A 57671-nucleotide genomic window follows, 5' to 3' on the forward strand; every position below is an offset into this window, starting at 1 on the left:
CTTTTACTCCACGCCGTTAAGGGGGAAGAAGGGGAAGAAGACCACCCAGGCGGCCCCGCGATGGGCCCGGTCCCCCCGTGGGGCTTGCCGGGGGCCCCCGGTGCCGGTCAGGTGCCGGGCATGAGGCCCGCCGCGACCGTGGCCCCCAGTTCCCAGCAGGCCTCGGTGCCGGCCTTGCCCGGGTCGCCGGTGACCGTCACCGGCTCGGCCGCCCGGCGCCAGCCCAGCCCGGTGGTGACGGTCTCGACGGCCCGGACGGCACCGGTGACGTCGTTGCCGCCGTGGACCCAGAAGCCGAACGGACGCCCCCGCGTCTCGTCCAGGCAGGGGTAGTAGATCTGGTCGAAGAAATGCTTGAGGGCACCCGACATGTAGCCCAGGTTGGCGGGGGTGCCGAGCAGGTAGCCGTCGGCTTCGAGCACGTCGGAGGCGGTGGCGGACAGCGCCGCCCGGCGCACGACGCGGACGCCCTCGATCTCCGGTGTCGTGGCACCGGACACGACCGCTTCGAACAGCGCCTGGCAGTGCGGCGAGGGGGTGTGATGGACGATCAGCAGGGTAGGCACATGCGGCACCCTGCCGTGCGTCCGGGGCCCGTGGCAAACAACGCCGCGGCGGACGTCGGGCGAGGGCCGGGGATGACGGGAGGAGTCGCCGTGACCGAGGAGGAGGGCCGGGCACCGGCCGCCGTGGTGTTCGACGCGCTGGGGCTGGAGTACGAGCGGGCGTTCGCAGGATCCGCACCGCACCGGGCGTCGCTGGGGCGGCTGCTGGAGCTGCTGGCGCCGGGCAGTCGGGTACTGGACGTGGGCAGCGGCACGGGACGGCCGACCGCGCAGACCCTCGCCCGGGCCGGTCACCGGGTGCTGGGCCTCGACGTCTCACCCGTCATGGTCGACCTGGCCGCCCGGCAGGTGCCGGAGGCCGAGTTCCGGCTCGCCGACATCCGGGAGACACCGTTGCCGGACGCCTCGTTCGACGCCGTGTGCGCCTACTTCTCGCTGTTGCAGATGACCCGCGCCGAGCAGGCCTCGGTCGTGGCCCGGCTGGCCCGCGCGGTACGGCCCGGCGGTCCGGTCGCGCTGGCCACCGTGCCGTTGGACGTGGAGGACGTCGAGGCCGTCTTCATGGGGCAGCCGGTACGGGTGACGAGCCTCGCCGCGGAGGCGTTCACCGGGCTGGTGACCGGGGCGGGCCTGACGGTGCTGTCCGAGGAGCAGGAGGTGTTCACCCCGGACCACCCCGGGGCCGTACCCGAACCGCACCTGTTCCTGCTCGCCCGGCGCGGGGCACGGTGACCGGCGGCCGGTGAGCCGCACGGCCGTTCGGCGTTGTCGGTGCCCTCGGCTACAGTGGCCGCTCTGAACCGAAGGGGAGGCGACAGTGCAGGTCAGGGTGGGGACCGTCGGGAGCCGGATGATCACCGCGGCGGCGCTCGTGGCGCTGCTCGGCGGCTGCGCGGGGTCGGCGGACGACGACGGCGGGAAGTCCGCGAGCCCGTCGGCGAGCGCCAAGGGCACGGCGGCCGGGGGCACCGGGGCGAAGGGGACGGCGGCGGCCCGCGGCGCGACGATCGGCGCGGCCGGTTCGGCCTGTGAACTGCCCGTCAGCTTCGCCCTCGCCGAGGACTGGAAGGCCAAGTCGATCGACGCCGAAAAGGAACTGGCCAAGACATCGAAGGGCGAGGACGGCGACCTGGGCGGGGCACTCGCCGACAGCTTCCTCCGGCAGGGACCGGTCACCGCGGCCTGCGAGATCGACGCCAAGCCGGCCGGCAACATCGGCTTCCTGCGCGTGTGGACCGGCAAGCCCGGCGACGCGGACGCGGCCGGAGTGCTGCGCGCGTTCGTCGCCGCCGAGGACAACGTCAGCAAGGAGAAGTACCACTCCTTCAGGACGGGCGGCGGTCTCGACGCCGTCGAGGTGGAGTACCTCTACACGAGCAAGCTCCTGGAGGAGACGAAGAAGGAGAGCGCCTTCGCGGTCAGCACGCCCGACGGCGCCGTCGTCCTGCACCTCGGCGGGATGGACACCGAGGAGCACGAGCAGATGCGGCCCGCGTACGACCTCGCCAAGCAGACACTGAGGCTCGCCTGAGGCCCCGCTCGCCCGCGCCCCGCTCACTCACGGGTTCGTGGCCCGGCCCAGGTAGGTGAGCGGTCCGGCGTCCGCGACCGGGATCTCGCGGAAGCCGACCCGGTCGTAGAAGGCGCGGGCGGCGGTGTTGGCGGTCACCATGCCGAGGTGGACCGCCCGAACACCCTTGCCGTGCAGGGCGTCCAGGAAGGCGCGCAGCAAGCGCCGGCCATGACCCTGTCCCTGCCAGGGCGGCAGCAGGTCGATGTGCAGATGGGCGGGGTAGGCGGCCAGCTCGGGGACGAGCATCCGCTCCGGGTGGTGCAGGAGACGGATCATCTCCTCGGTGGGCGTACGCGGTGCCGCGACGGGCTCCGGATAGCGGTCGGCGAGCTTCGGGATCCAGCTCCGCCGGAAGTCCTCGACGAACCGCTCGGTGTCGGCGGTGCCGACGATGTGCCCCACGGCCCGGCCTCCTCCGTCGTCCAGTACGAGGGCGAGGTCCGGGTCGAAGTGGCAGTACGGCTCGGCGAAGATCGAGGGCATGAGGCGCTGGTCGGGGTAGACCGCCCGGGAGTCGCCCCCGTTCAGCGCGGTGCGGACGCAGACGTCGGCGACGGCGACGCGGTCGGCGGCACGGTAGGGGCGTATCACGGGGGTGTGCTGGTGGCTCGGCATGCCAGAGATCCTCGGCTTTATGGGAGCGCTCTCACAAGGGCTGGGCACCCGGCACGTCCCCGAGCGCTCACGCGGCCGGTCAGTAGCGCAGCCGCCTGGCCCGCAGGAACATGAACAGGCCCGACAGGGCCAGCAGCGTGCCGAGGGCCGCGGGCCACAGGTGCGCGCCCGTCTCCGCCAGGCCGCCCTGAGCCGTCTCGGCGGCCTGGGGTCCGGACTGGGCGGCCGGCGGCGGGGCGTACGCGGCGGCGGTGGCCTGGCCCGAGGAGGCCGGAGCGGGGGCGGCGGGCGCGGACGGGGAGGACGCCGCCGGTCGGGTCGGGGCGGAACGCGCCGGCGTGGAGCGGGGTGTGGCGGGGGCTGCCGGTGCGGCCTCGCCCTCTGTGTTGTCCCCGTCGTCGGTGTGAGCCGTGGTGTCCGTGTCGTGCTTGGTGGTGCGCTCCGGTGAGTGGCTCACGTCGTGCCGCGGGGCGTCGCCGGGCCGGGAGGCCGAGGGAGCGGGGGCGGCGGGGGCGGAAGTGCCGCCCCGGGCGGGGTCGTCGGTGGGGGTGGTGCCGGGACCGGGCGCGGCCGTGGCGCCCGAGCCGGAACCGGGCGCGGACGTGGACGTGGACGTGGACGTGGACGTGGGCGCGGGCGTCGCCGTCGTACCGGAGTCGTCACCTGAAGCTCCCGAAGCTCCGCAGGTACGCCCGGAGTTGATGCAGTCGACCATCTCACGCATCAGGTCCTCGTCGAAGACGTTGATGAAGTCGCCGTGGTCGGTGACGGGCTTGTGCAGCTGCTCCGGGAAGGAGTCCACCGCGAACAGCGGGACCGTCCGGCCGCCGTCCGCCAGGCTCGGCGCGTCGACGTCGTAGACGATGCGCTGGACCAGCTGCGGAATGGGCCGGAAGCCCGCCGGGCAGGAGCCGTCGTCGGCGGTGAAGGCCACGTGCGTACGGTGGTTGGCACTGTCGATGTTGCGGCCGTCCCAGCAGCTCTGGAACCGGAAGGTGCGCACGACGTCGCTGCCGGGCGGGCACAGCGGGTACTTGTCCTTCAGCTGCCGGTTCTCGTAACCGGTGCAGCTCCAGGACGCGTTGGCGTTGCCGGGACCGTTGACGAAGGCCTTGGCATCACCGGTGATGATGCGCAGCAGGCGGGGCATGGCGGTGACCTCGCCGCGCGGGTTGCCGACGAAGGTCAGTGTCACCTGCTCGGGCGTCACGATCCGTCCGGAGTTTCCCTCCGTACCGCCGCCCGGGGCCCCGGCGTCCCGCTCCCGGGTGCCGTCCTGCAGCCGCAGCACCGGCCAGTAGTACGAGGACTTGTCGCCCCGGTCCGCACAGCTGGTGCCGGCCCGCGCCAGGTCCTCGTCGCTCGCGAAGGCGGTGTTGGCCTGGTTGCCGACGTAGTCGTGGAAGTGGTGGGCGCCGTTGGAGACACCGGGGGCGACGATGACGTTGTCGGAGTTGAACAGGCCGTTCGCGTTGACCCCGCAGTCGGAGGTGAAGGTGCCGCGCGAGGCGCCGTCCTGCGGTGCCGGGGCCGGCGCGTCCGGTGGTACGGCGGTGATGTCCGCGTAGTCGGAGACGACGGGTCCGTTACCGCCCTGCCCTGCGCCGTTCTGTCCTTGACCGTTCTGTCCTTGACCGTTCTGCCCCTGGCCGTTCTGCCCCTGGCCGGTGCCGTTCTGTCCGCCGTCGTTCCCCGGTGCGGCGGTGGGCCGGCCGGTCTCCGCGGGGCGGAGGGCGCAGGCGGCCAGGGAGTCCAGTCCCTGCGGGCGCTCGCCCGCCCGGTCGAGGGCGTCCGTGATCCGCCCGATGGACGCCGACCGCTTCTCCTTGAGCGGGTTCATGATCGTGTCGTCGACCGAGGCGGAGTACGCGTCCTCGTCCGCACCGGCGGTCCGCGCCGTCTGCTGGAGTTGCCGGTAGGCCGCCGCGATCTGCTGGTCCAGCCGCGCGAGTTCACGGTCGACGTCCGCGCGGGCCGCGTCCGGCACGGCCGTCAGCCGGCCGCCGACGTCGGGGCAGTCGATGGTGGCCATGCCCGTCGACCGGACCTGTCCGGTCGTACCCGCGCCGGATCCATCACCCCAGCCCTCGCTCGCCGAGGCGTAGACGTTCGCCGCGACGAGCCCGGCCCCGCCCAGCATCAGGGCGACCGCTGCGAGGGTCGCGCGTCGTGCGCGCGTCGGGCGTCTGCGGCTGTTGCGTACCAAGGTCGTCCCCTGTGTGAGTTCGCCGGTCGGGCATGGAGTTCCCCGGCTTCATACGGAGGGCGGGGCCGCCGTGTTCAACAGAATCGCGAATTCACCGGGATCTCACAGGAAACCATGGCCTCCACCTCTTCCCCGTCGAACTCCATCGCGAACATCACGAATATGTATCGGACATTTCACACCTCAACCTTCACACGAGGCACACACGTTGGCTAGGTTGACGCGAGGCCGCCGCCCGGTTCTGCCCCGGCGAGCCGCTGAACTGCCCTGTGGGGCAAGGAAGGAGCACGTCTTCCATGGCGCCGGAGAGCCGCGACGAGGTTCGGCAGCGGATCGCATCCCTCTACGACCAGGCGGAGAACGCCACCGGCAATTTCAACGCGACACGGGCCATGGCCGGCCGGAGCGGCAGCCGGTCCCGGGGCGTGCCGCTGGCCAAGCGCGCGGGCCGGCGCCCGGATCCGGGACTCGACGAGGTCGCCCGGCAGTGGTTCGACGCGGCTCGCGCCACACTGGGTCCGACCGTCCCCGCCGTGCTCCCCGCCGACCGGCTCACCGACGGCCCGGCGGCACCGGTGCGTTCGGGGCGGGAACGGCCGGGCGGTTTCCCCGGGGGCGACCGGGAGCCGCGCGCCTTGCCCGGAGAGGCCCTGGCTCTGCCGGGAGGCGGGGACGCCCTCGCCCTGCCGGGCGGCGGGGGTGCCTCCGCTCTGCCAGGCGCCCGGGAGGCCCGCGCCCTGCCGGGAGGTGAGCGAGAGGCCCTCGCACTCGAACCGGGCGCGGTCCGGGCGGTGGCCGAACTGACGGCCGGTCCACCGGCGGCCTCCACGACCCGACCGCCGCAGTCCCCGGAGACGGCACTCCCGGGCATCCGGGGCGCCGAACTCCCCCTGGAAGCGCCGCCGCCGGCCGTCGGGGTCATGGCCGCACCGGGCGACGGCCGGGCCGCACCAGCACCAGCACCAGCACCAGCACCAGCACCAGCACCAGCACCAGCACCAGCACCAGCACCAGCACCAGCGAGCCCTAGCGCAGCGCAGGGCCTCGTCCTTCAGTCGCCCAGGACGCTGCCCGGGGGCGCCGCGCCGGGCCGTCCCTCCCCCGCCGTCTCGAAGGCGGACAGCCGGCGCAAGCTCGACACCGCGCGCGACCTGCTCTCGCGGCACACCAACGGGCTCGCCCTGCCCGGTACCGTCGCTCAGCCCTCCTGGGCTGCCGGAATCCAGCCGGTGCCGGACCCCGCCCCGGCCGAACCGGCGGACCAGTGGCGGCAGCCGCGGTGGACGACACCCGCCCGACCGGCGACGCCGGCCGTCGCGACCGGCTCCCTCACCCCGCTCCAGGACACCGGCACCCTGACCACACTCACCGACACCGGGTCCTTCACCCCCCTCACCGACACGGGCTCCTTCACCCCGCTCACCGACACGGGATCTTTCCCGCCGCTCAACGGCACGGGGAGCTTCAACTCGTTCACCGGCACCGGGTCCGTCACCCCGCTCACCCGCGCGGAACCCTTCACCGCACTCACCGGCACCGGCACCTTCGTTCCATCCACAGGCACCGGCACCTTCGTTCCACCCGCCGGCACCGGCACAGAGACCTCCGCCCCACCCACCGGCACCACGACCTTCGCCGCCCCACTCACCGACACCGGCTCCCTCGCCCCCCTCACCGACACGGGATCCTTCGCTCCGGTCACCGGTACCGGCCCGCTCCCCCCGCTCACCGGCACCACCACCTTCGCCGCCCCCCTCACCACGTCCAGCGCTCAGCCCCTCCCCCTCCCCGCTCCCACCCGCACATCTCCCGGCGTACCTCGTGCCGCCAAGGCCATCGCGTTCGCCCGGGCGCAGATCGGTAAGCCGTGTGTCTGGGGGGCTACCGGGCCCGACTCGTACGACTGCTCCAGCCTCACCCAGGCCGCGTGGCGGGCGGCCGGTGTCACGTTGCCGCGTGCGGCGTACGAGCAGGCGCTGGCCGGTACCCCGGTGACGCTCGCCGACCTGGAACCCGGTGACCTCGTCCTCTTCTTCGACGACGACCGGCATGTGGGTCTGCACGTCGGCGACGGCATGATGGTGCACGCGCCCGGGCCGGGGTCGACCATCCGTGAGGAGTCGGTCTACGGCGCCGGCGAGGCGGCGATCCACCGGATCGTGCGGCCGGGCTGACGGGGTCGACCCCTGCGTCCGTGGGCGCGCCGGCTCTCGTGGTGGTCGAGGGGACTCTCCTCCACCAGGCGGTAGGTGAGGCCCAGTTCACAGATGCCTCGGTCGCTGTCGACTCGGAAGCGGATGCCGAGGTGCCTGCGGATGTGGTCCCGGGTGAGGCCGAAGGCGGGGCCCGGCAGGCGTACCGGCCAGTGCGGGAGCCCGGTGCGAGGCAGTCGGGGGTCGCGGGGGTGACGGGTGCGGATGATGCGGGACATCTCCGGGAACGACCGCGCCCGCGTCCGTGCCCAGGCCCGCTCACCCCTCACTGTCGGCCCACTCACGGGCCCATATAAGAAACGCCTGGGCAGGACATAAGAGCAGCTTATGAGGTCATAGGTCAGACCCCCGTAGCAACTTAGGTGTGCCTTAGTTTAGGCTTCGTGATCAAGTCGCATTCACGCTCGAAGGGAACCTGATCATGCCGCGCCCCCTGCGGGTAGCCATCGTCGGAGCCGGCCCCGCCGGGATCTACGCCGCCGACGCCCTGCTCAAGTCCGAGGTAGCCGCCGACCCCGGTGTGTCCATCGACCTCTTCGAGCGGATGCCCGCCCCGTTCGGCCTGATCCGGTACGGCGTCGCGCCCGACCACCCGCGCATCAAGGGCATCATCACCGCCCTGCACCAGGTGCTGGACAAGCCGCAGATCCGCCTCTTCGGCAACGTCGACTACCCGACCGACATCAGCCTGGACGACCTGCGCGCCTTCTACGACGCGGTGATCTTCTCCACCGGCGCCATGGCCGACCGTGAACTGTCCATACCGGGCATCGAGCTGGACGGCTCCTACGGCGCCGCCGACTTCGTCTCCTGGTACGACGGCCACCCGGACGTGCCCCGCACCTGGCCCCTGGAGGCCGAGAAGGTCGCCGTGCTCGGCGTCGGCAACGTCGCCCTGGACGTCGCCCGCATCCTCGCCAAGACCGCCGACGAGCTGCTGCCTACCGAGATCCCGCCGAACGTCCACGACGGGCTGAAGGCCAACAAGGCCGTGGAGATCCACGTCTTCGGCCGCCGGGGCCCGGCGCAGGCGAAGTTCAGCCCGATGGAGCTGCGCGAGCTGGACCACTCCCCGAACATCGAGGTCATCGTCGACCCCGAGGACATCGACTACGACGAGGGCTCCATCGAGACCCGGCGCGGCAACAAGCAGGCCGACATGGTCGCCAAGACGCTGGAGAACTGGGCGATCCGGGACGTCGGCGACCGCCCGCACAAGTTGTTCCTGCACTTCTTCGAGTCGCCGGCGGAGATCCTCGGCGAGGACGGCAAGGTCGTCGGCCTGCGCACCGAGCGCACCGCCCTGGACGGCACCGGCAACGTCAAGGGCACCGGTGAGTTCAAGGACTGGGACGTCACTGCCGTCTACCGCGCGGTCGGCTACCTCTCCGAGAAGCTGCCCAAGCTGCCCTGGGACATCGCCTCCGGCACCGTCCCGGACGAGGGCGGCCGGGTGATCGAGGAGGGCGGCACCCCGCTGCAGTCCACGTACGTCACCGGCTGGATCCGGCGCGGCCCTGTCGGCCTCATCGGGCACACCAAGGGCGACGCCAACGAGACCGTGGCCAACCTGCTGGACGACTACGCGGGCGGCCGTCTGCACACCCCCGCCTCACCCGAGCCGGAGGCCGTCGACGCCTTCCTCGCCGAGCGGAACGTCCGCTTCACCACCTGGGAGGGCTGGTACAAGCTGGACGCCGCCGAGCGCGCCCTGGGCGAGCCGCAGGGCCGCGAGCGCGTGAAGATCGTCGAGCGTGAGGACATGCTCCGGGAGAGCGGGGCGTAGCCTCCCGGCTCCTCCCCTGCCCCAGGGGCCGGCGCCCGCGCGCCGGCCCCACGCCGTTCAGGCCCACCCCTGATCCGTGCGGGGCCGCCTGGCGCCGTTCAGACCCGCGCGGCCGCCGTTCAGGCCCACCGCACGTCCGTGCAGGCCCGCCCCACCGCCGGTCAGGCCCACCCGGTCGCCGTGCACGCGCGTCCGGCGGCCACCTCCCTTCAGGCGCGCGCCCCCGCCGCCGGCCAGCCCCGCGCCCGTTCAGGCCGGCCCCACGTCCGTTCGCGCTCGCTCGCGTCCGTTCAGGCCTCCGCCGCCCGGGCGAACAGTTCGTGGAGCGGCAGCGGTGACAGCAGCCGGGTGAAGGGGCCGTGCACGCCCTTGCCCGCGCGGACCGCGCCGTGCGTGGCCAACTTGTCGGTCTCCACGGGCAGGTGGGGCGCGTCGAGGGTCTCCCAGGTGCCGGGGGCGAAGGCCGTGCGCCCGGCCCGGGCCCGCCGGCCGGTCTCCACCGCCCCGACCGCCACCAGCTCCGCCTGCGCCGCCTTGTGCCGGGCGGCCGTCCAGCCGTTCCAGCGGCGGACGTTGCGGTCCGTGGGCCGGGCGAGCGCGCGCAGCTGGAGGTGGAGCGCGGCGGCGTCCGCACCGACACCGAGCCGCTGCGCGACCTCGGCGACCAGGGCCGGGGCGCTGAGCGCGGGATTGGCCTCGTAACCACCCGGGGGCACCGGTGTCCCGGCGGCGCGGGCCGCCATCCGGCCCAGTCCGTCGAGCAGCGCCCGTATGCCCGTGACCTCCTCCCGGAGCCGTGGCAGGTCCAGCCGGTCGCACAGGTCCCGTGCCCGAGCCATGCGCTCCGGTTCCGCGAGGGCGGCCGTCCGCAGGAAGAGGTCCCCGCTGGGGACCGCGACGACGAACGTCCCGTCCTCCAGCGCGGTGGGTGCTTGCGGGACGCTCTCCAGGAGCGACTCCGGGCACGGGAGTACGGTGCCCGAGAAGGGCCGGAAGGCCGGGTCCCCGGCGGCGGCCCGGGCCAGGGCGGAGGACGGCACCAGCTCGACCAGCGTGTCCGGCGCGGCACACCACGCCCGCAGACCCTCGTACAGCCGCAGCGCCCCGTCGGCCGCGGGGTCGCCGACCGGGCGCTCGGTGAGGGCCCAGGCGATCACGGACAGCGTCTCGGTGTGCGGCGCCCTGTCCCGCCGTATCCACGCGCCGGCCGTGCCGTCCGGCCCCGCCTGGTGCAGGAGCAGCCGCCCGGTGCGGCTGCCGGCCAGGACGTGTCCGCCCGGTTCGGCCGGCGGTCGGCCGGCGGGCAGGGCGCGGGCCCAGTCGGCGGGCAGGCCCAGGTCCGCCTCCAGGGCGTCCGCCAGCTCCTCGTCGACGTAGGGCCGGGTGCCGAGCAACTCGGCCCAGACGGCGGCCATGCGTTCCGCGGCCCGGACGATTCCGTCCGCCGTCCACAGGTCGGCCGGGTCCTCCGGGACGCCGGCGGCGAGCAGCCGGCGCCGGCCGTGCGGGCCCAGGCGGTGCCAGAAGCCGTCGTACTCGGCGGCCGTGGTCCTGTTCGCCTTGTAGGGCCTGGAGCGCAGCATCCTGGCGTGGTCGTCGTGCCCCGCCCGGCGCGGGAGGCCGGCCAGGGCCAGGGTGGCGACGGGACGGCGTACTCCGGTGCGCCAGGAGAAGACGGCGAGGGCCTCCGGGGTCAGCGGCAGCGGGCCGTTCTCCTCGACCAGCTTAAGGAGACGGGTGAGGCGCCCGCCGTCGTCCCGGGTGACCGTGACGGTCCGCTCCTCCTCGGTGCGGGCCGGCGCGGGATCCGTGGCCGGCTGGACGAAGCGGCGGAGTCCGCCGCGCGGGGGGCCCGCGGCGGCGCGGGTCCCGGTGGTCAGTTCCTCCTGCGGGGCGCGGCCGGTGCGCCAGGTGCCGCCGGGTTCGGCGAAGGGCTGCCGGCTCCAGGTCCGCAGGAGGGCGTTCAGCGCGGTGCGCTCGGGCTCGGGTGTGGTCTCGACGGCGGCCCGCCAGGCGACGGCGTCGATGGCGCCGAGCAGCACCTGCCATTCCGCCGGGCGCGCGGGCGGGGCGAGGCCGCGGGTCTCGTCGTCGATCTCGTCGCGCAGGAAGCGGCCGTCGGCGGCGACGGCGGTCAGGGTGCCGGGGTGCCGCTCCGGTGCGTGGGCCTCGTAGGGGCGCAGGTCGGGCAGGAGGCCGGACAGGGCGGGGACGAGGGCGGTGTCGGGGATGTCGGCGGGAAGGGTCACGACCGGTCCCGAGCGCATGATGCCGACGCGCCGGGACAGCTCCGCCCGGCGCCGCAGCACGTCGGCCGCGAGCCGCGCCGCGCGCACCACTCCCTCCCGCACGCGGGCGTCACCGGCTTCGGGCAGCAGCCGGGTGACCCGGGCGCGCAGTGCGTCCTCGTCCCGGGTGTCGCGGGCGGCGTCCAGGAGGGCGCGCACGGTCGCGTCGCCGACGGTGCGCAGCGCCTTGGAGGAGCGTTCGTCGCGCGGGGTGAGGAAGTGCCAGAACGCGGGCGGCGGCACCGGGCCGGCTCCCTCGCCGAGGGTGGGCGGGTGGTCGCGATCGCGTCCGGCGGGCGGGACGAGACCGTGGACCTGCCACAGCAGCGAGTTGTCCGCGGCGGCGTGGCAGCGGACGGTCACCTCGCCGACGGTGACGGCGTCCTCGCCGCCCTCGGGGAGGCCGATGACGCCCCAGGGGTGGCGGCCGAAGCGGCGGCTGCGGTAGCGAGCGGTGCGGCCGTCGACCGACTCCAGCAGGAACTCGGTGGGTGAGGGGCCCTGGTGGGGCGTGCGGTTGAGGACGCGGCAGCCGACGAGCCGTCCGTCCTGGCCGAACGGGGAGGGTGGGGCGTCCTCGGGGAGCACCGCGAGGTACTGGCCGCCTTCGAACTCCTCCATTCCGGGAGGGATTTCCCGGTCGCGGTGGAAGTCCGGCAGGGTGCGGTCGGCAGCCGGGTCGCCGGTCGCGGCGTCGTACGGCGTCCAGTTGCCGCGGGTGTGGAAGACCCGGGCGCCGAAGAAGCGCCGTCCGTCGCTCAGCTGGAAGTCGTGCCCGCCGATGCCCTCGCGTCCGCCCGGCCGCAGCACTCGCTGCCCGTCGAACCGGCCGCCGCGGTCCGGGGTCTCGAACTGGTACCCGAACCCACCCTGGATCAGTCCACCGTACGGCCGCAGACCGAAGCGGTCCTGCGGGGTGAACACCACCTCCGGGCGGTCGGCCCAGTACGCCTGGTCGGCGCAGGAGTGGCGGCCGCCGGTGCGCCAGCTGACGAGGAACCCGCCGCCGACGTAGTGGACGGCGTGCGAGGCCGCCTCGTCCGGCACCCGGAAGGAACAGCTCGCGCGGGTGCCGCAGGGGTCGACGGCCACGGCGCGGTCGGCTCCGAAGACGGTGAGGACGGGCCAGGTGCAGGTCACCTGGAGGGTGTCGGCCGGGTCGAACTCCTCAAGGGCCGCGTCCAGGGCGGGCCAGCCCAGTTCCTCCGGCAGTCCGGCGCGCAGGGCACGGGCCAGCGGACCGGTGAGGTCCAGCGCGGCCAGCGCCTCCTCGATGCCGTCCAGGGCGACGGCGGTGGGCCGGTCCAGCAGGCCGGACAGTTCGGCGACCGCCTCGTCGGCCGCGGCGAGCCCGCCGCCGCGCAGCGCGCCGAGCAGGCCCTCGACGCGGGTGTGCACCTCGGCGGCGATGCCGGCGTTGCGCGGCAGCCGCGTGATCGCGGTGCCGGAGCCGCGCAGCCCTTCGTGCACGGTGCCTTCGAGGCGGCGGCCGAACACCGGATGGGCGGCCAGGGCCTTCAGGTCCCGGCACGACCGGTCGTCCCAGAACGTCAGCCGTACGGCGTCGCCGGGGTCCGCCACCTCGATGCCCTCGGCGAGGCAGGCGTCCAGGAGGTCGGCGTCGAGGGCCGGCCAGCGGTACTTGTCCTCGTGGATCACCACGGCTGTGCCCGCGGCGCGCAGCCGGGGCGCGAACCGGGAGACGATCTCGAAGAGTTCGGCGGGCATGGGCTGGCTCACCACGCCGCCGTAGGCCACCTTGTGGTGCCGGTACGTGCGCGTGTACCTCCCGAGCCAGCCGGCCAGGCCGCCCTCCGGTTCGAGGCGGCCCGCGGCCGCGGCGTCCACGATGCCGCCGCGCAGCAGCAGCCGCAGCCAGGCCGCCGCGTCCTTGCGGGAGTCCGGGAACAGGTCGAGCAGCGCGGCCTGCACGCGGGGGCCTTGCGGATGGTCGCCCAGCGGTCCGGCGGCGGCCTCCAGCAGGGCGTCCGGCACCGCTTTGCCGCGGGCGGCGCCGAGGACCCGTCCGAGGACCCGGGCGTCCTCGTCCGTGCCCAGGCCGGCGGCCCGCGCGGACGCGCCGATCCGGCGGGCGAGGTCGGCGGGGAGGTCCCCGGGGGAGGCCGCCCAGGCGGTCAGCACGCGCACGTACTCCTCATGCGCCTCGGCGGGCGCCGACCGCCCGGCCAGCCAGCGCTGGTGCTCGCTCAGCTCCTTCACCGGCAGGGCTCCGCGCGCCGCGAAGAGCAGCACGTTGGCCCGCCGCCAGGCCGGGTCGACGGGCAGCGCGTGCTCCTGCTCCGCCTTGCGGGCCAGGGAATAGGCCTTGGCCGCGGCGCCGCCGGGGTATCCCAGCAGGCGGTGCGCCACCGTGTCCCAGAACCAGGGCAGATGGGCGGGAGGCAGCCCGCCCGCCGGCCGCCGCAGCCGCTCCAGGCAGCGCCCCATCTTGGGATACGCGGACGACACGGCCGCCGACACCTCGTCGAGCAGAGCGGCGGCGGCACCCTCGGCGGCCGGATCGCGGGACGCCGCCCACAGGGCGTAGGTCCTGGACCGGTGGGGTTCCGCGGGCAGCAGGTCGTGAGTGAGCATGCGGCGATCTTGGCACGAGGCTCCGACACGCGTCCGGGCCTGTGGACAACCCTCGCGGGCGGCCGGCCCGGCCCTGTGGACGATCGGGGTCGTCTCGGGGACCGTACCGGGAGAACTCTGAACCGCCCCACGGGACGGCCCTGTTAGGGTCCTGCGGTGTTCTCGCTGTCCGAACCCCCGTTCTTCGCCCGCCTGCGCGAGGCCCGTCGCGTGCTCGTCGCCGGTGCCGGCGGCGGGTTCGACGTCTACGCCGGGCTGCCCCTCGCCCTCGCCCTGCGGGCGGCCGGCAAGGAAGTGCACCTGGCCAACCTCTCCTTCGCCGACCTGTACGGCCTGGACCTGGACAGCTGGGTCGAGGCGGATGTCGCCGCCGTCCGCCCGGACACCCCGTTGCGCGGTGACTACTTCCCCGAGCGGGCGCTCGCCCGGTGGCTGCGGTCGCAGGGCCTGCCCGACACCGTGTACGCCTTCCCCCTCACGGGTGTCGTGCCGCTGCGCGCCGCCTACCGGGCGCTCCTCGCGCACCTCGGCGGGGTCGACGCGATCGTGCTCGTGGACGGCGGCACGGACATCCTGATGCGCGGGGACGAGCACGGGCTCGGCACGCCGGAGGAGGACATGGCGAGCCTGGGCGCCGTCTCCGGGCTCACGGAGGTTCCGCACCGGCTGGTGGCCTGCCTGGGCTTCGGCGTGGACGCCTACCACGGGGTGAACCACGCGCTGGTCCTGGAGAACCTGGCCGCCCTGGACCGCGCGGGCGGCTATCTGGGCGCGTTCTCACTCCCGCGCGAGAGCCCGGAGGGTGCCGCCTACCTGGACGCGGTGGCCCACGCCCAGGACTGCCACGCGAGCCGTCCGAGCATCGTGCAGGGGTCCGTCTCGGCGGCGCTGCGCGGGGACTTCGGTGACGTGCGGTTCACCGAACGCACCCGGGACAGCGAGTTGTTCGTCAACCCGTTGATGGCCATGTACTTCTGTGTGGACCTGCCCGCGCTGGCGCACGCCAACCTCTATCTGGAACGGCTGGAGAGCACCGTGCTGATGCGGCAGATCAGTACGGCCATCGCCGGGTTCCGTGACGAGGTGCCCCGGCAGCGGCCGCCCCGGGCGTTCCCGCACTGAGAGCCCGCACCGTCCGGGGCCGGCCGGCGTCGGACGAGGTGGCGGTCCCCCCGACCACCGGGAGCGCCACGGCCGGCAGGACGAGGGCCGGCGCCGGGCCGCGGCCCACGCCGAGGACCGACCCGGCCGAGGGCGGTCGTGCAGCAGGGCGAACCAGGCCCGGCCACCGCAGGGCAGCGTCCGGGGGAGCACGGCGACGACCGTCTCGGTCGTACCGCGGCCGGAGAACCCGCCGAGGAGTTCCTGCCGCCCGCTCGCACCGGGACGACGTACCGGAGGGGTGGGCCAGTCCCGCCGAACCGAGGACGGCGCACGGAGGCGGGACGGAGACGGCTCACGCCGAACCGAGAACGGCGACCGGCGCTTCGTTACGGGGTGCGCCGCTCATGCCGAACCGAGGACGGCGCATCCGGGGCGGGGTGTGCCGCTCCCGCCAAACCAGGGACGGCGTACCACCGAGGTCGGCCGCTCACGCCGAACCGGCAGCACAGGGCGGGAGCGGCGATGCCGGCCATCTCGCCGAGCGTGGGCCGGCGCCGGTGCCGGCGGGCGCGGCCGGTGGCCCAGGGAGCTTCTCCACAGCCCGTCCGGGTGGTCGTCGGGGCGTGCCCGAGAGGCACCGAGGCGCATCCGGGCGGTGGCCCGGGGGGCGCCGGGGGCGTGAGGTGGCCGTCCCGGGGCGTCCACGAAGGCCCCGGCCACGGGCTGCGCCGTGCCGAGGCGGGCGCGGGAAGTGAGGGGAGTGAGGAGAGAGTGGGGAGGGTGAACGGGGACCGCCCCTGAGCGGATGGACGGGCGGGCCCCGTTCGCCGGACATTGTGGGCGCCGTGCGCGGGGCCCGGGCACGGGTGTGCGGTGCTCATCTGACGCGGACCGCGCACCTCCTGGGCGCCCGGCACGCGCCCCGGGCGTGTGGCGCACACCCCGTGCGCCGGTGCACCTCCGGGCGACGCGCGGGCCGGACCCCCCGGCCGCCGTGTCGCCCGCCGAGCAGTGATACTGGGAAGCTCACCCGCCCCCATCAGCAGATTGGCTCATGTCGAACTCCGCCGGCGACCGCGCCACCATCCCGCAGACCCTCTGGGCGGCCCGGGGCCGCCACACCGGTTCCGCCCCCGAGGACGTCGTCCGCCGCACCCTGCGCCGGCACAAGGACGGCGGGGACATCGACGACTTCGCCGAGCCGCCCTCGGCCGGGGATCCGGAGCTTCGGGTCTTCGAGGCGCGCTGGCGGGCCGGCGGCACGGTGACCGTGCGGGCCCGCCTCACCCTCGTACCGCGTCAGGGCCGGCCGCAGGGCCATGAGTGGCGGCTGGTCGCGGAGGCGGAGCGCCCGTGGGACGACACGTGGCCCTCGCCCGCGACCCTGTTCTGGCCCGAGGCCGGCTCGGGCGAGGACGCGGACGGCTCCTGGGACCACCACCCCACGATCGCCGGACTGCGCTTCCGGCAGGTCAACGCGCTGCCCGAAGACGACAAGGAGATGCGGCGCCTGCTGCGGGACGCGGCCCGCGAGGCGTGGTGCGTCCACGTCGTCGTCCACGAGGCGATGACCCCGGACGAGCGGGGCCGGCTGCCGCTGGCGCGCCTGCTGCCGCCAGGTCTGCGGCACCGGGTGGTGGAGCACCGGGCCGCCCCGCAGCAGCTGCGCGGTGTCAACTGGGCGCTGAAGGACCTCGGCGTCGAGGTGCCGCGCGGCGGCGCGGTGCTGCTGCCGCCGGATCCTGCGCCGGACGACGGCTACGACAGCCGGGAGCACAGCGTGCGCAGCGTCTTCCTGGACGGTTCGGAACCGGCCGAACTCATCGCGGCGCTGCGGCACTTCGTCGCCCTGCCCCGGCCGCTGCCGCAGGGCGCCGAGGAGGCGCTGACGGACCTGCGCGACAACTGGACGCTGCTGACCCTTCAGGAGCAGTTGGAGCGTGAGCGGCGGCTGGTCGCCATGTACGCCGAGGCGCTGGAGGCGATGACGAAGTCCCGGGACCTCTACAAGCAGGCCGCCGAGCAGGCACTGGAGGCCCTGGCCGCCTACCGGGACGTTCCCGTGCCCGCCGTGCCCCAGCAGCGTCCCGCCGCCCGGACGCCGACCGCTCTGCAGCAGCTGACGCGCACGTTCGAACGGCTGAAGCCGACCGCCTGGAGCCGGCCGCAGCCGGAGCCCGCCGCGGACGGCTCCCCGGACGGCGCACCGGACGGGTCCGCGCGGGAGGCCGGCCGGGGCGGGGGCGCCGACGAGGACGCCGATGACCGGTCGTCGTCGTAGGGGCTCGACCAGGACGAGGAAGCGGGGCCAGGATTCCGTATGGACACGACCACGACCCTTCTGACGATCGCCGCCGTCGTCGCCGCGGGACTGCTCGCCGTCGCGGTCGGGCTGCTGGTGCGGCTGGTGCGTACGCGGCGGACATTGCGGCAGGCCGGGTTGCCGACCGGACCGCGCTGGGTGTTCTGGGGCGCTGTCGCGTATCTGCTGCTGCCGACCGATCTGCTGCCCGACCCGGTCTACCTGGACGACATCGGTGTCCTGCTCCTCGCCCTGCGCAGCCTGCGGGCCGCCCGGCCGCTGCCGCCGGGGACGAGCGGAAGCAGGCCCTGCCCTGACGTCACGCGGCCCGGCCGCTGACGGCCGCGGCGGTGATGCCGACGCTCAGGTGCCGCGCCACCGTGTCGAGAGCGGCGTCGCAGTGTTCCCTGTCGGGGCCCGACACCACCCAGAAGGCCAGCCGGTCGCCCGGTCCTGCCCCGGGCGACGCGAGGACGTGGTTCCCCGGCCGCTGGAGCAGGCCCATGGACTCGAGCAGCGGTTGGCGGGCAGCCTCGGGCGAGACGTCGAGGTGCTCGATCCGGCCGCTCACGGAGGGGTGGGCGAAACCCACGGCCGCCGCTCCCTGCCGGGTCGGGGTGAGGTCGGGCGTCCGGCCCGCGGCCAGGGCCGCGCAGACGAGCGGGAGGTCCACGCCGGTGGCCCGCTCGACGAGCAACGGGATGAGATCGTCCGCCAGGCGGGCTTGCACGTCGGTGACGCGCGGACCGAGAGAGGTCAGCTTCATGCCGATGTGGAGGACCCCGAAGGCGAGGCCGACGGCCCGTACCACGCGCTGCACGGTCTGGCGCACCAACGGGTTGTGCAGCAGGTTGTCGTGCGCGTAGACGGAGTGGCGCGTCGCCTCCCGGCCGTCGGCCGGGCCGAGGGTCGTACGTGTGACGGCGACGATCCGGATGTCGCCGTCGGGCAGGACGACGGTCTCGGCGGAGACGGCGGGTCCGTCGGGATGTTCGTCGACGCTTCCCGGCATGTGGGACTGGCATATGTGGTGGCGTGCCAGAAGTCCGCGCAGCGCTGTGGCATCGCTCAACACGGTCAACGCGTCGGCCGAGGCCGCCGGGAGACCCAGACGGCCGGCGAGGCGTGACGCCGTGACCAGGTGGTCCGGCACGTAGCTGAGCACGCCGCACACGTCGTGACGGGAGGCGTGGCCCGTGACCGCGTCCACGGTGGCGGGACCGTCGGCGGGGTCGGCGGCGATGTGCCTCAGCAGATAGGGTCTGGCCCAGGCCGGCGCGGCGGTGTCGACGAGTACGACCGGGTGCGCGGCGGCGATCCGCGCGAGATGGAACTCCGCCCCGGCCGCTGCCGATCCGGCGCCGACCAGCAACAAGGGCTCGGACATCGCGTCACCTCTCGGCGGGGTAGGGGCGGACAGCCTGGACTCCGCTGAGAGGCTCGGCTACGACAACCAAACCGCACAGCTGGTTTGTTGGATCACCCTGCGCGGTGATCCTGCTACTGGACGCCACGTGATGTCAACTCAGCCTGCGAGCCCATGCAGGTTTTCTCGACACTGTCGACCAGGTGAGGCGATGCGGATACCCTCGCGTACGTCCCCGCCCCTGATCAGCGACGTGCCCGGGAGAATGCTCGGTGGCAGCAGACGATGCCTACGCAAGACTGGCCGGAACCCTGGAGCGCCTCCACCATGCCGTCGGCCGGGCCGAGTTGACGGACGTGCTGAACGCGCGGGACCTGTCCTTCGAGACGGGGATCCCCGAGGCCGTGGTCCGGCTCCTGCTCGCCGGCGGACGGGCCGAGGAGGTCTCGGTGGCGGAGCGGGTACGGCAGCGGCTCGACCTCCTCCGCGAGACGCGCCGGCGTGAGGACGGGAAGAAGTACACCCTCGAAGAGATCGCCGCGGCAGCGGGCGTGACCCGTCAGACGATGAGCGAGTGGCGCAGGAAGGGCCTGCCCAGTCTGGAGTCCGCCGACCGGCTGCGGCGGTTCTTCTCCCTGCCGCCCGGCTTCTTCTTCGCCGACGAACCGGAAGCGCTCAACGAGGCGCTGCAACGGCACCTGCAGCGCCTCGAGTCGCAGTCGGACCCCCTCGCCGAGCTTCGTACGCCCGAGATCCTCCGGCTGGCCGCGCGGGGGCTGCTGTCGCCGAGCGGGGTGCGGGCGATGGCCCAGTGGGCGGAGGGCATCACCCGGCCCGCCGCATATGGTGCCGACGGCGGGGCCACGGGCCGCAGGGGGGCCGCGTGGTGACCTGCCGGCCCGGCGGGGAGCCCCGCTCGCCACGGACCGCCGAAGTGCCCCGCTCGCCGCAGACCACCGAGACGTCCTGCTCGCCGCAGACCACCGCGAGGTCCCGCTCGCCACGGACCGCTGAGGTGCCCCGCTCGCCTAGGACCGCCGGAATGCCCGGATCGGCACGGACGGCCGGCGTGACCGACTGGCCACGGACGGCCGGAACGACCGACTGGCCACAGACTGCCGGCGTGACCGACTGGCCACGGACGGCCGGAGCGACCGACTGGCCACGGACGGCCGGAGCGACCGACTGGCCACGCGCTGCCGGACCGACCGCATCACCACAGACGGCCGGAACCACCACCTCACCACACACGGCCGGAACCACCACCTCACCACACACGGCCGGAACCACCACCTCACCACACACGGCCGGAACCACCGCCTCACCACACACGGCCGGGGCGCCCGACTCGCCATCGACCGCCGGCATCCTCGGCTCACCGCACCCCCTGGCGGCCCCTGCTTCTCCCAGCGGGCGGGACGGGGGCCTGTGACCGCGATGACCCGGCTGCGTCAATGGCAGCGGTTACGGCAGCGCGACCGGGAGATGCGGCAGTTCGCCGAGCTGCTCATCGCTCCGGTCCGAGCGAGGCTGAGCAGCACCGGAGCGGACGACGACCTGTCCGCCGGAGAGGCTCCGGAGGATCCCGAGTCGTTGTTCGAGGCCCTGGTCGAGTCGGCCCGGCGGTGGCGTGGCGAGCGCAGGCTCGTGGTGCACCGGGTGCACATCCCGCGTGAGTTCAAGGCCACGGGGATGTGGCTGGAGCGCACGGACCAGGACGACGTCATCATCGAGCAGGACGCGGAGATCTGGCACCAGGCGCAGATCTTCGGCCACGAGCTGTGGCACATGCGGCAGAAGGACGGTTTCACCCCCGAGCAGCTGGCGGACGGTGCCTGGGAAGCGCTGGAGGCCGGGCACGTGCACGGCGCGCAGCCGGCCGCCGCGCGTTCCCGTTTCGACGAGGACCCCGAGAAAGAAGCCGAGTTGTTCGGGATCCGGGTCGGGCAGGAGATGCGAGCACTGATGGAGCGCGATGTGATCACCGGCGAGACGGCCCGTCGCATCGCGGACTCCCTCAACTATCGGGGGAACCGGAGATGAGCGGGTCGATCAATTACATCAGCTGCGGCCTGCTGTGGATCGGTCTGCTGGTCAAGCTGCCCGACCTGATCCGGCACTGGAGCGAACGCTCACTGCGCGCGGTCAACGGGGTGCTGGCGCTCGCGTCGCTCTGCTTCCTCTTCGGAGCCCCCGCTTCGGTACAGGTGATCAACCGGATCAGCGGTGTGCCCAACCTGGCCGCTCCCCTGACCTACGCGTCGATCACGGCGTACAGCGCGGCACTGCTGATCATGATCGCCTGCTGGCGGGGCGGCCCGTCGCTGCGCCGGACGACGCTGAGCTGGATCTACGGGTACACGGCCGTACTCACCGGCATCGGCGCCCTGTTCGTGTTCGGGGACGCCGCCGAGGAGCGCAGCAGCGACTTCGACACGTACTACGCGACGACCCCCTGGATCGCCGAGATGGTCGTCCTGTATCTGATCGCGCATCTGACGGCCGCGGTGGTCAGTGCGGTCTGGGCGCTGCGCTGGGGATGCGAGGCGGAGGTGCGGAGGCGGCCCTGGCTGCGGGCCAGTCTGCTGACGATCGGCACGGGCACGGTGATCAGTTCCGGGTACAGCATCTGCAAACTGATCGCGGTGGTCGCCCGGTGGACCGGCCGGGACTGGCCGGTGCTCGGAACGTCCGTCCCGCCCCTGTGCGCCGGTCTGGGGGCGGTGCTCACCGTGGTGGGGGTCCTCCTGCCCATGACCGGCCACCATCTGTCGGGCTGGCGCGACTTCTTCCGCCTGGCACCTCTCGACGCCGTACTGGACCCGGTGCTCACGGACCGTGCCCTGCGTGTCGAGCGGCCGCGCTCGCCGTTCCTGTGGGGCACCTGGCGCTGGAGCACCATTCACAACGGTCTCCTCGCCATCGAGACGCTCTACGACGAGAGGCTCTACGACCACACCCTGGACGCGGAGTTCGAGAGGACCGGCGACTGGTCCCGGGCCACCTCCGCCGCATGGGCCGCCACCATCGCCGCGGCCGTGCGGCGCAGCACCCAGCCGCCGCTGGAGCCCGCCGGCGGGCCGGCCCGGCTCTCCCACCCGCGCGACGCCGAGTCCCTCGTTCTCATCGCCGACGCCGTCAAGAGGTGCGAGCGTGGGGCACGGGCCGTCGAGCCGGACCCCGCCGCGGCCCGGTCGGCATGACCGGCGGACCGGCCGCACGAGTCCCCCCACAGCCAGCGGACCTGAACGGAGCCACCGAAAGATGAGCCTTGTCGTGTATATGGCGTCTCTCCTTCTGGCTCTGGCCGCCATAATGCTTCGCCGGCCGCGCAGGACTCCCCGCTCTCCGCTGTCCATCGCCACCCGGGCCACCGCGTTCATCGCCGCCGTGTGCTTCTTCTGGTCCGCCCCGGTGACGCTCGCCGCGGTCAACCACGCCACCGGCATCCCCAATGTGGGCGCCCCGCTGACCTACGGTTCGATCTCCGCCCTGAGCTGCTCCCTGATCATCCTGCTGATCCACTGGAAGGGCGGCCCGAAGGAGCAGATACGCCGGATGACCCGGGTGGCGGTGGCCGTCTACGGCACGCTCATCGTCGCCATCGTCGTGCTGTTCGGCCTCGCGGACGCGCACACGGAGCGCCTCACCGACCTGGACACGTACTACGCGAACACCCCGTACATGCGGGAGATGATCACCCTCTACCTGCTGGGCCACCTGGCGAGCACGATCGTCCTGAGCGCCGTCTGCCTGAAATGGGCCCGTGACGAGGTCACCGGGCTGCTCCGCCTCGGCCTCCGGCTGATCCTTGCCGGGCTGCTGCTCGACGCCCTCGGATTCACCCTCGCCAAGGTCACCGCGGTCGTCGCCCGCTGGCTGGGGTACGACCTGGACTTCCTGTCCACCTCCGTCGCACCGCCGGCCGCCGCGCTCGGCGCCCTGATCTACTCCGCCGGGTTCGTGCTGCCGCGTCTCGCCTCCGCAGCCGCCGCGGAGCGGCAGAGCCTCGCCACCTACCGGGCGCTGCGGCCCCTGTGGTCGGCGGTGAAGGACGTGGCGGCGACACCGGTCGCGGAACCGACCTGGTGGCAGCTGTGGTGGCAGTTGCCCAGCAACCGCCTCTACCTGCTGGAGGCCAACATCCGTGACGCGCTCCTGCAGTTGACGGCGTACTTCGACCAACGGGTCGGCCAGGCGACGTACGCGGCCGCCGTGGAGCGCGGTGAGCAGCGGGAGAGGGCGCGCACCGCCTCCGAGGAGGCGATGATCATCGACGGGATACGCCGGGCGTCGGGCAGGGGCGACGGACCCGCCGACCCGCCGGAGAAGTTCCGCGTCACCATCGATCTGGTCGAGCTGGCGAACGCCGTGCACCGCCTCGGTGAGGCGGCACCGGATCAGGTGAGAACCCAGTGACGTCGACTCAACAGCACTACAAGGAGAACCAGTTGTCGCACAAAGCTGTCGTGGTCGGAGCCGGCATCGCCGGGCTGGTGGCCGCCGCGGCCCTGTCCCTCGCCGAGCCCTCGCTGCGGGTCGTCGTCCTGGACAGGGACGAGCTTCCGGAGGGACCCGAGAACCGGCGGGGTGTCCCCCAGGGCCAGCACGCCCATCTGCTCATGGCCGGCGGACTGTCCGCCCTGGAGTCCCTGTTCCCGGTCAGCGTGCGTGCCCGGCTCCTGGACGCGGGGGCCCACGAGATCGCCCTCGGCAACGGCATGCTGGCCCGCACCCCGGACAGCGGCTGGCTGCGCCGATGGCGCCGGAGCGGTCCGCACATGATCACCTGCACGCGTGCCCTGCTGGACTGGGTCGTGCGGCAGGCGCTGCTCGACTCCTACCCGAACGTCTCGGTCCACCAGGCCACGGTGGAGGGGCTCCTCGGCGACGCCGTCCGGGTCCACGGGGTCCGGATCAGCGGCGCGGACGAGCGACTCGGGTCCGAGGTGGAGGGGGATCTCGTCGTCGACGCGAGCGGCCGTGGCTCGGGCAGCCTGAAGTGGCTCGGCGGGATCGGCATCACGGGCGTGGAGGAGCGCAAGCTCGACTCGGGCCTCACCAACGCCACCCGGATCTACCGCACACCGGCGGGTGCGGAATCGTTCCCGCTGACGGTGGTGCAGGCCAATCCCTACGACGGCCGGCCCGGCCGCAGTGCGATGGTGCTCCCGATCGAGGGGAACCGGTGGATGGTCAGCGCGGGGGGCACGCGCGGGGGCGAACCCCCTCAGGACCCCGAGGGCTTCCTCCGGTACACGCTCGACCTTCCCCACCCGATCGTCGGTCAGCTCATCGCCGGCGCGGAGCCCCTGACCGACGTGGTGGTCAGCCGGGGCCGCAGCACGAGCAACGCCCGCCGGTACTTCGAGAGGTCGGCGCGGTGGCCCGAGCGGTTCGTCGTGCTCGGCGACGCGCTGGCGACCTTCAACCCCGCCTACGGCCAGGGCATGTCGGTGGCGGCGCTCGGCGCCCAGGTCCTGGCCCGCGAGCTGCGGCGGACCGGCCTCGCCTCCCCCGGCCTGTCCCGGCGTGTGCTGGACGGCGCGGCCCGGCACGTGGACACCGCGTGGGCCACCGCCGTCGGCATGGACGTCCTGTACCCCGACGTGGTCGGCGGACAGCCCGGCCTCGCCGACCGCGTCGCCGCCCGCTACGCGCGCCGGCTGACCAGAGCCGCCACGGGCTCCTTCGACGCGGCGGCGGCCCTGTGGGACGTCACCAGCCTCAGGGCGGCCCCGACGCGCGTACTGCGCCCCAAGGCCCTGCTGGCCGCCCTGACCGGCCCGCCCCTCCCGCACATCCCGGAGCCGCCGCTCGGGCCTTCGGAGCGTGAGATCTTCGACCGGCTCAAGAAGGGCCTGGAGGCGTCACCCGCCTCCGGCCACCTCGGCTAGTCCCCCTCCGCCGATCCCCTTCCGCTGCTTCTCGTCGAGCACCCACCCGGCCGGGCGGCGCGAGCCCGGCCCGGCTGTGCCGCCACGACCGGTACGGTGCCCGGAGCGGAGCGGGTGCGCGGGGAAGCGGGCGGGACCGCCGCTGCTCGTGCCCCGGCGCCGGCCCCGGCCGTTGCCGTCGGCGGCCCGCGACGTGCCCTTCCGCCACCTCCTCCGCGCCCACGTGCGTTGCGCGGGTCTCGTGGCGCATTCTTGCTGTGTCATCCCGGAGGCGCACGGGACGAGGTAGGGCCGATGGCTGGGAGCGACGAGGAGGCGGTGCGGGGGCGGGCCCGGCTGACCGCGTTGCTGGCCGATGCCTCGACCGGGGCGCTGACCGCGGCCGGGGGGCGCGTGGCGGGGGTGTACCTGCGGTCCGGGACGCCGGGGCTGATCAGGCTGTCGGTGCTGGTGGGGCTGCCCGGCCCGCTGTTCCGGCCCTGGTGGCGGCTGCACGTCGACCGGCCGTTCCCGGTCGCCGACGCCTACCGGTTCGGTGTCCCGGTGATCCTCCCCAACGCCGTGGAGACCATGCGCCGGTACCCGCAGTTCGCGGCCGGTCTGCCCTTCCCGTTCGGCTCGGTGTACCTGCCGGTTCCGGGCGGGGCCGAGCCGCTCGGGGTGCTCACCGTGCTGCACCCGGCGGTGTCGGACACCGTGGACGAGCTGTTCGACCGCGATGTGCTCGCCCGGCTCGCCGAGGACCTGGGCGCCGAGCTGCTCGGGCTGGCCGGCGGCGACCCGAGTGCGGTGTTCTGGGACGGGGAGCCGTTGTGCCTGCGGCCGCCCGTGAGCGGGTCCCGGCGGGCCGCCGTAGGACGGTTCAGCTGGGACCCGGCGACGTCCGCGGTGCGCGCGGAGGGCCGGCTGCACGAGCTCCTCGGGCTGCGTCCCGGCGAGTTCACGGGGACGGCCGCGGCACTCGCGGACGCCGTGGCCCCGGCCGACGCCCACCGCATCCTGGCCGCGCTGCGCGACACCGCCGCCGGGAAGCCGCCGGGCGCGCCGCTGAGCCTGCGGGCCCGGGACGGCACACTACGGCTGCTGGACCTGTGGCCGGCCGAGCCCGGCGGTGCCGGGGCGGCGGTCTTCGGAGCGGTGTTCGACCCCGGTGCGTCCGCCGCCGCGGAGGGCGCGGCCGACCCGCTGCCGCAGGGTGTGTTCTGCCTGGACCGGCTGGGGGTGATCGTGTACGTCAACCCGGCGGCGGCCCGGCTCGCCGGCCGGCCCGGCGGGACGCTGCTCGGGCGGACGCTGTGGGACGCGCTGCCCTGGCTGACGGGGCCGCCGTACGACGACCATCTGCGCGGTGCCCTTCTGTCCCCGGAGCCCGTGCACTTCCACGCCCTGCGGCCCGCCGACGAGCGCGACGGAACCGGTGAGGGCGACTGGCTGGCCGTCTCGGTGCACCCCGGCACCGACCTGCTGACCTGCACACTCGTCCCGGCCAGCCGGATGGACGCCACGCCGGAACCGGCCCCCGACACACACGTCTCCGGGAACACGGTGACGCGCGGTCACGCGCTGGCGCCGCTGTACCGGCCGATCGCACTGGCCATCGCGCTCACGGACGCGGTCACCGCCCGGCAGGTGTCGGAGGTGGTGATGCAGGAGCTGCTGCCCGCGTTCGGCGGCCGGCAGCTGGCCATCTACCTGCTCCAGGAACGCCATCTGTACCTGGCCTGGGAAACCGGGTTCCCGCACGGTTTCCTCGCCCGGTTCGAAGGTGTCGGCCTCGACGCCCACCTGCCCGGGGTGGAGACGCTGACCACCGGCCGGCCGCTGTTCTTCGAGTCCATGGGAAAGATCGCGGCGGCCTACCCGGGCATCGCACTCGACGCGGACGAGGGGGCGCGTGCCTTCCTGCCGCTGATCGCCTCCGGCCGGCCGGTCGGCTCCTGCATCCTCGGCTTCGACTGCTCACGCGGCTTCAGCACGGAGGAGCGTACGGTCCTCACCGCGCTCGCCGGCCTGATCGCGCACGCGTTGGAGCGGGCCCGCCGCTACGACGACGAGGCGGCCCTCGCCCGCGGTCTGCAGCAGGCGCTGCTGCCGCGCCGGCTGTCGGCCCATCCGCGGGTGGAGACCGCGGGGCGCTATCTGCCGGGGACCCAGGGCATGGACGTGGGCGGTGACTGGTACGACGTGGTGGAGGCCGGGGACGGGCTCGCGCTGGTCATCGGTGATGTGCAGGGGCACGGGGTGCAGGCGGCGGCCACCATGGGCCAGCTGCGCAGCGCGGTCCGGGCGTTCGCGCTGGGCGACCGGCCGCCGGACGAGGTGCTGAGCGGCACCAACCACCTGCTGATCGACCTGGACCCGGGGCAGTTCGCCAGCTGCTGCTACCTGCGTCTGGCCCCCGCGACCGGCCGCGCCCGGATCGCCCGGGCAGGCCATCCACCGCCGCTGCTGCGCTGCCCCGACGGCCGGACCCGGCTGCTGGACGTCCCGGGCGGTGTCGTCCTGGGGGTGGATCCGCAGGCCCGGTACCCGGTGGCGGAGCTGCTGCTCGAACCGGACGCGATCCTCGCGCTGTACACCGACGGTCTGGTGGAGCGGCCCGGCGCCGACATCGACGACGGCATCACGGCGCTGCGAGTGGCGCTCGCCGAGGCCGGTGCCGCGGCGGCCCGGGGCGGGGGGCGCTCCCTGGGCGGGGTCGCCGACCGGCTCACCGCGACCGCCCGGCACGCCACCGACCGCCCCGACGACGTGGCCCTCCTCCTCGCCGTCCGCCGCCCGTCCGCGGCCCCCGGCGGCTGACCGGGCGACTCCGTCGGCCGGACGGCGACCACACCGATCCCCCGCGCACCGCAACGCCGTTCCCCCGCGCACCGCCCGGCCGCCGGGCTGCCCACGGCCGGGCGTCGGCGCCTCGGGTGACGGTCTCGCCTCACGGCGCCGGGCAGTGTAGACATGGGCACATGGTGCGACTGCCCGGCCGGCCCGCGAACGGGCCATCCCGTTCCCTCGGGCACCCGCGCGCACCCCACGGCCCACCGCCGCCCGGAGACGGCGCGGACGGCAGCCGGCCGGGGGTGCTGCGGTCGGCGGTGACCGGGCGCAGCGTGGCCGGTCAGGTGTTCGTCCTGCAAGTGGTGATCGTGCTGCTGCTGGTCGTCGCGGCGGTGGTGGCCCAGGTCCTCCAGGTGCGGCACGACAGCGACGTCGAGGCGACGAACCGTTCCCTCGCCGTGGCCGAGACGTTCGCCAACGCGCCCGGCACGGCCGCCGCGCTGCGCTCCCCCGACCCCACGGCCGTACTCCAGCCGCGCGCGGAGGCGGCGCGCCGGGCGACCGGCGTGGACTTCATCGTCGTGATGAGCACCGACGGCATCCGCTACACGCACCCCGACACCGACCGCATCGGCAAGAAGTTCGTCGGCACGATCGCCCCGGCCGTGGCCGGCGGCACGGTCACCGAGCACATCACCGGCACCATAGGGCCGCTGGTGCAGGTCGTGGTGCCGGTGAAGGGCCCGGACGGCGACGTGGTGGGCCTGGTGTCGGCCGGGATCACCACCGCGCACGTGGGCGGGGCCGCCGACCAGCAGCTGCCGCTGCTGCTGGCCGCGGCGGCCGCCGCACTGGCGCTGGCCACCGCGGGGACGGCCCTGGTCAGCAGGCGGCTGCTGCGCCAGACACGCGGCCTGGGGCCGTACGAGATGACCCGGATGTACGAGCACCACGACGCGGTGCTGCACGCGGTCCGGGAGGGCGTGCTGATCGTCGGCGGGGACGGCCGGCTGCTGCTCGCCAACGACGAGGCGCACCGGCTGCTGAACCTGCCCGCGGACGCCGAGCGGCGGCACGTGCTGGAGCTGGGCCTGGACGACGACACGGCGGCGCTGCTGGCCTCGGGCCGGGTCGCCACGGACGAGGTCCACCTGGTCAAGGACCGCCTGCTGGCGATCAACCAGCGGCCCACCGACCTGCGCGGCGGCCCGCCCGGCAGCGTCACCACCCTGCGCGACTCCACCGAGCTGCGGGCCCTGTCGGGTCGCGCGGAGGTGGCGCGGGAGCGGCTGAACATGCTGTACGACGCCGGGGTGGGCATCGGCACCAGCCTGGACGTGACGCGGACGGCGGAGGAGCTGGCCGCCCTGGCGGTGCCCCGGTTCGCGGACTTCGCGACGGTGGACCTGTTCGACGCGGTGCTCAGCGGGGAGGAGCCGCGGCCGGGGACGGCGTTGCGCCGCGCGGCCTGCGCGGGCGTCCGCAAGGAGGCCCCGCTGTACCCGGTCGGCGAGCGGATCCGGTTCGTGGCCACCTCGCCGCAGGCCCGCGCCCTGACCACCGGGCAGTCGGTCGTGGTGGAGCGGCTGCGCCAGGAGCCGGGCTGGCGGGCGCAGGACCTGGAGCGTACCGATCAGGTGCTGTCGTACGGCATCCACTCGCTGATCACCGTGCCGCTGCGGGCGGGCAGTCTGGTGCTGGGCCTGGCGAACTTCTGGCGGGCGGAGAAACCGCAGCCGTTCGACGCCGAGGAACTGGCCCTCGCGGAGGAGCTGGTGGCGCGGGCGGCGGTGTCCATCGACAACGCCCGGCGGTACACCCGCGAGCACAGCATGGCGGTCACCCTGCAGCGCAGCCTGCTGCCGCGGTCCCTGCCCGAGCAGGGCGCCCTGGAGATCGCCTACCGGTATCTGCCGGCCCAGGCGGGCGTGGGCGGCGACTGGTTCGACGTGCTGCCGCTGTCCGGTGCCCGGGTGGCGCTGGTCGTCGGGGACGTGGTGGGGCACGGGCTGCACGCGGCGGCGACCATGGGCCGGCTGCGTACGGCCGTGCACAACTTCTCCTCCCTCGACCTGCCCCCGGACGAACTCCTCGGCCTGCTGGACGAGCTGGTCGGCCGGATCGACCAGGACGAGACCCCGGCGTCGGGCGCGGCCGTGGTGACGGGCGCGACCTGCCTGTACGCGATCTACGACCCGGTGTCCCGGCGGTGCGTCATGGCCCGGGCCGGCCATCCGCCGCCCGCGGTGGTGCATCCGGACGGCACCGTGGAGTTCGCCGACCTGCCCGCGGGGCCGCCGCTGGGCCTGGGCGGGCTGCCGTTCGAGACGGCCGAGCTGGAGCTGGCGGAGGGCAGCCGGCTGGTGCTGTACACCGACGGGCTGGTGGAGGACCGGGAGCGGGACATCGACGAGGGACTCGGCCTGCTGCGGGACGCCCTGCGCCGGTCGCCGGACGCCTCCCCGGAGGTCACCTGCCGCACCGTGCTGGACCGGCTGCCGGCCCGGCCGAGCGACGACGTGGCGCTGATCGTGGCCCGCACCCGGGTGCTGGGCGGCGACCGGGTCGCGCGGTGGGAGGTGCCCACCGATCCGGCGGCCGTGTCGCAGGTGCGGGCCTCGGTGACCCGGCGGCTGGCCGACTGGGGGCTGGAGGAGCTGGCGTTCACGACGGAGCTGATCCTCAGCGAGCTGGTCACCAACGCCATCCGCTACGGACGCGGCCCGATCGAGGTACGGCTGTTGCGCGACCGCACGCTGATCTGCGAGGTGTCCGACAGCAGCACGACCTCGCCGCACCTGCGGTACGCGGCGAGCACCGACGAGGGCGGCCGGGGCCTGTTCCTGGTGGCCCAGCTCGCCGACCGCTGGGGCACCCGCTACGCCCCGCACGGCAAGGTGATCTGGGCGGAACAGCCGCTGCCCTGAGCGTCCGCGGCGCGCGGAATGCCGTTGAGGGCGCCGTGGGCGGCGGGCGATGGTCTCCGGCGAGTTCTCCCGCGGGAACCGCCGCACGCGCCGGCCCTCCTCCCCCGCCCTGCTCGGCGCCTGGGAAGCCCTGGACGGCGGGGACGTACCCGGTGCCCTGCGGCAGGTGCGCGCCGCCGGGGACGACCCGCCGCTCGCCGAGGTGGCCCTGGTGGTGGGGCGGGCGGCCGGCGGGGCCGGCTTCACCGATCGCGCCGACGCCTCGGCCGCGCCGGCCGTCGCCCCCCGAGGACGCGAGGAAGTAGTACGACTTCGGGTACGCGTGCGTGGAGCGGGGGGTGCCGGACCTGGCGATCCGGCCGCTGCGGGAGGCCCTGCGCCGCAGCGGCGGGGCCCTGCCCGCCGACTGGCCGGACCGCTGTCTGCGGGAACGGCAGAACCGTGTGCCGGCGCGGGCCGCGGACGCCGGGCGGGCGGGCCCGCTCGACGCGGCGGATCTGCGGGGCCGGCAGTTCGTGATGGGCGGGACGGTCGTCGGAACGCTGTCCCCGTGCGGCTTCGACGCCGGCATGAACGGCCGCTACGCCTGGCTGCAGGACAGCCCGGACCTGTGTCCGTGGGGTCTGCTGCGGCTGCGGGCCCTGCTGTCCGTCACCGGGGTGCGGCCACGGTCGGTGTCGCTGCTGCCGGACCGGGACACCTCCGCCGCGGCGAGACCGAGGATCCGCGAGCGTCGGGGCGTACGACCTGGACGGGCTCGCGGCGGCGGACGGCGGGCCGGATGCTCGGGGACCCGCCCGCGGTCACCTCGGACAGCGCCGCCCTGCTGCACCAGTCGGTGGTGCCACCGTGGGGCGAGCAGCTGCGGCAGGGCACCGGCTGCCGGCTCGAACGGGGGCCGGCGGACGACCGTGCCGGGGCGGAGCTCGCCGCCGGGGTCGCCCGCGCGGACCCGGCCGCCTACGACGGCCAGGGGGACGGCGACGGCCCGGCGGACGACGACGCCGGGTTCAGCGCGTTCGCCACGGCCGTGGCCGGCACGTGGCAGCGCGGTGACCGGGCGCCTGTGCGGTCCGCCGGGCCCGTTCCCGGTTCCCGGTTCGCCTGAGCGGGCGGCGGTCAGCCGCCGTTGAGCCGGGAGCGCAGCAACTGCTTGCCCATGTCGGCACCCTTGCGGCTGTCGGCCTGGGCCTTGCGGAACAGCTCCACGACCTCGTTGTCCTTCTCGCGCTCGGCGTCCTGGATGTACTGCTCCAGGCGCAGGGCGTTGCTCAGGCACGCCTCGACGTACCAGATGAGGTTGTAGTCCTTGTCACGGGTGCCGGTGACGTCGCCGGTCTCGCTGCTGCTGGTCATCCGGGGTGTCCTCCTTCTGTGGACCCTGTGTCGGTTCCGCTTGTCGGCAGCCCGGGTACCCGTGCGCCTCGCGGGCACACCGTCCGATCGGGTGACCGGTCGGGCGATGACAAGCCGGTGGCGGATCATCGCCGGGCCGGGGGTGCGGCGGGGGTCAGCCGAGGGCGCGGTCCAGGTTGACGGCGGCGCTGATGAGGGAGAGATGGGTGAACGCCTGCGGGAAGTTGCCCTGCTGCTCGCCGGTGCGGCCGATCTCCTCGGCGTACAGGCCGAGGTGGTTGGCGTAGGTGAGCATCTTCTCGAAGGCCAGCCGGGCCTCGTCGAGGCGGCCGGCCCGGACGAGCGCCTCGACGTACCAGAACGAGCAGATGGAGAACGTGCCCTCGTCGCCGCGCAGGCCGTCCGGGCTGGCCTGCGGGTCGTAGCGGTAGACGAGCGAGTCGGAGACCAGGTCCTCGGTGAGGGCGTCCAGGGTGGACAGCCACTTGGGGTCGGTGGGGGCGATGAACTTGGCGAGCGGCATCATCAGCAGGGAGGCGTCCAGGACGTCGCCGCCCTCGTACTGCACGAAGGCGCGCCGGCGCTCCGACCAGCCCCGGTCCATGATCCGCCGGTAGATGGCGTCCCGGGCCTGGCGCCAGCGCCGGTGGTCGGCGGGCAGTCCGCGGTGGGTGGCGAGGCGGATGGCCCGCTCGATCGCGACCCAGCACATCAGCCGCGAGTACAGGAAGTCCTTGCGCCCGCCGCGGGTCTCCCACACGCCCTCGTCGGGCTGGTCCCAGTGGTCGCACACCCAGTCGACCAGGTGGCAGACGTCGTCCCACTGGCCGCTGGAGATGGGCTGGGCCCACTTGTCGTAGAGGTAGATGGAGTCGATCAGGGCGCCGTAGATGTCGAGCTGGAGCTGGCCGGCGGCGGCGTTGCCGACCCGGACCGGGGCCGAGCCCTGGTGGCCGCACAGGTACGGCAGTTCGCGCTCGGGCAGGTCGGTGCGGCCGTCGATGCCGTACATGATCTGCAGCGGGCCGGAGCCGTCGCGGCAGCCCGGGCTGATGTGCGTGGTGACGAACCCCATGAACGCCTCGGCCTCCCCGCTGAAGCCGAGCCGCAGCAACGCGTACACGGCGAACGCGGCGTCGCGCACCCACACGTACCGGTAGTCCCAGTTCCGCTCACCGCCGAGCTGTTCGGGCAGGCTGGTGGTCGGGGCGGCGACGATGGCGCCGGTGGGCGCGTAGGTGAGGAGTTTCAGGGTGAGCGCGGAGCGGTGCACCATCTCGCGCCAGCGGCCCCGGTAGCGGGACTGGTGCAGCCAGCGCCGCCAGTAGGCGACCGTGGCGTTGAACTGGTGCTCCGCCTCGGCGTGGGCGCAGCCGCGCGGGCTCACCAGGCCGGTGACCTGGTCGAGGGCGAACACGGCGGACTCGCCCTCGGCGAGTTTGAAGTCGGCACGGGCGTCCCGCGCGTCGCACTCCAGGGTCACGGTGGAGGTGAGCGCCAGCGACTGGCCGGGGGACTCGAACAGGACCGTGTCGTCCAGGGCGGTCAGGGTGTGCGGTGCGGCGCCGTAGTCGAAGCGGGGGGCCACCAGGGCGCGGAACGGGACGGTTCCCCGGACGCACACCACGCGCCGGATCAGCCGGTGCCTGCCCGCCTCGCCGCGTGCGTCGTCGACGACCGGCATGAAGTCCTGCACCTCGCCGACGCCGTCCTCGGTGAAGAACCGGGTGATCAGCACGTTGGTGTCGGGGAAGTAGAACTGCTTGGTCCGGGCCGGTACGGCGGCGGCCAGCTCGAAGCAGCCGCCGCGCTCGGCGTCGAGGACGGCCGCGAAGACGCTCGGGGAGTCGAAGGAGGGGCAGCAGTACCAGTCGATCGTGCCGTTGCTGCCGACCAGGGCCACCGTGCGCAGGTCGCCGATGAGCCCGTGCTCGGCGATGGGCAGGTAGCCGGGGCTGCGGGTGGCGTGCTCGGGATACACGGTCTCGGCCATCGACGGCCTCCCGGTGAGCGGTGCGGTGCGGTGTGCGGTCCGCTCCGGCGGAGCGGGGTGCCACTGGTACGGGTGTTTTCCAGCTTAAGAGCGAGTGGTTCCGTGTGGTGTGGGAACGCGCTCCTCACCCGCTCCCGACGCGCCAGGAGATGCAGGGTGCGCCGGGGAGGGGAATGGTGAGAGTGTGCCCCGTTTCGGCAGGCACCGGCACGGATGCGGTCATCCGGACCGAGGAGGAGGCATCATGTCGACATCCACACCCGAAGAGTCCCGTTCGTCGGACGACGTCTGCACCCCGGACGCCCTGCTCCACTCCGCGCCCCCGAGGGACGTCACCCCGGAGGACCTGGTGATGGCGGCGGGCAGGGACGTCACACCGAAGACCCTCGACTGGGCGCGTCGCAAGCTGGAGTCGGAGGGCCCGGCGGCCATCGAGAAGCTGCTGCCCTAGGGCGGTCCGGGGAACTCAGGGACACCAACGGGGACACCGGCCGGGCGTGCGCACGCCCGGCCGGTGCCGTGTGCGCTCACTCCGGCAGTTCGGTCTCGTCCGGGATCACGTGCATCGCGGCCTCCTCCGCGCCGGCTGCTCCGCCGTCGATGCCGACGTCCCGGGCAACCTCCTCCTTGGTGGTGTCGGTGTGGGCGCCCTCGTCGGGGGCGACCAGGCGGCCGGCGCGGGACTCCCCCGCCTCCGGGTCGACCGGTTCGCCCTCACCGCCGGGCAGGTCGCCGATCTCGTCGCCGGCCGGAGGGGTCACGTCGGGGACCTCCTGGCCGAGCCGTTGGTCCAGGGTCTCCCCCTCGTGCTGCTCGGCGGCGGTGGTGCCGTACCGGGTGACGCCGAGGGGGCGTTCGGGCGGGGAGTAGCCCTCGTCGAGCATGTCGTCGTAGGTGCGTTCACCGACCGCGTCCTGCAGGTCGAGGGGACCGGCGTCCTCCTGTTCCTCGTTGCTGCCGGTGGGCTGGTAAGCGTCGTCGGCCATCGGGGTCTGCTCGGACTGCTGGTCGCTCATGGTCGCCTCCTTCGGATTCGCGGACGGTCCTGGTCCGCGTTTCCCGTGGTCGGGCCGTTAACCCCGTCGGCGCCCGGACGGGCCGGCCGGCGCTGGTGACGCGAGCGCCGGGCGGCCGTCCCGCCGGCCCTGATCCACTCCTGCCGCGTCGGGAGCCTCGGACGCGGTGCCGGGCCGGGCGGTGAGGGTGCCGGACCGGGCGGGGAGGGGCGGAGCGGGATCAGGGCGGCCGTCCACAGCCTTGTGCCATCCATCCGTAGCTGCAACCTATGTGCAGTAAAGGGCGCGGCAGGCCTTCCCCATGGGCAGGGAAAGCCGGGCGTGGGGCGGTCGGGAGGTGGCGTGCGGGCCGTCCGGGGCGGCCGGTGCGCTGCCGGACCGTGTCCCGGCTGAGCTCCTCCGTCTCCGTCCCCGCCAGCCGCCCGAGGCCGTCGTCCGTGAGGAGCGAGGCGCGGCCGTGCGGGGGCGGGGGCGGCCCGGATGCCCCGGTCGCGGTCGCTCGCGGCCAGGGCCGGGCTCGGGGCCGTCATGGGCCGTGGTCCGGGAGGACGTAGTAGATCCGGACCGCGCCGACGGCTTCGGACGGCCAGTCGTGTGCGTATCCGGGCGGCGCGGACCCGGCCGGCACCAGCGTGGCGACCGGCATCCGCCGGGTGGTCCGGACGATGCCGTCCTCGGTGGTGTTCGCGTTGGGCCCGGTCGTCGCGCCCGAGGAGCACCCGGCGGCGAAGGCGACCGGAATGGCCTCGTGCCCGGTCACCAGACAGGGCGGCCGCACCCCCCGCCGTCCCAGCTCGGCCGCGGTACGGGCCCACGCCCGGTGGGCCGCGGCGGTCTTGCCGACCGTGTGCACCAGCACGGCGAGCTGCACCGCGAGGTGAGCGGCGAGCGCCGCACACACCAGCACGGTGACGAGCGGGGGGCGGGACGGGTGCGGCGCGGCCGGGGGCGGGGCCGGGGGGTGGGCGGCGGCGGTGGCCACGGGCCGGGCCGGGCGCCGGTCGGCTCCCCGGTCCGGACCCTCCGGGTGACGGCGGGCTCCGCGCACATCCGGGCGCCGGACCAGGAGACGGGGCCACGACGGGCTCCGGCCGCGGGCCCGGCGCACCGCTTCGCCCTTGGATCGGGAGGGCCGGGAGGGCGGGGAGGATGAAGGTGTCAGCAGGTGGGTGAGGGTGGTGGCGGCGGGGATCGCGAGGAGGGCGTACGCGGGGAGGAGGAAGCGGGGGGCCGCGTAGCCGATGAGGAACAGGTAGGGGAACGCGGCGGACGCCGCGCAGGCGAGCGGCAGCGCCGTGGGCGCGGTACGCCGGGCACGTGCGGTGACCGCGAGGGCGAGCACGGCGAGCAGGGGAAGCGCGAACCACCAGAGGGTGAGCAGGGGGTGCGGCAGAGCGCCGGTGCACGGCCGGCACAGCGTGCGCCCGCCCAGGCTGCGCAGCTGGTCCACGACGGCGAGGTGCCAGCCGAGGCCGCCCTGGATGTCCGAGCCGTCGGACAGCCGGCGCGCCAGACCGCCGTAGCTCGTGTACGCCTCGATCACCCACTCCGCGGCGCCGGCCGCGAGCCCGAGGAGCAGGACGAGCAGCGCCCGCCGGTGGCGGCGGGACAGGCCGACGGCGAGCAGGGGCAGGGTCGCCCACACCGCGTCCACCGGCCGCATCCACGCCATGAGCACCGCGCTGCCCGCCAGACCCCACAGCGCGGTCCGTTCGGCGGGGGCGCGCAGGAAGCAGCCGACGGCGGCCAGGGCGGCCACGGCGACCCAGTGGTTGGGCATGGCCTGCGGGCCGTAGAACAGGGTCACCCACAGGGAGGCGAACAGGGCGCCGGCGAGGGCGAGTACGCGGCCGGGGAGGAGCCCGCGCCAGGCCCGCAGCGCCAGGAACAGGGCGAGCCCGGAGAGGACGGCGAGGTAGACCCGCAGCAGGGCCGTGGACGACGACCAGGACGCGACCGGCGCGACCAGCAGGGAGACGCCTCGCGCTCGGGGTGCGCTGAAGAAGGAGGCGGGCGCGTGTCCGCTGACCTGGCTGACGTACACCGTCTCGTCCCAGCCGAGCCCCATCCCCGGTCCTACGAGGACCAGTTGGGTCAGGGCGAAGACCGCGGCGACGGCCGCCGACGGCCAGACGTGGCGCAGGGAACCGGCGCAGGTGCGGCGCGCGCCCTCGCGGCTCGCCGCGTCCGGTGTCGCGTGCGTGGTGCCGGCCATGACCACCCCTCCGGGAATCACGGCCAACCTAAGGCCGCCCGCCCCGCACGGCCCGGCGGGCAGGGCCATCCGGCCGACGGCCCTACGCGCTGTAAGGTTGGGGCATGGCTGGCACAGGGTCCCGCGGCAGGGGGGAGCGGCGCGGCGCCGGGGAGCTGGAGAGTGAGGTGCTGGCCGCCCTCTGGGCCACCGAGCGGCCGTTGACCCCGGCGGAGATCCAGCAGGAGATCGGCGGCGGACTCGCGTACAACACGGTCCACACCATCCTCACCCGCCTGTACGACAAGGGGCTGGTCCGGCGTGACGCCGACGGGCGGCGCGGCGCGTACCGGGCGGCGAGGAACGCGGCCGAGACGACCGCCGCGGCGATGCACGAGGCCCTCGACCGTGTCCCGGACCCGATCGCGGCGCTCCAGCACTTCGTGACCGGCCTGAGCGCCGAGGAGCAGCGGGCCCTGCGCGAGCTGCTCCGCCGAGACCGGAACGGAGAGCGGACCCCGGACGGAACCGGAGACGCGGACCGGGAGGGCCCGGCGGGCAGGGCGGCGGACGCGGAGCGGGCCGCGGACGCGGCCGCAGGGGGTGCCTGAAGCCGGTCCGGGCCCACGCGGCGGGCGGGGTTCAGCCGCCGTTCGGCGCCCGGTGCGGCGGCTGTCCGGGGGCGGGCCGGCGGATCACCGGCGGTACGGCCCGGACGGCCGGTTCGTCGACGGCGACCTCCAGCGGCTCGCCGTGGTGGCTCAGCGTCAGCGGCTCGCCGTCCAGCAGCGCGTACGTCACCTTGTCCGCGCCGATCTCCACGCGCAGCCGGCGCCCGCGGAACTGGACGTGGAAGGCGAGCCGGCTCAGCCGTTCGGGCAGCCGGGGCGCGAACCGCAGCCGGTCGCCGGCGCGCCGCATGCCGCCGAAGCCCGCGACCAGTGCCATCCAGGTGCCCGCGAGCGAGGCGATGTGCAGCCCGTCCCGGGTGTTGTGCTCCAGGTCCTGCAGGTCCATCAGCGCGGCCTCGGCGGTGTAGGCGTAGGCGAGGTCCAGATGGCCCGTCCGGGCGGCGATGACGGCCTGACAGCAGGCGGACAGGGAGGAGTCCCGGACGGTCAGCGGCTCGTAGTAGGCGAAGTTCCGGGCGATCTGCTCCTCGTCGTGCTCCTCCTCGAACCAGTCGCCGCACGTGTACATGGCCAGCACCAGGTCGGCCTGTTTGACGACCTGCTTGCGGTAGAGGTCGAAGTAGGGGAAGTGCAGGAGCAGCGGGTACTGGTCGGGGCGGGTGCCCTCGAAGTCCCAGCGCTGGTAGCGGGTGAACCCGGCGTGCTGTTCGTGGACGCCGAGTTCGGCGTTGTAGGGGACGTGCATGGCGTCGGCCGCGTCCCGCCAGGTTGCGCTCTCCTCCTCGTCCACCCCGAGCCGCCGCGCCTCGGCCGGGTGGCGTTCCACGGCGTCGGCCGCGGCGCGCAGGTTCTGGCGGGCCATCAGGTTGGTGTACGTGTTGTCGTCGGCGACCGCGCTGTACTCGTCGGGGCCGGTGACGCCGTCGAGGTGGAAGACGCCGTGGGTGTCGTGGTGGCCCAGCGACCGCCACAGCCGGGCGGTCTCGACCAGCAGCTCCACGCCGGTCTCCCGCTCGAAGGCGGTGTCGCCGGTGGCCTCCACGTAGCGGACGACGGCGTCGGCTATGCCGGCGTTCACGTGGAAGGCGGCGGTGCCGGCCGGCCAGTACGCGGAGCCCTCCGGTCCCGCGATGGTCCGCCAGGGGAACGCGGCCCCGGCGAGCCCCAGCTGTACGGCGCGTTCGCGGGCCTCGTCCAGGGTGGTGTGGCGCCAGCGCAGTGCCTCGGCGACGGCGGCGGGCGCGGTGTGGGTGAGGACGGGCAGGACGAACATCTCGGTGTCCCAGAACGCGTGCCCGTCGTAGCCGGAGCCGGTCAGTCCCTTGGCCGGGATGGCGCGCCGCTCGGCGCGGGCGCCGGCCTGCAGGACGTGGAACAGCGCGAAGCGGACGGCCTGCTGGATCTCCTCGTCGCCCTCCACCTCGACGTCGGCGCGGCCCCAGAAGTCATCCAGGCAGGCCCGCTGTCCGTCGAGCAGGCCCTGCCAGCCGTCGTGGCCGGCGGCGGCGAGCGCGGCGTCGACCTGGTCGGCCATGGCGGGCAGCGACCGGGTACCGGACCAGCCGTGCGCGACCAGCTTCTCCACCCGCAGCGTCTGGCCGGGCTCCAGCACGGAGGTGACGGTGAGCCGGGCGACGTCGGTGCTGCTCTCGCTGCTGGTGGTGGTGCGGTCGGGGCCGGTGACGACATGGTCGGCGGCCACGGCGACCCTGAGCCCGCTGTGCCGGGTGCGGTGCACCAGCCGCAGCCGGTTTCCGGTGGCGAAGCCGTCCTCCTGCTCCAGCGGCGACTTCAGGGCCCGCGCCGCGCGCGGGTCGCCGTCGGGCTCGGGCAGGCTCTCGTTGGCGACCAGCTCCGACTGGATCACCACCCGGCTGCGGTCGCCGACGGCCTCCACCTCGTAGGCCACGGCGGCGATCGCCCGCTGGGTCAGCGACACCAGCCGGGTGGAGCGCACGCGGACCGTGGAGCCGGCCGGCGAGGTCCACTCGCAGGTCCGTTCCAGCACCCCGCGGCGCAGGTCGAGGACGCGTTCGTGGGAGACGAGCCGGCCGTAGCGCAGGTCGAACGGCTCGTCGTCCACGAGCAGCCGCAGGACCTTGCCGTTGGTGACGTTGATGACGGTCTGCCCGGACTCCGGGTAGCCGTAGCCGGCCTCCGCGTACGGCAGCGGGTGGACCTCGTGGACGCCGTTGAGGTAGCTGCCGGGCAGCCCGTGGGGTTCGCCCTCGTCGAGGTTGCCGCGCCAGCCGACGTGCCCGTTGGAGAGGGCGAACACCGACTCGCTCTGGGCGAGGACGTCGAGGTCGAGCGCGGTCTCCCGGACGGTCCACGGTTCGACGGCGTACGACCGGTCGGTGATCACTGCTTGCCTCCGAGTTCGGCGAGGTCCTTCACGACGATGTCGGCGCCGTGCGCGTACAGCGCGTCGGTCTGGCCCACCCGGTCCACGCCCACGACGTATCCGAAGCGGCCGGCGCGGCCCGCGTCCATGCCGGCCAGCGCGTCCTCGAAGACGGCCGCGCGGGACGCCTCGACGCCCAGGTCCCGGGCGGCGGTGAGGAAGGTGTCGGGGTGCGGCTTGCCCGGCAGGTTCCGCTCGGCGGCCACCACGCCGTCGATGCGTACGTCGAAGAAGTGCTCGGCGCCGATGGAGCGCAGCACGTCGCGGCAGTTGGCGCTGGAGGAGACGATGGCGGTGCGCAGGCCCGCGGCGCGGACCGCCTCCAGATAGCGCAGGGTGCCCTCGTAGGCCTCGACCCCGCCGGTGCGGATCCGCTCCAGCAGCAGCTCGTTCTTGCGGTTGCCGAGGCCGTGGACGGTGCGGGCGTCCGGCGGGTCGCCGGGGCCGCCCTCGGGCAGATGGATGTCGCGCGAGGCGAGGAAGGCGCGGACGCCGTCGGCGCGGGGGCGGCCGTCGACGTACTCGTCGTAGTCGGCGGCGGCGTCGAACGGCCGTCCCTGCTCGCCCTCGTAGGCGCGCAGGAAGGCGTCGAACGTCTCCTTCCACGCCGCCGCGTGCACGACGGCCGTCTTGGTGACGACCCCGTCGAGGTCGAACAGGCAGGCCTGGATGGTGTCGGGCAGACCGAGCTGACTCATACCGGGGACTGTTCCCCGTCCGGAGCGCTCCAGTGAGTGGCGCATGCCACATGCCGCGCGGACGGTCGGTGACACACTCTTCCGTGTGCCACCGACCTCCGATTCCGTGCCTCCCTCCTCCGACTCCGTGCCTGCGGCCTCCGACTCCGTGTCTGCGGACAACCGCTCCACGTCCACGCCCCCTGGCCTCCTGCCGCTGACCTTCGACGGTCTCCTCGCCCGCGCCCGCGCCCTCCCCCGGGGTGGCCGGCGGGCCCTGCTCGGCATCGCGGGGAGCCCCGGCGCGGGCAAGACGACCCTGGCCGAGCGCCTGGTGGCCGCCCTGAACGGCGACGGTCCGCCCTGGGCGGCGCACGTGCCCATGGACGGCTTCCACCTCGTCGACGCCGAACTGGACCGGCTCGGCCGCCGGGACCGCAAGGGCGCGCCGGACACCTTCGACGCGGGCGGTTACGCGGCGCTGCTGCGGCGGCTGCGCGAGGAGACCGACGACGTGGTGTACGCGCCGGGCTTCGAGCGGGTGCTGGAGCAGCCGCTCGCCGGGGCGATCCCGGTGCCGCCGCAGGCCCGGCTGGTGGTGACCGAGGGCAACTACCTGCTGTTGCGGGAGGGTTCGTGGGCACGGGTGCGGCCGTGCCTGGACGAGGTGTGGTTCTGCGAGACGGACGAGGAGGAGCGGGTCCGCCGGCTCGTCGCCCGGCACGAGGAGTTCGGCAAGGAGCACGCGGCGGCCGTGGCCTGGGTGCTGGGCACGGACCAGCGCAACGCCGACCTGGTCGCGACGACGCGGGAGCGCGCGGACCTGGTCGTGCCGGCCGACGTGCTGCGCTGACGGACGGGCGGGGTGCGGGGGCGGAGGCCGGCGTCCGGTCCGGTGCGCCGTGAACCGCGGTGCCACGCCCCGCATGCCCACCGGTCGCCGGGTCCTCCCCGACGGACACCAACCGGCTTTGGAACCGCACCCGTTCGTCTTCCCGTTCCAGCGTTCCTCACGGGCTGGCACACGTCCGCCCAGCGGCACGGGCGTTCCGGGGACCTCTCCGAGAGGCACAGGCACGCCGTCGACCGCCGGGCTCCGCACCACCGTCACCGACCGGCGCGGGTTCCTCACCGCCTCGCCGGCCGCCTCGGCGGGGGCGCTGACCGTGCCGGCCGTCGCCGTCCGGCTGCCCGCCGCCGACGCGAAAGCCGCGACCCCGAGCTGAAGTCCGCCGCCCGCGCCCGGGCGCTCGCTGCCTCACCGCACGGACCGGCACGACCGCCGACACGCTGGACGCCTACGCCCACCCGGCCCATGAGCCGTACGGCGATCGGGCCGCAAATGCGCGCGGTGCGGCACCGGGTGACGTACGTCCTGTCCCGGCAGGGCCGCGAGAGCTGCCGCCGACCGTACCGAAGGGCACGGAGGTGCTGCTGGACTCGCCAAACGGGGCACGGGTCGGCCGGCCGCAGGCCCGCCGGTGGCCGGGTCCCAGGGCGCCCTCGGCCACGGGGACGTGCGGGCGACGGGCGGCACGCCGCGGGTGGCCCGCGGTTGCGGGTCCGTGCCCGCCTGCGCCCAGCAGGCGGGCGCGCTGGGGATACCGCGCGGGCAGGCGGCAAGGGGCCGCTGACGGCCGGGCACCGGCAGGTGCCCGGTGCTGCGGCTGGAGGCCGAGCGGCCGCCGGTTCCGGCCGCGCCGGGGCCGGCCGGGAGGTTCAGGCGGATCGCGGTGAACTCCGAGGGGCTGCGGGCCGTACCGGTGTACACGGCAGAGGGTCTGTCGGTACGACTCGTGCGGCGGTGACCGCCGCGGGGGCGGTGCGGTGCGACAGTGGGGCCATGTCCAGGTCCCCGCACCCTGCGGCCACCGCGGGGCCGGTGCGGCCGCTGGGCGGATGATGGCGCACGAACTGCACCCGGTCCTCGTCTCGGAGGCTCCCGCACGGCCGGTACGGCGGGTACCGGCCGACCGGTACCCGCTGCTGCGGCGGCACCGGCGGTGGCTGGTGCCGCTCCTGGTCGTCCTGCTGCTGGCGCAGATGGCCGCGGCGATGGTCACCACGGCCGTCCAGCAGACCCCGACGATCGACGAGCCGGTGTACGTCGCGACGGCCACCGACTATCTGCGCGAGCACCGCCTGCGCTACAACCCGGAGCATCCGCCGCTCGGCAAGCTGCTGATCGCGGCCGGGGTGGCGGTGGCGGACCCGCACTACGACCCGTCGTACACCGGCAGCCAGGGCGAGGTGGGCCGGCACCTGCTGTACGCCTCGGGCAACGACCCCTGGCGGCTGATGCTGTGGGCGCGGCTGCCGGTGATCGCGCTGACGCTGCTGTGCGGGCTGGTGGTGTTCGCGTTCGCCCGGGACCTGGCGGGCACGGCGGCCGGGTCGGCCGCGCTCGCCCTGTACGCCTTCTCCCCCGACGTGATCGCCCACGGCTCGCTGGCCACCCTGGACCTGCCGGCGGCCGCTTCCGTCCTGACCTCGGCCTGGCTGGCCTGGCGGGCCCGGCGCCGCCCCGTCCTGTACCTGCCGGCGGCGGGTGCGGCCCTGGGCGCGGCCGTGGCGACCAAGATGAGCGCGCTGCCGGCGGTGCCGGTGGTGATGGGCCTGGCGGCGGTCTCCGCGTGGACCGCGCACCGACGGCCCCTCCCCCTCCCGTCCCGGACTCCCCTCCCCGGCCCTTCCCCCTCCGGCCTCTTCCCGTCCGCGCGGGCGGTACTGCGACGGCTCGCGGAGCGGCGGGCCGCGGGGGCGCTCGCGGGCGCCGTCGTCGTGGCGGTCGTCGCGGTCGTCGTCGTGTGGGCCGTGTACCTGGCCGTCGACCCGCGGCTGCGGTTCCTGCCCGCCGAGCCGGTGCCGGCCGTGCACGGGCTGCGGGGGCGGCTGGTGGAGCTGCTGCCGGTGCCGCGGGCCTACCGGGCCGGGATGCGGGTGCAGTTCGGGCTGGAGGACCTCCCCTGGCAGGGGTATCTGTTCGGGCGCCTGTACACCGGTTCGCTCTGGTACTACCTGCCGGCCGCCCTGCTGGTGAAGACCCCGCTGGGACTGCTGGCGCTGGGCGCGGCCGGCGCCGTGGCGGTCGTGGCGCGGCGCCGGCTGCGGCCCGCGGCGCCGTACCTGCTGCTGCCGCCGGCGGTCCTGCTGGCGGCGGCGATGACGGGATCGCGGGACTTCGGCACCCGGTACGCGCTGTTCGTGCCGGTGTTCTGCGCGGTGACGGCGGCCTGTGTGCCCACGCCGCGCCGGCGGTGGGCGGGGCTGCCGGCGGGCGCGCTGGTGCTGTGGGTGGCGGTGAGTTCGGTGCGGACGTTCCCGTACTACCTGCCGTACGCGAACGAGGCGTTCGGCGGCCCGGCGCACACCCACCGGCTGCTGCACGACTCGAACGTGGACTGGGGGCAGGACCTGGGCCGGCTCGCCGACCGGCTCCGGGAGCGGTACCCCGGCGAGCGCGTGTGGCTGGTGTACAAGGGCAGCGGTGTGCCGTCGTACTACGGCATCCGCGCCGCCGATCCGCGGACGGTGCCACCGGACCGGGTGCACGGGCTGCTGGTGGTGTCGGACTCCTCCGTCGCCAAGGCCCGCGGGCGGCTCGCCGAACTGATCGCGACCAGCCGGCCGGTCGACTCGGTGGGCCGTTCCATCAGCCTGTACCGGAGGTGACGCCGCTGCTCCAACCCGCTGGTCACGGCGGTCGGTGAGCTATGTTGAGTGATCGTGGCAGACAAAGGAGGCCGACCGGTGCCCTCGCCGCAGCAGGCACGCGCACAGGCGTCAGCGATCACGTCGGGCAAGACGGTGCCCGAGGCCGAGGCCGCCCCGACCTCCCGGCTGCGGGAACTCTTCGACGGGCCGCGTCTGTCGCCGGGGCAGCGGCGCATCGCCCAGTACCTGATCGAGCACTTCACCGAGGCCGCGTTCCTGTCGATCACCGAGCTGGCGGACCGGGTGGGGGTCAGCCAGCCCTCGGTGACCCGCTTCGCCGGCGCCGTCGGTTTCAGCGGCTATCCGGCGCTGCGCGAGAAACTCCAGTCGATCGCGCTGAGCAGCCTGGCCGGCGGCCCGGGCGAGGAGGACCGGGCCAACGAGCTGCAGGCCGCCGTCGACGCCGAGATCGAGAACCTGGAGAACCTGCGCCGGGACCTCGCCGACCCCGACCGGGTCATCCGCGTCGGCCGCGAGCTGTCCCGTTCGACCCCGCTGACCGTGCTGGGCCTGCGCATCTCGGTGTCGCTCGCCGAGTACTTCGGTTACGCCGCCCGCCGCATCCACCCCGACGTACGGCTGGTGACCCGCGGCGGCAGCGTGGCCTACGACGCGCTGCTGCAAGCCCGTGAGGCGGGCGGCAGCTGGGTGCTGGCCTTCGCCATGCCGCGGCACTCCCAGGAGACGCTCCAGGCCGTCCGGGTGGCGCGCGGGGCGGGTCTGAAGGTCGCGCTGGTGACCGACCTGGCGCTCGGGCCGCTGGCCGACGAGGCGGACATCACCTTCGCCACCGGCACCGGCTCGCGGCTGGTGTTCGACTCCTACGCCGCGCCCGGCGTGCTGGCCGCGGCGCTGCTCCAGGCCATGACCGACGCCGATCCGGAGCGCACCCAGGCCCGGCTGGAGAAGTACGAGCAGCTCTCCGAGCAGCACCAGTTCTTCCTCAGGGACTGAGCGCGCCGACCGGCCGATTCTTCCGGCCGCGCCGGGGCGTTCGTGAAGATCTTGCGGTCACCCGCCCCCTGGACGGGGATGATTCACCACAAAGCGCGCATGAATGTTTTCATACGTCTTGCAAACCACTCGGCATATATAAATACTGCTCGGCGGACGCAGTGCCGGTTCCCCGCGTCCGGGGCCCCCGCACGGACACCCCGACGCCGTCCCCTACCCACGTCGGCGCCCGGGGTGTACCGGGGCGTGTCGTCTGCGCGGCACGCCCGTGGCGGTCCCGGTCATCCCCTAGACCGGGACCGCTCCTGATCCGTCGACCACCCGCACGACGCCGCACACCGGAAGCGATGATCATGACTCTCACCAGCACGCGCATCAGCCCCGACTGGCCCTGTCAGGTCAAGACGCCGGGTTCGTACGACTGGGAGCGCTCGGCGGCCAAGTGGCTGCGCGAACTGATCCCCGCGCGCTACGCGAGCTACCCGGCGCTCATCCGGCACCCGGTCCTGCTCGCCCGGCACGCGCAGATCCAGGTGCAACAGGAGATCCGGATCGCGCGGACCGCGCTGCAGACCGCGCGGGCCGAGCTGCCCGTCCTCGGACTCCCCGAATCGGTGATCGAACACACGATCAAGCTGTACGCGGCGGAGGTCCTCCAGCTGCAGCACATCGCGCGCAGCGTCCGCGCGGTGAGCCAGGCCCTGGCCGGACGTGGCACGGGCCGCTGACCCCCTGACGACCCGCGCCGGTCCCCGGCCGGGGACCTCGTCCCAAGGTCACGGGAATCCCGACTCGGCAGACGAGTGATCGAACGGCCCCATGTGTGCAATGCTCAACGCGTGACGAGCGAGTCTCTGCCTCCGGTGGACCGCGACGCCGGCGCGGAGCTGGCGGCGCTGGCCAAGGTCGTCGCCCGGCAGCGCGCGGAGATGGAACGGCTGAGGGACCTGGCCGCGACCTCGGCGGTCCTGGAGCGGGCCAGCGGCGTGCTGATGGCCGTCACCGGCTGCACCCCGAACGCGGCCCACGAGGAGCTGGCACAACGCGCCCGGGACGGTAACCGCACCCTCCTCGAACAGTGCTGGCTCACCCTGGGCGCCCTGCCGCCCAGGACACCGCCCACCGCCCCGGCCTCGCCGCCGCCCGCCGCCGCCGACGGCGGCTCCTCCGGCTCCGCCGGGAGTCCCACGGCCGGCGCAACGGACCTGGCGGACGTACTCGCCCGCATCGGCCGCGACCTGGTCCCGGTCTGCTCGCCGCAGGAACTGGCCGGCTGTCTGCTGAGCCACCTGGCGCCCGAGGCGGACGCCGACGCCGTCATGCTGTACGAGCGGCTGCCCGAGGGCGGCCTGGGGCTCATCGGGAGCGCCGGCATCGAGCCCGCCCTCGCCGCCCAGTGGCGCCACGTGCCCCCGCTGACCGGTGTGCCCGCGCTGGGCGCGGTACGGTCCGGGGAACCCGTCTGGCTGGACGACGTCACCGTGGACCGCAACCGGTACCTGCTGATCGGGGATCCCCCGGAGCGGTGGCTCAGCCGGGCCTGGCTGCCCGTGCCGGCCGGGGACGCCGCCCACGTCGCCCTCGGGGTGCTGCGCCGGCGCAGCGGGCCGTTCGCGCCGCGCGAGCGGGAGCTGCTGCGGGCCGTGGCCCGGCTGTGCGCGGGCCGGCTGCGCGCCTTCGACAGCCGGGGGCACGGGACGCCCGGCGATCTCGCCCAGACCGTGCAGGCGGTGTTCGACGCGCTGCCGGGCGCGGTCATCCTGCTGACCCCGCTGCGCTCCCCGTCCGGCGAGGTGGAGGACTACCGCATCGACGCCGCCACCGCGGAGGCGGTCGACGTGTTCGGCCGGACCGGCCGGGAGATGGTCGGCTCGCACATCCTGGAGAGCTACCCGTCCGTCGCGGGTGAACCGCTGTGGCAGGGCTATCTGCGGGCGTTGCAGACCGGGCTCCCCTTCGAGGGCGAGCCGTTCGCCTACCAGGACGTGGTCGACGACGTGCCCGTGACCGCGACCTACTCGGTGCGGGCGGCTCCGCTCGGCGAGGGCCTGGTGGTGACGTGGCTGCGGCACGACCCGGCCGAGCGGCAGGAGCAGCGCCTCTCCGACGTGCAGCGGCTCGGCAACCTGGGCTGGGCGAACTGGAACCTGCTCACCCAGGAGGCGTCCTGGGCCGCGCAGACGTACGCCGTGCTCGGCCGGCACCCCGGGCAGGGTCCGGTGCCGCTGGAGGAGCTGCCCGCCCTGGTCGTGCCGGAGGACACCGGGCCGCTGGCCCGCGCGATCGACGGACTGGTCTCCGAGGGGCGGCCGTTCGACGCGCCGTTCCGCATCGAGGCGCCCGCGGGCGTCCGGCACCTGCGGATGGTCGCGGAGGCCGTCAACGCACCCGACGGGACCCCGGTCGAGGTGCACAGCTTCGTCCAGGACCTCACCCCGCAGCGCAGCGCGGAACTCGCGCTGGTGGAGAGCGAACGCGCGATGCTCCTGCAGCGCGGCATCCTCCAGGCCGAGCGGGCCCTGGCGGCCCGGCTGCAGCACGCCCTGCTGCCGCTGCCGAGCAAGCCGGTCCAGCTGGCCGGGCTGCGTGTCGAGGTCGCCTACCTGCCCGCGCAGTCCGGCATCCACGTCGGCGGCGACTGGTTCAGCGCCATCGAACTCCCCGACTCCGACGCGCTGTTCGTGGTCGGTGACGTGGCGGGCCACGGCATCGACGCGGTGGCCACCATGGCCCAGCTGAGGTTCACCGCGAAGGGCATGGTCAGCACCGGCTCCTCGCTCACCGGGGCGCTGGCACGGCTCAACCAGCTGCTGCTGCACTCCCGTGACAGCCAGACCACCGCCACCATGGTGCTCGCCCGCTACGACCCCGGCCGGCACGTCCTGGCCTGGGCGCAGGCCGGGCACCCGCCGCCGCTGCTGGTGCGCGGGGGCGAGGTGCGCTTCCTCGACCGGCCCGGCGGCATGCTGCTCGGCGCGATGTCCTCACCCGACTACGAGTCGCTGGAACTGCGGCTGGAAGCCGGTGACCGGCTGCTGCTCTACACCGACGGCCTGGTCGAACGCCCCGGCGAGGGCCTCGACGCGGGCTTCGACCGGCTGGCCGAGGCGGTGCGCACGCACGGCTCGGGCGGGTCCGGCTCCCTGGAGGCCCTGCTCGCGACGATGCTGGCGGACGAACGGCGGGACGACGTGTGCGTGCTGGACATCCGGATGCCTCCGGAGGCGGAGCAGGACGCGGCGGAGGGCACGGCCGGCGGCTGAGGACACCCCCGCGCCGGGCCGGCCGCCCCGCCGGCGAACCGGTCAGTCGGCGGGGCGGCCGGTCAGTCGGCGGGGTGGCCGGTCAGTCGGCGGGGTGGCCGGCGTCGATGGTGACGGCGTCGGAGAGCCGCAGCAGCGGCCCGCCCCGCCCTTCGCCCCACTGGACCGGGTCGAGCACGAAACCCACGTGGTCACCGCCGTCGGTGCGGTGCAGGATCGTGCCGACGAACCAGGCCGCCGCGTCCTCGAGGACGATGGCGCCGCCGTGCTCCTCCCGCCAGTCGACCCCGACGAACTTGTCGGTCTCGTCGCCCGTCTCGCCGCCGAAGACCTCCGCGAGGTCCCGCTGGTCGCGGGTGAGCAGATGGACGGCGAGGTACTGGGCGGCGCGGGCGACCCGGTAGGTGTGGTTGACCTTGGAGAGCCACACGGTGAACCGGAGCGGCTCGATGGAGCACTGCGAGGCGAACCCGACGAGACAGCCGGCGCGCTCACCGCCGGCCACCGCGGTGACGACGCACATGTCCGGGTCGAGCCGTTTGAAGAAGTCGTTCAGCTCCACCGCCCGGCCGCGCGTACCGTTCTCCTCCGTCATGCCGCTCCACTCCCCTTCGCCGTCGCTCGGTTCCGTCCGCTCATGCATCGTCGCCGAAGCCGGTCCGGGACTCCAGCGCGCGGCGCGTGTCGTCGCCGTACACGCCCTTCTCGTCGCCGCTGATGCCGTACCAGAGCTGGAAACGGGCCACGGCCTCGGTGAGCGTGACGTCGTAGGTGCCGCTGGTGGAGCCGCCGCGGTAGACGTCCGGGATGCGCAGCAGGCGCTGCTGGAGGTCGGTGACGGCGGGACCGGTGGCTCCCTGGCGGAGGACGCCGGGGCCGTCGGGGTCGGTCGCGGCGGTGGGGGCGGTCGACGCGCCGGGGGCCGGTGCGGCGGCCGGCGGCGCCTGTGTGGCCGAGGCGGGCGGGGACGCGGACGGAGCCGGGCGGGCGGTCGCGGCGGCCTGCTGGCGGCCGGGAAGCAGCAGGGCGCCGCCGAAGCCGGCGAGTGCGGCCGCCGCCACGGCCACGGCGACGACGACGGCCCGACGCCGCCCCGGGCGGGAGACGGCGGTGACCTCGGCGGGACCGGCGGTGGACACGGGCGGGAGTTGCCGGGCGCGGGCCTCGCCGAAGGCCTCGGCGAGGGGCTCGTGCCGCACCGGGCCGGGGGCCGCGGGGCCCGGTGTCACGGCGGGTTCGGGCCGGAAGTCGCGCATCAGCTCGGCGAGGGCGTCGAAGCGGCGGAGCCGTACGACCCGGATGGGCTCCAGGACCGGTTCCGGTGGCGGCTGCGGGGGGTCGGGCGGGGTCGGCACCTGGCTCTCCTTCCGTCCCTCGTGCACGGGGGCTTCCACGGCCCCCCGCTCAGATACGGCGCCCGTCGCCACCCCGTTCAGCGCCCCTGCCCCCGTGGAGCCGGGTCTCCGGTCAGGCCGGGCTGAGCGCTTGCTGCGCGAACCGGTTCAGGGACGCCGTGAACGCGGTGACGAAGGCGTCCCTGGCCTCCTCCTCCAGCGCGTCCAGGGAGAGGTAGGGGTTGAGGTCCTCCAGTTCGACCAGCAGCAGGCCGCCGTCGGGGGCGCGGCAGGCGTCGACGCGCTGGATGCCGTGACCGAGGTCGTTCCAGTCGATGAACCGGCGCGCGAACTCCAGGTCGGCGGCGGTGGCCGCGTACGGCTTCAGCTCCCAGCGGCGCCGGGGGTCGGGGGCGTACAGGGCGTACTGGAAGTCGTCGTCGACGAAGTAGAAGGACACCTCGTAGGCGAAGTCGACGCAGGGCTGGATCAGGACGTCCCCGGCGGTGTGGCCGGCGAGCCGGCCGGCGGGGACGATGCGCAGGCCGAGGGAGTCCGCGCCGAACTTCGGCTTCACCACGTACCGTGCGGCGGCCGGCAGCCGGTCCACGTCCTCGACCCGGTCGACGGTCGGGATCACGGGGTAGCCGGCGACGGTCAGATCGAGCAGGTACTGCTTGCCGGCCATGTCGGCCTTCCCGGTGAGCGGGTTGTACACCCGGGTGCCGGCGGCGAGTGCCCGGGCACGGAAGTCGTCGTACTCCTTCTGGTAGCCGAGGACGGGGCCGCTGTTGCGGACGACGACGGCGTCGAAGCCGTCCATCAGGGCCGCCGCGTCCAGCGGATGGCACAGGGCGAGGTCGAAGTGGGCGCGCAGCCGGGAGGTGAGGAGGACGTCCTCGTCGCAGTAGCGGCGCCCGCGGGCCTCGTACGCCAGGTCGGTGACGTAGAGCAGACGGGGACGGGCGGCGGACATGGCGCTCCTCGGGGGCGGTACCGGCTGCTGGGGTGGCGGTGGCGGAGAAAGGTTACGCCGCAGGGTGCCGGGGCTTTTCGTCGCCCTCGGTGACCGCGCGCGGGACGCGGAGCCGCCGGTACGTCCGGAAGCACTCAGTTCCCTCGTGGACCTGCTCGGGCTGCACTGAGTGTCAGGAGACCGGTTCGGGTGCTACGTTCCCGTTCATGAGCTCCAGCAGCGCGGTGCCGGCCGCGAAGCCGCCGATCCGGGACGCCCTGGTGGCGGCGGCCTTCCGGCTCTTCCTGGAACGCGGGTACGAGCAGACCACGGTGGACGACATCGTGGCGCTGGCCGGGGTCGGACGGCGTTCGTTCTTCCGCTACTTCCCCTCGAAGGAGGACGTGGTCTTCCCCGACCACGAGCGCTGCCTGGCCGAGATGACCGCCTTCCTCGCGGCGGGCGGCGCCGAGCACGAGCCGGTGCGGCGGGTGTGCGACGCGGCCCGGCTGGTGCTGCGGATGTACGCCGAGAACCCGACCTTCTCCGTCCAGCGCTACCGCCTCACCCGCAAGGTGCCGGGCCTGCGCGCCTACGAGCTGTCGGTGGTGTGGCGCTACGAGCGCGCGCTCGCCGGGTACCTGCGCGCGCGGTTCGCGGGGCGGCCCGACGGGACCCTGCGCGCCGACGTGATCGCGGCCGCGGTCGTCGCCGCGCACAACGACGCGCTGCGTTCCTGGCTGCGGTCGGGCGGCAAGGGGGACCCGGGTGCGGCGGTGGACCACGCCCTGGGGTACGTGCAGAGGACGTTCGGCCGCTCGGCGGCCGACCCGGCCGCGCCCACGCCGGCCACGGCCACTCCCGCGGCGGCCGTCTGGGCCGGCCCCGCCGGCACCGGCGCCGCGGCGGGGCGGCGGGACGACGTGGTCGTGCTGGTGTCGCGCCGGGACGCCCCGCTGTGGCGGGTGGTGCAGGAACTGGAGACGGTGCTCGGCCGAGCCTGACGTCTCGCCCGGGGCCGCGGATGACGATTCTGGGTACGCAGTGCCTTTACGAGTGACACTCAGTGCCATACCCTGTCGGCGTGCACGGTGGCACGGCAACCGTGCGCATGCGTGCACGGTCCGCGCCGGGCACGCGGGATTCCGGCCGAGCGCAGGGAGTTGACCAGCGTGTACCACCACTCAGCAAGCACCTCGCATCCGACGGCCGGTTCCGCGGCGGGCGTTCTCGATCCCGCCGCCGCGGACTCCAAGGACGCCATCCACTTCCAGCGCTGCACCTGGTGCGGCACCGCGACGTACCACCGGCTGCTGTGTCCGGTCTGCCAGGGCAGCGAGCTGCGCACGGAGCGCAGCGAGGGCGTCGGCACGGTCCGCCACTCCACCGTGGTGCACCGCAACACACCGGCGGCGCGCAACGTGTCGCTGATAGAGATGGCCGAGGGGTTCGTCGTACGGGGCCGGGTCATGGGCCCGCCGGTCGGGATCCACAGCGGCGACCGGGTGCGGTTGTCCACCGCCAAGGACCCGGTGCGCGGCGAGCCCGTCTTCCAGCTGCTGGACGAGCCGTACCGGGCCTGGACCTGACCGTCCCGCCCCGCTGAGCACCTGCCGCCCGGCCTCCCTCGCGCCACTCCTCGCACCCGGCCGGATCCGGCCCCTCCCACCCCGGTGTGATCCAACACCTCGCCGTCACAGGCAACCCGCGGTCCCCGCTCTCCATCCTCCGGGAGCGAGGGACTCCCGGGACGGCCGGGACGTCCGTGGTCGGGGTTCGAGGAGGAACTGTGGTCCGTGCCCGGCGCATATGGGTGACCGCCGCCGCGTTGCTCGCGGTGGCGGGAGCATCCCCGGGGGTGGCAGTCGCCGACGCCCAACCACCCGGCGGTACCGGCGCGTCGGCGGCCGACGGCGCTACGCCGCTGCCGCCGGGGTGGAAACTGACCGGTGGGGGGCCGGCGCCGCAGCTGGTGTGGCGGTCGGACCGGCGGGTGCCGATGGGGGACGCACGGGTCGAATTCCGTGCGGAAGGAAGGCTGTTGGGCGTGCCGCGGCCGGGCGCGGACGGGCGCACCTTCCGGCTGCCGCTCGACGGAGGGCGGGCCACCGTCCCGCACGGGCTGGAAGTCTGGTCCGGCGGGCGGCGGTTGGACGCGCGGGAGGCGTCCGGTGCCGCGTCGGCGGCCCGGTTGCCGGCGCCGCTGCCGGCGAACGGCGTCGACCCGGGCAAGCCGGGCTCGTTCCGCACCAGGACCGGCGAGTACGGGCTGAAGCCGGTCCGGCTGCCGGGCTTCCCGGCGCCGGTGGAGATGCGCGCGGTGGTCGTCGCCCCGGTCGGCGCGTCCGGCAGGCGCCCGCTGGCGTTGTTCCTGCACGGCCGGCACGTCACCTGCTACACGGGGCGCGAGGACGTCACCGGTTCCTGGCCCTGCCCGGCCGGGACCAAGCCGGTGCCCAGTCACCGCGGTTACCTGCAGGACCAGAAGCTGCTCGCCTCCCAGGGCTATGTGACCGTGTCGATCTCGGCCAACGGGATCAACGGGCAGGACTTCGCGGCGGAGGACGGCGGCGCGCAGGCCCGGTCGTCGCTGGTGCGGCTGCACCTCGCACACTGGGCCGAGTGGGCCGAGCACCCCGGGACCGCGCCGCAGGCGGTCCGTGAGGCGCCCCGTGCCGATCTGTCGCGGGTGCTGCTGGTCGGGCACTCGCGGGGCGGCGAGGGCGTCAACCGGGCCGCGCTGGACAGCCTCGCCCCGCCGCCCGCCGGACAGGACGGCTACCACGGGCCGGTGCGCTGGAACATCCGCGGCACCGTCCTCATCGGCCCGACCGTCTTCGGTCAGAACCCGGTACCGGACGTGCCGTCGGTGTCCATCCTGCCGGGCTGCGACGGCGACGTCTCCGACCTGCAGGGCGAGGTGTACGTCGACGGCACGCGCGGGGTCGGCAACGGCACCGCGCTGCACAGCGCGGTGTACGTGATCGGCGCCAACCACAACTTCTTCAACTCGGAGTGGACGCCCGGCCGGTCCGCGGCGCCCGCCGAGGACGACTTCTCCGACGACCCGCGGCACCACGATCCGGTGTGCGGCAAGCGGGCCCCGACCCGGCTCACCGCCGACCAGCAGCACCGGGCCGGTTCGACGTACATCGCCGCCGCGGCGCGGCTGTTCCTCGCCGGGGACGACCGGGTACGGCCGCTGCTGGACGGCTCCGGTAAGCGGGCGCCGTCGGCGGACCCGGCCCGGGTGCTCAGTCACGCGGTGGGGGCCGGCCGGGGCGGCGGGTTCCTGCCGGACGGCGGGGTCTCGGTGACCGGCGGCAGGCTGTGCTCCGCGGTGGACCCGAGCCCGGCCAGGACGTGCCTGGGGACGGGTGCCAAGGGATCCTCCCCGCACTTCGCGCAGTGGGAGACCGACCGGGAGGCGGGCCGGCACGCGATCGCGCTGCGCTGGACGCGTGCCGGCACCCCGGCCCGGGTGACCGCGAAGAAGCCGGTGTCGCTGTCCGGGGCCGAGGCGCTGGCGCTGCGGCTGTTCGTGCCGCCGAACTCGGGGGCCGCGCCGATGGACGTGTCCCTGACCGACGCTTCGGGCAGGAAGGCGAAGCTCGGCCGGATCAGCCCCGCCGGGCTGCCCGGCAGTGAGCGGACCGCCTCCTACTGGGCGCGGGAGATCCGTGTCCCGCTGACCGCGGCCGGCCGCGCCGGGCTCGACCTGCGCTCGGTCACCTCCCTGGAGCTGACGCCGCGTTCGGGGTCCGGGCGGGCGTGGCTGATGGACGCGTGGGGCTGGCGGCCCGGGACGCCCGCGGTGCGGACGGACGCGCTCCCGCGCGTGGACATCGGCCGCAGGACCGTGGACGAGGGTGACGCGGGTGTGCGGACCTACCGGGTGCCCGTCCAGGTCACGGGCCGGGGCGGCAGCGGCCAGGTCCGGGTGTACGTCCTTGACCCGGTCACCGGGAAGACCACGGACCGGCTGGTGACGGTGCGTCCGGGCGGTCATGACATCGACGTACCGGTCGAGGTGAAGGGCGACACCCGCTACGGCGCCGACGTGTCGTACGACGTGCTGGTGAAGGCGGTCCGCGGTGCGGTCGTCGGTTCCTACCGGGGCGGGATCACCGTCCACGACGACGATCCGGCGCCCACGATGACCGTGACGCCGGTCGCCGGCGCGGTGACCGAGGGACAGTCGCTGAAGTGGCGGCTGTCGTTGTCGGAGGCGGTGGACGTCGACATGAACGCGCTGTTCGCGGTCGCGCCGGCCACCGCTCCCGAGCTCTCCACCAAGGACGTCCCGGCGGGCTGGCTGCGGGACATGACCGGGGAGAAGCCCGATCCCGAGCGTCCGCTGTCCAAGCTGTCCGGGCTCTATCTGTGGGTGGACGTCCCGGCGGGACGGACCAGCGCCGACATCACCCTGCCCACGGTGAGGGACCGGGTCCGGGAGGGCACGGAGTCGGTGCGGTTCCGGCAGGTCGACCCGCGGACCGGGGAACCCGGGACCGGCGGCCTCGAACTGGCGGGTTCGGTGCGCGACGCGTCGTAGGACGCCGGGACCCGGGTGTCCCCCGCCCCGCCGGCGTCCGGGTGGCCCTCACTCCGCGAGGGTCACCCGGATGCCGACCGTGCCGTCCAGACCGCGCCGGAGCCGGCTGCCCAGCAGGGTGAGGCGGCCGAGGATGCCGTACTTGCGGGCGATGAGGGTCCGGTAGCGGGCGGTGGTGGCCGCGTCGGTGATCTCGGCGGTGGCGGGGAGCTGGTCGCCGGTGGGGTTGCCGCGCAGGTCGCAGGGGCCGACGAGGACGTCGGCGCGGCGCCGGATCCGTTTGACCTTCCAGCTGTCGGCGGCCGTCCACACGCCGAGGGTGCCGCCGTCCCGGACCACCCAGACCGGGGTGGCGACCGGACTGCCGTTCTTGCGGTAGCTGGTCACCAGCAGGTACTTGCCGGTTCCGAGCCGGCCGAGCCGCGTGTCGTCCATGCCCGCCAGTCTAGGAGGCGGCCCGCCGCGCGCGTGGCCGCCGACCGGGCGCACCGGCGGCCGCGCCCGGCACGGTGTCCCGCCGGACCGTGGCCCGGTGACCGCGCCGCCGGGGCGGCGGGGCCGGGTCAGAGGTGGCCGCTGTTGAGCAGCCGGTCGGGGGTGTCGGAGCGGACACCGCGCACGACACCCCGGGTGGCCGTGCGGTCGAGCCAGACGTGGACCTCGCGGGCCGTGGCCCGGGGGTGTGCCGACAGGTAGAGCGCGACCACGCCGGTCGCGTGCGGCGCGGCCCACGACGTCGCACCGTACTCCTCGGTGGTCGTGCCGCCGCCGGCGAGGGCGGCGGTCACCTTCTGGCCGGGGGCGTACAGGTCCACGCACCGTCCGTAGTCCGACCCGTAGGAGCCGCCGTCGCTCCACACGTGGTCGTTCGAGGTGGAGGCCGCCACGACGATCGTGCCGGGGACTCCGGCCGGTGAGTGCCGGCAGGCGTCGTCATGGTAGTTGCCGGCCGAGACCACGGTCGGTATCCCCGCGTCGACCATCTTCTTCACGGCGGAGTCCAGCGCCGCCGACCGGTGGTCGAAGTTGAGCGACATGTTCACCACCGCGGGCTTCTGCGCGTGTGTGGTGACCCACTTGACGGATTTCACCACGGCCGCCTCGGCCGCCGCGGGGGTGCCGCCGCCCTCGCTCTCGCACAGGATGCCCTGGACCCGTACGAGCTGCGCCTTGGGAGCCACCCCGTACTTCGCCCCGCCGATGATGCCGGCGACGAACGTGCCATGGCCGCCCCCGTCCTCGCCGAAGCAGTCACCGGAGTCCTTCCTGCCCACGAAGTCGGCGCCGAGGTGGGCGCGTCCGCCGAACTCCTGGTGGGCGATGTCCATCCCGGTGTCGATGACGTAGACGTGAACGCCCTTGCCCGTGGCGGTCGTGGTGAACGTCCCGTCCAGGGGCCGTTTCCTCTGGTCCAGGATGTCCAGGTTCCACGGCACGCGGCGGGTGAGCGGCGACGCACCGGTCCCCGCGGTCCCGGACAGCTTCCCGACGCTTCCGGCGGACATCGCCGCCGACCCGGACGACGCCCCGTCGCCGGAGGGCGCCGCCGGTTCCGCCTTCCCGTGCGCGGAGGGCTTCGTCCCGCTCCCCGCGGCGGCCGCGCCGGCTTCCCCGCCGCAGGCCGAGGCCCCGAGTACCGTCGCCATGGCCACCGCCATGAGACCTGCCTTCGTCACGTTCCGTACCACGACGTCCCCCACATCCCCGTTCGGTGCTCGGTCAGCGCGCAAGACGACCACGGGGGGCCGGCGGTTCCCGCGAGGTCCGCGAAGGGCCGGCGCGTCGCCCTCGTGGGTGGGAGGCGGCCGCGGCCCGCGCGCACGCACCCGGGCTCCTCCGTACCCGGGTGCGAGAGGCGAAGCGCCGGAATCCGGCCCGGTTCCGGCTCCGTCACGGGATGATGAGCGGGTGACATCCCAACAGCTGCGCATCCGTACCGAGTCCGGGTCCGGCGAGACCGGCCAGGGGGTCGACGAGCTGGCGTCCCTCTTCGACTGGCTGCGTCACGAGGAAGCACTGCGCGGACGGGTCCGCGTGGAACACGCCCCCATCGGGCGGGGCGAGATGGGCGGCGGGCTGGACGCCCTGGTGGTGGCCATCGGCCCCGGTGGCGTGGGCGCGGCCGCGGCAGGCGCGCTGGCCGGCGCTCTGGCCACCTGGTTCCGGCATCGCCGTGCGGACCTGCGGATCACGCTCACCGACGAGAACGGCCGCACCGTCGAGGTGGACGGCAAGCGCGTCGACGTCCCCACGCTGGTGGAGCTCGTCGGGCGGCTGCTGGCGGACGGGGAGGCAGGCAGGGACCGGGAGACGGACGGGGACGGGGAGGGGACGCCGGAGTGACCCGGTTCCCGGATCCCGCCGGTTCGCGGGCCGTCCTGATCGGCGTGAGCCGGTACGAGCACCCCGGG

At 74.5% G+C, this 57671-nt stretch carries 42 protein-coding genes and 1 pseudogene (1 of these 43 cut by a window edge); 27 read left to right on the plus strand and 16 right to left on the minus strand.

Annotated features, from left to right (window positions below; all coding sequences use genetic code 11):
• Positions 1–107 precede the first annotated feature (107 nt).
• Positions 108–566 (minus strand): flavodoxin family protein, encoded by a 459-nt coding sequence (locus ACZ4VF_RS00725; protein ID WP_467922287.1) that lies wholly within the window; start codon positions 564–566, stop codon positions 108–110.
• 72 nt (positions 567–638) lie between these two features.
• Here ACZ4VF_RS00725 and ACZ4VF_RS00730 point away from each other — a divergent pair, with 72 nt between their 5' ends.
• A complete protein-coding gene (locus ACZ4VF_RS00730) occupies positions 639–1298 on the plus strand; it encodes a class I SAM-dependent methyltransferase (RefSeq protein ID WP_467922288.1) in 660 nt (219 codons plus the stop codon).
• A gap of 85 nt (positions 1299–1383) precedes the next feature.
• Positions 1384–2097 (plus strand): lipoprotein, encoded by a 714-nt coding sequence (locus ACZ4VF_RS00735; RefSeq protein WP_467922289.1) that lies wholly within the window; start codon positions 1384–1386, stop codon positions 2095–2097.
• Between the two features lie 27 nt (positions 2098–2124).
• Here ACZ4VF_RS00735 and ACZ4VF_RS00740 read toward each other — a convergent pair whose 3' ends face one another.
• Together ACZ4VF_RS00740 and ACZ4VF_RS00745 are read right to left on the minus strand one after the other, a co-directional pair.
• On the minus strand, positions 2125–2754 hold the full coding sequence (locus tag ACZ4VF_RS00740) for a GNAT family N-acetyltransferase (protein ID WP_467922290.1): 630 nt from the start codon (positions 2752–2754) through the stop codon (positions 2125–2127).
• Positions 2755–2833: 79 nt separating this feature from the next.
• On the minus strand, positions 2834–4894 hold the full coding sequence (locus ACZ4VF_RS00745) for a DUF1996 domain-containing protein (protein ID WP_467923729.1): 2061 nt from the start codon (positions 4892–4894) through the stop codon (positions 2834–2836).
• A 1295-nt stretch (positions 4895–6189) separates the two neighbouring features.
• Here ACZ4VF_RS00745 and ACZ4VF_RS00750 point away from each other — a divergent pair.
• Both ACZ4VF_RS00750 and ACZ4VF_RS00755 read left to right on the plus strand, forming a co-directional pair.
• Positions 6190–7134 (plus strand): C40 family peptidase, encoded by a 945-nt coding sequence (locus ACZ4VF_RS00750; protein ID WP_467922291.1) that lies wholly within the window; start codon positions 6190–6192, stop codon positions 7132–7134.
• Between the two features lie 460 nt (positions 7135–7594).
• Complete coding sequence (locus tag ACZ4VF_RS00755) at positions 7595–8959, plus strand: FAD-dependent oxidoreductase (protein ID WP_467922292.1); 1365 nt, start codon at positions 7595–7597, stop codon at positions 8957–8959.
• Between the two features lie 290 nt (positions 8960–9249).
• Here the strand turns inward: ACZ4VF_RS00755 and ACZ4VF_RS00760 are convergent, their stop codons facing one another.
• Positions 9250–13842: a hypothetical protein gene (locus tag ACZ4VF_RS00760; RefSeq protein WP_467922293.1), complete on the minus strand. Its 4593-nt coding sequence runs from the start codon at positions 13840–13842 to the stop codon at positions 9250–9252.
• Between the two features lie 156 nt (positions 13843–13998).
• Here ACZ4VF_RS00760 and ACZ4VF_RS00765 point away from each other — a divergent pair, with 156 nt between their 5' ends.
• The 3 genes from ACZ4VF_RS00765 to ACZ4VF_RS00775 all read left to right on the plus strand — a co-directional run bounded on the left by ACZ4VF_RS00765 (position 13999) and on the right by ACZ4VF_RS00775 (position 17587).
• Positions 13999–14964 (plus strand): DUF1152 domain-containing protein, encoded by a 966-nt coding sequence (locus ACZ4VF_RS00765; RefSeq protein ID WP_467922294.1) that lies wholly within the window; start codon positions 13999–14001, stop codon positions 14962–14964.
• Between the two features lie 1036 nt (positions 14965–16000).
• A complete protein-coding gene (locus tag ACZ4VF_RS00770; protein WP_467922295.1) occupies positions 16001–17227 on the plus strand; it encodes a hypothetical protein in 1227 nt (408 codons plus the stop codon).
• A gap of 39 nt (positions 17228–17266) precedes the next feature.
• Positions 17267–17587 carry a DUF1232 domain-containing protein gene (locus ACZ4VF_RS00775; RefSeq protein WP_467922296.1) on the plus strand — a complete coding sequence of 107 codons (321 nt, stop codon included), beginning with the start codon at positions 17267–17269 and terminating at the stop codon, positions 17585–17587.
• On the opposite strand, the gene ACZ4VF_RS00780 is transcribed toward ACZ4VF_RS00775, so the two are convergent.
• On the minus strand, positions 17568–18635 hold the full coding sequence (locus ACZ4VF_RS00780; RefSeq protein ID WP_467922297.1) for a hypothetical protein: 1068 nt from the start codon (positions 18633–18635) through the stop codon (positions 17568–17570). The two genes, ACZ4VF_RS00775 and ACZ4VF_RS00780, sit on opposite strands and share 20 nt — an antisense overlap.
• Positions 18636–18886: 251 nt before the next feature.
• On the opposite strand from ACZ4VF_RS00780, the gene ACZ4VF_RS00785 reads away from it, so the two are divergent.
• From ACZ4VF_RS00785 to ACZ4VF_RS00820, 8 genes are all read left to right on the plus strand, one after another.
• A complete protein-coding gene (locus tag ACZ4VF_RS00785; RefSeq protein ID WP_467922298.1) occupies positions 18887–19504 on the plus strand; it encodes a helix-turn-helix transcriptional regulator in 618 nt (205 codons plus the stop codon).
• Between the two features lie 538 nt (positions 19505–20042).
• Positions 20043–20657, plus strand: a complete 615-nt coding sequence (locus ACZ4VF_RS00790; protein WP_467922299.1) for a toxin — start codon at positions 20043–20045, stop codon at positions 20655–20657.
• On the plus strand, positions 20654–21817 hold the full coding sequence (locus ACZ4VF_RS00795; RefSeq protein WP_467922300.1) for an MAB_1171c family putative transporter: 1164 nt from the start codon (positions 20654–20656) through the stop codon (positions 21815–21817). The genes ACZ4VF_RS00790 and ACZ4VF_RS00795 overlap by 4 nt, the downstream gene beginning before the upstream one ends.
• 79 nt (positions 21818–21896) lie before the next feature.
• Positions 21897–23033, plus strand: a complete 1137-nt coding sequence (locus tag ACZ4VF_RS00800) for an MAB_1171c family putative transporter (protein ID WP_467923730.1) — start codon at positions 21897–21899, stop codon at positions 23031–23033.
• Between the two features lie 32 nt (positions 23034–23065).
• The gene (locus ACZ4VF_RS00805; RefSeq protein WP_467923731.1) at positions 23066–24511 is read left to right on the plus strand and encodes an NAD(P)/FAD-dependent oxidoreductase; all 1446 of its coding nucleotides are present in this window, start codon (positions 23066–23068) and stop codon (positions 24509–24511) included.
• 294 nt (positions 24512–24805) lie between these two features.
• Positions 24806–27313 carry a SpoIIE family protein phosphatase gene (locus ACZ4VF_RS00810; protein WP_467922301.1) on the plus strand — a complete coding sequence of 836 codons (2508 nt, stop codon included), beginning with the start codon at positions 24806–24808 and terminating at the stop codon, positions 27311–27313.
• A 161-nt stretch (positions 27314–27474) separates the two neighbouring features.
• Complete coding sequence (locus ACZ4VF_RS00815; protein WP_467922303.1) at positions 27475–30213, plus strand: SpoIIE family protein phosphatase; 2739 nt, start codon at positions 27475–27477, stop codon at positions 30211–30213.
• Positions 30214–30994: 781 nt separating this feature from the next.
• Positions 30995–31321 carry a hypothetical protein gene (locus ACZ4VF_RS00820; protein ID WP_467922304.1) on the plus strand — a complete coding sequence of 109 codons (327 nt, stop codon included), beginning with the start codon at positions 30995–30997 and terminating at the stop codon, positions 31319–31321.
• A gap of 11 nt (positions 31322–31332) precedes the next feature.
• On the opposite strand, the gene ACZ4VF_RS00825 is transcribed toward ACZ4VF_RS00820, so the two are convergent.
• Together ACZ4VF_RS00825 and ACZ4VF_RS00830 are read right to left on the minus strand one after the other, a co-directional pair.
• A complete protein-coding gene (locus ACZ4VF_RS00825) occupies positions 31333–31569 on the minus strand; it encodes a hypothetical protein (protein ID WP_467922305.1) in 237 nt (78 codons plus the stop codon).
• A 154-nt stretch (positions 31570–31723) separates the two neighbouring features.
• Complete coding sequence (locus tag ACZ4VF_RS00830) at positions 31724–33562, minus strand: glycoside hydrolase family 15 protein (protein ID WP_467922306.1); 1839 nt, start codon at positions 33560–33562, stop codon at positions 31724–31726.
• A 244-nt stretch (positions 33563–33806) separates the two neighbouring features.
• On the opposite strand from ACZ4VF_RS00830, the gene ACZ4VF_RS00835 reads away from it, so the two are divergent.
• Positions 33807–34013, plus strand: coding sequence for a hypothetical protein (locus tag ACZ4VF_RS00835; protein ID WP_189301594.1), 207 nt, complete (start codon positions 33807–33809; stop codon positions 34011–34013).
• 76 nt (positions 34014–34089) lie between these two features.
• On the opposite strand, the gene ACZ4VF_RS00840 is transcribed toward ACZ4VF_RS00835, so the two are convergent.
• Positions 34090–34578, minus strand: a complete 489-nt coding sequence (locus ACZ4VF_RS00840; protein ID WP_467922307.1) for a DUF5709 domain-containing protein — start codon at positions 34576–34578, stop codon at positions 34090–34092.
• 526 nt (positions 34579–35104) lie between these two features.
• Positions 35105–36793 (minus strand): hypothetical protein, encoded by a 1689-nt coding sequence (locus ACZ4VF_RS00845; RefSeq protein WP_467922308.1) that lies wholly within the window; start codon positions 36791–36793, stop codon positions 35105–35107.
• Between the two features lie 104 nt (positions 36794–36897).
• Here ACZ4VF_RS00845 and ACZ4VF_RS00850 point away from each other — a divergent pair.
• A pseudogene (locus ACZ4VF_RS00850) lies at positions 36898–37269 on the plus strand (BlaI/MecI/CopY family transcriptional regulator); the annotation flags it as partial.
• A gap of 145 nt (positions 37270–37414) precedes the next feature.
• On the opposite strand, the gene ACZ4VF_RS00855 reads toward ACZ4VF_RS00850, so the two are convergent.
• Together ACZ4VF_RS00855 and ACZ4VF_RS00860 are read right to left on the minus strand one after the other, a co-directional pair.
• Positions 37415–39769: a glycoside hydrolase family 65 protein gene (locus tag ACZ4VF_RS00855; RefSeq protein WP_467922309.1), complete on the minus strand. Its 2355-nt coding sequence runs from the start codon at positions 39767–39769 to the stop codon at positions 37415–37417.
• Complete coding sequence (locus ACZ4VF_RS00860; RefSeq protein ID WP_467922310.1) at positions 39766–40506, minus strand: HAD family hydrolase; 741 nt, start codon at positions 40504–40506, stop codon at positions 39766–39768. The genes ACZ4VF_RS00855 and ACZ4VF_RS00860 overlap by 4 nt, the downstream gene beginning before the upstream one ends.
• A gap of 190 nt (positions 40507–40696) precedes the next feature.
• Between ACZ4VF_RS00860 and ACZ4VF_RS00865 the strand changes: the two genes are divergently transcribed.
• The 5 genes from ACZ4VF_RS00865 to ACZ4VF_RS00885 all read left to right on the plus strand — a co-directional run bounded on the left by ACZ4VF_RS00865 (position 40697) and on the right by ACZ4VF_RS00885 (position 48416).
• Positions 40697–41338, plus strand: a complete 642-nt coding sequence (locus tag ACZ4VF_RS00865; protein WP_467923732.1) for a nucleoside/nucleotide kinase family protein — start codon at positions 40697–40699, stop codon at positions 41336–41338.
• Between the two features lie 1046 nt (positions 41339–42384).
• A complete protein-coding gene (locus ACZ4VF_RS00870; RefSeq protein ID WP_467922311.1) occupies positions 42385–44157 on the plus strand; it encodes a phospholipid carrier-dependent glycosyltransferase in 1773 nt (590 codons plus the stop codon).
• 78 nt (positions 44158–44235) lie between these two features.
• The gene (locus tag ACZ4VF_RS00875; RefSeq protein ID WP_467922312.1) at positions 44236–45153 is read left to right on the plus strand and encodes a MurR/RpiR family transcriptional regulator; all 918 of its coding nucleotides are present in this window, start codon (positions 44236–44238) and stop codon (positions 45151–45153) included.
• A gap of 347 nt (positions 45154–45500) precedes the next feature.
• On the plus strand, positions 45501–45881 hold the full coding sequence (locus ACZ4VF_RS00880; RefSeq protein WP_467922313.1) for a hypothetical protein: 381 nt from the start codon (positions 45501–45503) through the stop codon (positions 45879–45881).
• A gap of 201 nt (positions 45882–46082) precedes the next feature.
• A complete protein-coding gene (locus ACZ4VF_RS00885; RefSeq protein ID WP_467923733.1) occupies positions 46083–48416 on the plus strand; it encodes a SpoIIE family protein phosphatase in 2334 nt (777 codons plus the stop codon).
• 82 nt (positions 48417–48498) lie between these two features.
• Here the strand turns inward: ACZ4VF_RS00885 and ACZ4VF_RS00890 are convergent, their stop codons facing one another.
• The 3 genes from ACZ4VF_RS00890 to ACZ4VF_RS00900 form a co-directional block, all read right to left on the minus strand.
• Positions 48499–49011, minus strand: coding sequence for a flavin reductase family protein (locus ACZ4VF_RS00890; protein WP_467922314.1), 513 nt, complete (start codon positions 49009–49011; stop codon positions 48499–48501).
• Between the two features lie 40 nt (positions 49012–49051).
• Entirely contained in the window at positions 49052–49771 is a 720-nt protein-coding gene (locus ACZ4VF_RS00895; protein ID WP_467922315.1) for a peptidoglycan-binding protein, read from the minus strand.
• Between the two features lie 112 nt (positions 49772–49883).
• Complete coding sequence (locus tag ACZ4VF_RS00900; protein ID WP_467922316.1) at positions 49884–50726, minus strand: ATP-grasp domain-containing protein; 843 nt, start codon at positions 50724–50726, stop codon at positions 49884–49886.
• A gap of 206 nt (positions 50727–50932) precedes the next feature.
• Between ACZ4VF_RS00900 and ACZ4VF_RS00905 the strand changes: the two genes are divergently transcribed.
• The 3 genes from ACZ4VF_RS00905 to ACZ4VF_RS00915 all read left to right on the plus strand — a co-directional run bounded on the left by ACZ4VF_RS00905 (position 50933) and on the right by ACZ4VF_RS00915 (position 55260).
• A complete protein-coding gene (locus ACZ4VF_RS00905) occupies positions 50933–51709 on the plus strand; it encodes a TetR family transcriptional regulator (protein WP_467922318.1) in 777 nt (258 codons plus the stop codon).
• A gap of 168 nt (positions 51710–51877) precedes the next feature.
• Positions 51878–52294 (plus strand): Zn-ribbon domain-containing OB-fold protein, encoded by a 417-nt coding sequence (locus ACZ4VF_RS00910; protein ID WP_467922319.1) that lies wholly within the window; start codon positions 51878–51880, stop codon positions 52292–52294.
• A gap of 200 nt (positions 52295–52494) precedes the next feature.
• Positions 52495–55260, plus strand: a complete 2766-nt coding sequence (locus ACZ4VF_RS00915; RefSeq protein ID WP_467922320.1) for an alpha/beta hydrolase — start codon at positions 52495–52497, stop codon at positions 55258–55260.
• A gap of 48 nt (positions 55261–55308) precedes the next feature.
• On the opposite strand, the gene ACZ4VF_RS00920 is transcribed toward ACZ4VF_RS00915, so the two are convergent.
• Together ACZ4VF_RS00920 and ACZ4VF_RS00925 are read right to left on the minus strand one after the other, a co-directional pair.
• Positions 55309–55695, minus strand: coding sequence for a PPOX class F420-dependent oxidoreductase (locus ACZ4VF_RS00920; RefSeq protein ID WP_467922321.1), 387 nt, complete (start codon positions 55693–55695; stop codon positions 55309–55311).
• 128 nt (positions 55696–55823) lie between these two features.
• Entirely contained in the window at positions 55824–56936 is a 1113-nt protein-coding gene (locus ACZ4VF_RS00925; RefSeq protein WP_467922322.1) for a S8 family peptidase, read from the minus strand.
• A 232-nt stretch (positions 56937–57168) separates the two neighbouring features.
• Here ACZ4VF_RS00925 and ACZ4VF_RS00930 point away from each other — a divergent pair, with 232 nt between their 5' ends.
• Positions 57169–57603, plus strand: a complete 435-nt coding sequence (locus ACZ4VF_RS00930; protein ID WP_467922323.1) for an effector-associated constant component EACC1 — start codon at positions 57169–57171, stop codon at positions 57601–57603.
• On the plus strand, positions 57600–57671 hold the 5' portion of the coding sequence (locus ACZ4VF_RS00935) for a caspase, EACC1-associated type (protein ID WP_467922324.1). Its footprint extends 1803 nt past the window's final position; the window shows 72 of its 1875 coding nt (coding positions 1–72); its start codon is at positions 57600–57602; the stop codon falls past the right edge of the window. The genes ACZ4VF_RS00930 and ACZ4VF_RS00935 overlap by 4 nt, the downstream gene beginning before the upstream one ends.

This window comes from Streptomyces sp. NPDC029151 (assembly GCF_055564315.1).

Coding starts and splice junctions, on each gene's coding strand:
- ACZ4VF_RS00730 (WP_467922288.1), top strand. CDS start 639: ATGACGGGAGGAGTCGCCGTGACCGAGGAGGAGGGCCGGGCACCGGCC.
- ACZ4VF_RS00740 (WP_467922290.1), bottom strand. CDS start 2,754: ATGCCGAGCCACCAGCACACCCCCGTGATACGCCCCTACCGTGCCGCC.
- ACZ4VF_RS00745 (WP_467923729.1), bottom strand. CDS start 4,894: ATGCTGGGCGGGGCCGGGCTCGTCGCGGCGAACGTCTACGCCTCGGCG.
- ACZ4VF_RS00755 (WP_467922292.1), top strand. CDS start 7,595: ATGCCGCGCCCCCTGCGGGTAGCCATCGTCGGAGCCGGCCCCGCCGGG.
- ACZ4VF_RS00760 (WP_467922293.1), bottom strand. CDS start 13,842: ATGCTCACTCACGACCTGCTGCCCGCGGAACCCCACCGGTCCAGGACC.
- ACZ4VF_RS00770 (WP_467922295.1), top strand. CDS start 16,001: ATGTCGAACTCCGCCGGCGACCGCGCCACCATCCCGCAGACCCTCTGG.
- ACZ4VF_RS00775 (WP_467922296.1), top strand. CDS start 17,267: ATGGACACGACCACGACCCTTCTGACGATCGCCGCCGTCGTCGCCGCG.
- ACZ4VF_RS00780 (WP_467922297.1), bottom strand. CDS start 18,635: ATGTCCGAGCCCTTGTTGCTGGTCGGCGCCGGATCGGCAGCGGCCGGG.
- ACZ4VF_RS00795 (WP_467922300.1), top strand. CDS start 20,654: ATGAGCGGGTCGATCAATTACATCAGCTGCGGCCTGCTGTGGATCGGT.
- ACZ4VF_RS00800 (WP_467923730.1), top strand. CDS start 21,897: ATGGCGTCTCTCCTTCTGGCTCTGGCCGCCATAATGCTTCGCCGGCCG.
- ACZ4VF_RS00810 (WP_467922301.1), top strand. CDS start 24,806: ATGGCTGGGAGCGACGAGGAGGCGGTGCGGGGGCGGGCCCGGCTGACC.
- ACZ4VF_RS00815 (WP_467922303.1), top strand. CDS start 27,475: ATGGTGCGACTGCCCGGCCGGCCCGCGAACGGGCCATCCCGTTCCCTC.
- ACZ4VF_RS00820 (WP_467922304.1), top strand. CDS start 30,995: ATGCTCGGGGACCCGCCCGCGGTCACCTCGGACAGCGCCGCCCTGCTG.
- ACZ4VF_RS00825 (WP_467922305.1), bottom strand. CDS start 31,569: ATGACCAGCAGCAGCGAGACCGGCGACGTCACCGGCACCCGTGACAAG.
- ACZ4VF_RS00830 (WP_467922306.1), bottom strand. CDS start 33,562: ATGGCCGAGACCGTGTATCCCGAGCACGCCACCCGCAGCCCCGGCTAC.
- ACZ4VF_RS00835 (WP_189301594.1), top strand. CDS start 33,807: ATGTCGACATCCACACCCGAAGAGTCCCGTTCGTCGGACGACGTCTGC.
- ACZ4VF_RS00840 (WP_467922307.1), bottom strand. CDS start 34,578: ATGAGCGACCAGCAGTCCGAGCAGACCCCGATGGCCGACGACGCTTAC.
- ACZ4VF_RS00845 (WP_467922308.1), bottom strand. CDS start 36,793: ATGGCCGGCACCACGCACGCGACACCGGACGCGGCGAGCCGCGAGGGC.
- ACZ4VF_RS00860 (WP_467922310.1), bottom strand. CDS start 40,506: ATGAGTCAGCTCGGTCTGCCCGACACCATCCAGGCCTGCCTGTTCGAC.
- ACZ4VF_RS00870 (WP_467922311.1), top strand. CDS start 42,385: ATGATGGCGCACGAACTGCACCCGGTCCTCGTCTCGGAGGCTCCCGCA.
- ACZ4VF_RS00880 (WP_467922313.1), top strand. CDS start 45,501: ATGATCATGACTCTCACCAGCACGCGCATCAGCCCCGACTGGCCCTGT.
- ACZ4VF_RS00885 (WP_467923733.1), top strand. CDS start 46,083: ATGGAACGGCTGAGGGACCTGGCCGCGACCTCGGCGGTCCTGGAGCGG.
- ACZ4VF_RS00890 (WP_467922314.1), bottom strand. CDS start 49,011: ATGACGGAGGAGAACGGTACGCGCGGCCGGGCGGTGGAGCTGAACGAC.
- ACZ4VF_RS00900 (WP_467922316.1), bottom strand. CDS start 50,726: ATGTCCGCCGCCCGTCCCCGTCTGCTCTACGTCACCGACCTGGCGTAC.
- ACZ4VF_RS00905 (WP_467922318.1), top strand. CDS start 50,933: ATGAGCTCCAGCAGCGCGGTGCCGGCCGCGAAGCCGCCGATCCGGGAC.
- ACZ4VF_RS00920 (WP_467922321.1), bottom strand. CDS start 55,695: ATGGACGACACGCGGCTCGGCCGGCTCGGAACCGGCAAGTACCTGCTG.